Origin of the sequence: Streptomyces sp. ADI95-17 (assembly GCF_003846175.1) — a bacterium.
GTDB lineage: Bacteria > Actinomycetota > Actinomycetes > Streptomycetales > Streptomycetaceae > Streptomyces > Streptomyces sanglieri.
Map to the genome: position 1 here is coordinate 1524535 of NZ_ML123044.1, position 56323 is coordinate 1580857.

The 56323-nt window shown below is 71.2% G+C and carries 53 protein-coding genes (1 of these 53 cut by a window edge); 29 read left to right on the forward strand and 24 right to left on the reverse strand.

The window, feature by feature from the left end:
• A partial coding sequence (locus EES42_RS06885) for an FAD-binding and (Fe-S)-binding domain-containing protein (RefSeq protein ID WP_164495173.1) occupies positions 1 to 2862 on the reverse strand: 2862 nt, incomplete at its 3' end.
• Between the two features lie 293 nt (positions 2863 to 3155).
• Between EES42_RS06885 and EES42_RS06890 the strand changes: the two genes are divergently transcribed.
• The 7 genes from EES42_RS06890 to serC all read left to right on the forward strand — a co-directional run bounded on the left by EES42_RS06890 (position 3156) and on the right by serC (position 9946).
• Entirely contained in the window at positions 3156 to 4790 is a 1635-nt protein-coding gene (locus tag EES42_RS06890) for a sensor histidine kinase (protein ID WP_124717133.1), read from the forward strand.
• Complete coding sequence (locus tag EES42_RS06895) at positions 4787 to 5230, forward strand: roadblock/LC7 domain-containing protein (protein ID WP_124717134.1); 444 nt, start codon at positions 4787 to 4789, stop codon at positions 5228 to 5230. Before EES42_RS06890 ends, EES42_RS06895 begins: the two co-directional genes overlap by 4 nt.
• A complete protein-coding gene (locus EES42_RS06900) occupies positions 5227 to 5592 on the forward strand; it encodes a DUF742 domain-containing protein (RefSeq protein WP_124717135.1) in 366 nt (121 codons plus the stop codon). The genes EES42_RS06895 and EES42_RS06900 overlap by 4 nt, the downstream gene beginning before the upstream one ends.
• Positions 5573 to 6250 (forward strand): GTP-binding protein, encoded by a 678-nt coding sequence (locus EES42_RS06905; protein WP_241196258.1) that lies wholly within the window; start codon positions 5573 to 5575, stop codon positions 6248 to 6250. The genes EES42_RS06900 and EES42_RS06905 overlap by 20 nt, the downstream gene beginning before the upstream one ends.
• On the forward strand, positions 6247 to 7527 hold the full coding sequence (locus EES42_RS06910) for a cytochrome P450 (RefSeq protein ID WP_124717136.1): 1281 nt from the start codon (positions 6247 to 6249) through the stop codon (positions 7525 to 7527). Before EES42_RS06905 ends, EES42_RS06910 begins: the two co-directional genes overlap by 4 nt.
• Positions 7524 to 8732 carry a cytochrome P450 family protein gene (locus EES42_RS06915; RefSeq protein ID WP_124717137.1) on the forward strand — a complete coding sequence of 403 codons (1209 nt, stop codon included), beginning with the start codon at positions 7524 to 7526 and terminating at the stop codon, positions 8730 to 8732. Before EES42_RS06910 ends, EES42_RS06915 begins: the two co-directional genes overlap by 4 nt.
• A 95-nt stretch (positions 8733 to 8827) precedes the next feature.
• On the forward strand, positions 8828 to 9946 hold the full coding sequence (gene serC / locus EES42_RS06920; protein ID WP_124717138.1) for a phosphoserine transaminase: 1119 nt from the start codon (positions 8828 to 8830) through the stop codon (positions 9944 to 9946).
• Between the two features lie 215 nt (positions 9947 to 10161).
• On the opposite strand, the gene EES42_RS06925 is transcribed toward serC, so the two are convergent.
• From EES42_RS06925 to EES42_RS06935, 3 genes are all read right to left on the reverse strand, one after another.
• Positions 10162 to 10569 (reverse strand): DUF4259 domain-containing protein, encoded by a 408-nt coding sequence (locus EES42_RS06925; RefSeq protein WP_124717139.1) that lies wholly within the window; start codon positions 10567 to 10569, stop codon positions 10162 to 10164.
• Positions 10570 to 10635: 66 nt separating this feature from the next.
• Complete coding sequence (locus EES42_RS06930) at positions 10636 to 11172, reverse strand: GNAT family N-acetyltransferase (protein WP_124717140.1); 537 nt, start codon at positions 11170 to 11172, stop codon at positions 10636 to 10638.
• Between the two features lie 4 nt (positions 11173 to 11176).
• Positions 11177 to 12166, reverse strand: a complete 990-nt coding sequence (locus EES42_RS06935) for an SdiA-regulated/phytase-like domain-containing protein (RefSeq protein WP_124717141.1) — start codon at positions 12164 to 12166, stop codon at positions 11177 to 11179.
• Positions 12167 to 12224: 58 nt separating this feature from the next.
• On the opposite strand from EES42_RS06935, the gene EES42_RS06940 reads away from it, so the two are divergent.
• Complete coding sequence (locus tag EES42_RS06940) at positions 12225 to 12911, forward strand: GDSL-type esterase/lipase family protein (protein WP_124717142.1); 687 nt, start codon at positions 12225 to 12227, stop codon at positions 12909 to 12911.
• A gap of 40 nt (positions 12912 to 12951) precedes the next feature.
• On the opposite strand, the gene EES42_RS06945 is transcribed toward EES42_RS06940, so the two are convergent.
• Together EES42_RS06945 and EES42_RS06950 are read right to left on the reverse strand one after the other, a co-directional pair.
• Positions 12952 to 13572: a helix-turn-helix domain-containing protein gene (locus EES42_RS06945; RefSeq protein WP_124717143.1), complete on the reverse strand. Its 621-nt coding sequence runs from the start codon at positions 13570 to 13572 to the stop codon at positions 12952 to 12954.
• Between the two features lie 35 nt (positions 13573 to 13607).
• Positions 13608 to 14198: a TetR/AcrR family transcriptional regulator gene (locus EES42_RS06950; protein ID WP_124717452.1), complete on the reverse strand. Its 591-nt coding sequence runs from the start codon at positions 14196 to 14198 to the stop codon at positions 13608 to 13610.
• 379 nt (positions 14199 to 14577) lie between these two features.
• On the opposite strand from EES42_RS06950, the gene EES42_RS06955 reads away from it, so the two are divergent.
• Positions 14578 to 15327 carry a class I SAM-dependent methyltransferase gene (locus EES42_RS06955; RefSeq protein WP_124717144.1) on the forward strand — a complete coding sequence of 250 codons (750 nt, stop codon included), beginning with the start codon at positions 14578 to 14580 and terminating at the stop codon, positions 15325 to 15327.
• Positions 15328 to 15541: 214 nt separating this feature from the next.
• On the opposite strand, the gene EES42_RS06960 is transcribed toward EES42_RS06955, so the two are convergent.
• The 5 genes from EES42_RS06960 to EES42_RS06980 form a co-directional block, all read right to left on the reverse strand.
• The gene (locus tag EES42_RS06960) at positions 15542 to 16192 is read right to left on the reverse strand and encodes a hypothetical protein (protein ID WP_124717145.1); all 651 of its coding nucleotides are present in this window, start codon (positions 16190 to 16192) and stop codon (positions 15542 to 15544) included.
• A 158-nt stretch (positions 16193 to 16350) separates the two neighbouring features.
• Positions 16351 to 16935, reverse strand: a complete 585-nt coding sequence (locus EES42_RS06965) for an isochorismatase family protein (protein WP_124717146.1) — start codon at positions 16933 to 16935, stop codon at positions 16351 to 16353.
• Positions 16936 to 17022: 87 nt separating this feature from the next.
• Positions 17023 to 17640 (reverse strand): hypothetical protein, encoded by a 618-nt coding sequence (locus tag EES42_RS06970; protein WP_124717147.1) that lies wholly within the window; start codon positions 17638 to 17640, stop codon positions 17023 to 17025.
• Between the two features lie 56 nt (positions 17641 to 17696).
• The gene (locus EES42_RS06975; RefSeq protein WP_241196259.1) at positions 17697 to 19820 is read right to left on the reverse strand and encodes a serine/threonine-protein kinase; all 2124 of its coding nucleotides are present in this window, start codon (positions 19818 to 19820) and stop codon (positions 17697 to 17699) included.
• 144 nt (positions 19821 to 19964) lie between these two features.
• Positions 19965 to 20477 carry a cupin domain-containing protein gene (locus EES42_RS06980; protein WP_124717148.1) on the reverse strand — a complete coding sequence of 171 codons (513 nt, stop codon included), beginning with the start codon at positions 20475 to 20477 and terminating at the stop codon, positions 19965 to 19967.
• Between the two features lie 423 nt (positions 20478 to 20900).
• On the opposite strand from EES42_RS06980, the gene EES42_RS06985 reads away from it, so the two are divergent.
• Positions 20901 to 22973, forward strand: a complete 2073-nt coding sequence (locus EES42_RS06985) for a peptidoglycan recognition protein family protein (RefSeq protein ID WP_241196298.1) — start codon at positions 20901 to 20903, stop codon at positions 22971 to 22973.
• Positions 22974 to 23069: 96 nt separating this feature from the next.
• Positions 23070 to 24065 carry an aldo/keto reductase gene (locus EES42_RS06990; RefSeq protein WP_124717149.1) on the forward strand — a complete coding sequence of 332 codons (996 nt, stop codon included), beginning with the start codon at positions 23070 to 23072 and terminating at the stop codon, positions 24063 to 24065.
• An 84-nt stretch (positions 24066 to 24149) separates the two neighbouring features.
• On the opposite strand, the gene EES42_RS06995 is transcribed toward EES42_RS06990, so the two are convergent.
• Positions 24150 to 24677 (reverse strand): PadR family transcriptional regulator, encoded by a 528-nt coding sequence (locus EES42_RS06995; protein ID WP_124717150.1) that lies wholly within the window; start codon positions 24675 to 24677, stop codon positions 24150 to 24152.
• An 87-nt stretch (positions 24678 to 24764) separates the two neighbouring features.
• Between EES42_RS06995 and EES42_RS07000 the strand changes: the two genes are divergently transcribed.
• Both EES42_RS07000 and EES42_RS07005 read left to right on the forward strand, forming a co-directional pair.
• Entirely contained in the window at positions 24765 to 25547 is a 783-nt protein-coding gene (locus EES42_RS07000; protein ID WP_124717151.1) for an alpha/beta fold hydrolase, read from the forward strand.
• A gap of 26 nt (positions 25548 to 25573) precedes the next feature.
• On the forward strand, positions 25574 to 25912 hold the full coding sequence (locus EES42_RS07005) for a hypothetical protein (protein ID WP_164495174.1): 339 nt from the start codon (positions 25574 to 25576) through the stop codon (positions 25910 to 25912).
• Positions 25913 to 26056: 144 nt separating this feature from the next.
• On the opposite strand, the gene thpR is transcribed toward EES42_RS07005, so the two are convergent.
• The 3 genes from thpR to EES42_RS07020 form a co-directional block, all read right to left on the reverse strand.
• Positions 26057 to 26632, reverse strand: a complete 576-nt coding sequence (thpR, locus tag EES42_RS07010) for an RNA 2',3'-cyclic phosphodiesterase (protein WP_124717152.1) — start codon at positions 26630 to 26632, stop codon at positions 26057 to 26059.
• A gap of 134 nt (positions 26633 to 26766) precedes the next feature.
• Positions 26767 to 28101: an MFS transporter gene (locus tag EES42_RS07015; RefSeq protein ID WP_124717153.1), complete on the reverse strand. Its 1335-nt coding sequence runs from the start codon at positions 28099 to 28101 to the stop codon at positions 26767 to 26769.
• Positions 28102 to 28196: 95 nt separating this feature from the next.
• Positions 28197 to 28637 carry a MarR family winged helix-turn-helix transcriptional regulator gene (locus tag EES42_RS07020; RefSeq protein ID WP_072485764.1) on the reverse strand — a complete coding sequence of 147 codons (441 nt, stop codon included), beginning with the start codon at positions 28635 to 28637 and terminating at the stop codon, positions 28197 to 28199.
• 145 nt (positions 28638 to 28782) lie between these two features.
• On the opposite strand from EES42_RS07020, the gene EES42_RS07025 reads away from it, so the two are divergent.
• Positions 28783 to 28998 carry a ribbon-helix-helix protein, CopG family gene (locus EES42_RS07025; protein ID WP_072485765.1) on the forward strand — a complete coding sequence of 72 codons (216 nt, stop codon included), beginning with the start codon at positions 28783 to 28785 and terminating at the stop codon, positions 28996 to 28998.
• On the opposite strand, the gene EES42_RS07030 is transcribed toward EES42_RS07025, so the two are convergent.
• Entirely contained in the window at positions 28991 to 30445 is a 1455-nt protein-coding gene (locus EES42_RS07030; RefSeq protein WP_124717154.1) for an NCS2 family permease, read from the reverse strand. The genes EES42_RS07025 and EES42_RS07030 overlap by 8 nt on opposite strands.
• 187 nt (positions 30446 to 30632) lie before the next feature.
• Between EES42_RS07030 and EES42_RS07035 the strand changes: the two genes are divergently transcribed.
• Positions 30633 to 30911 (forward strand): DUF2530 domain-containing protein, encoded by a 279-nt coding sequence (locus tag EES42_RS07035; RefSeq protein WP_124717155.1) that lies wholly within the window; start codon positions 30633 to 30635, stop codon positions 30909 to 30911.
• A gap of 110 nt (positions 30912 to 31021) precedes the next feature.
• Complete coding sequence (locus tag EES42_RS07040; RefSeq protein WP_124717156.1) at positions 31022 to 33502, forward strand: HAD-IC family P-type ATPase; 2481 nt, start codon at positions 31022 to 31024, stop codon at positions 33500 to 33502.
• 33 nt (positions 33503 to 33535) lie between these two features.
• Here EES42_RS07040 and EES42_RS07045 read toward each other — a convergent pair whose 3' ends face one another.
• The 4 genes from EES42_RS07045 to EES42_RS07060 form a co-directional block, all read right to left on the reverse strand.
• The gene (locus tag EES42_RS07045; RefSeq protein WP_124717157.1) at positions 33536 to 34264 is read right to left on the reverse strand and encodes a DUF5707 domain-containing protein; all 729 of its coding nucleotides are present in this window, start codon (positions 34262 to 34264) and stop codon (positions 33536 to 33538) included.
• A gap of 135 nt (positions 34265 to 34399) precedes the next feature.
• Positions 34400 to 35287: a calcium-binding protein gene (locus tag EES42_RS07050; RefSeq protein ID WP_124717158.1), complete on the reverse strand. Its 888-nt coding sequence runs from the start codon at positions 35285 to 35287 to the stop codon at positions 34400 to 34402.
• Between the two features lie 284 nt (positions 35288 to 35571).
• Positions 35572 to 38778: a sacsin N-terminal ATP-binding-like domain-containing protein gene (locus tag EES42_RS07055; RefSeq protein ID WP_124717456.1), complete on the reverse strand. Its 3207-nt coding sequence runs from the start codon at positions 38776 to 38778 to the stop codon at positions 35572 to 35574.
• Between the two features lie 728 nt (positions 38779 to 39506).
• Positions 39507 to 40442, reverse strand: a complete 936-nt coding sequence (locus tag EES42_RS07060; RefSeq protein WP_124717159.1) for a DUF3027 domain-containing protein — start codon at positions 40440 to 40442, stop codon at positions 39507 to 39509.
• Between the two features lie 524 nt (positions 40443 to 40966).
• Here EES42_RS07060 and EES42_RS07070 point away from each other — a divergent pair.
• From EES42_RS07070 to EES42_RS07085, 4 genes are read left to right on the forward strand one after another with little or no spacing between them, the layout of a single operon-like run.
• Positions 40967 to 42391, forward strand: coding sequence for an MFS transporter (locus tag EES42_RS07070; protein ID WP_124717160.1), 1425 nt, complete (start codon positions 40967 to 40969; stop codon positions 42389 to 42391).
• Positions 42392 to 42418: 27 nt separating this feature from the next.
• Complete coding sequence (locus EES42_RS07075; RefSeq protein ID WP_124717161.1) at positions 42419 to 42898, forward strand: DUF2771 domain-containing protein; 480 nt, start codon at positions 42419 to 42421, stop codon at positions 42896 to 42898.
• A gap of 35 nt (positions 42899 to 42933) precedes the next feature.
• The gene (locus EES42_RS07080; protein WP_124717162.1) at positions 42934 to 43641 is read left to right on the forward strand and encodes a futalosine hydrolase; all 708 of its coding nucleotides are present in this window, start codon (positions 42934 to 42936) and stop codon (positions 43639 to 43641) included.
• Positions 43622 to 44548, forward strand: a complete 927-nt coding sequence (locus EES42_RS07085; RefSeq protein WP_124717163.1) for a 1,4-dihydroxy-6-naphthoate synthase — start codon at positions 43622 to 43624, stop codon at positions 44546 to 44548. The genes EES42_RS07080 and EES42_RS07085 overlap by 20 nt, the downstream gene beginning before the upstream one ends.
• A 90-nt stretch (positions 44549 to 44638) precedes the next feature.
• On the opposite strand, the gene EES42_RS47245 is transcribed toward EES42_RS07085, so the two are convergent.
• Entirely contained in the window at positions 44639 to 45022 is a 384-nt protein-coding gene (locus tag EES42_RS47245) for a cold-shock protein (RefSeq protein WP_072485776.1), read from the reverse strand.
• A 227-nt stretch (positions 45023 to 45249) separates the two neighbouring features.
• On the opposite strand from EES42_RS47245, the gene EES42_RS07095 reads away from it, so the two are divergent.
• The 5 genes from EES42_RS07095 to EES42_RS07115 all read left to right on the forward strand — a co-directional run bounded on the left by EES42_RS07095 (position 45250) and on the right by EES42_RS07115 (position 50559).
• Positions 45250 to 45474, forward strand: a complete 225-nt coding sequence (locus EES42_RS07095; protein WP_124717164.1) for a hypothetical protein — start codon at positions 45250 to 45252, stop codon at positions 45472 to 45474.
• Between the two features lie 299 nt (positions 45475 to 45773).
• On the forward strand, positions 45774 to 46172 hold the full coding sequence (locus EES42_RS07100) for a DUF6507 family protein (protein ID WP_124717165.1): 399 nt from the start codon (positions 45774 to 45776) through the stop codon (positions 46170 to 46172).
• Between the two features lie 558 nt (positions 46173 to 46730).
• The gene (locus EES42_RS07105; protein ID WP_124717166.1) at positions 46731 to 48221 is read left to right on the forward strand and encodes a hypothetical protein; all 1491 of its coding nucleotides are present in this window, start codon (positions 46731 to 46733) and stop codon (positions 48219 to 48221) included.
• Positions 48218 to 49129, forward strand: coding sequence for a hypothetical protein (locus EES42_RS45570; protein ID WP_206433382.1), 912 nt, complete (start codon positions 48218 to 48220; stop codon positions 49127 to 49129). Before EES42_RS07105 ends, EES42_RS45570 begins: the two co-directional genes overlap by 4 nt.
• A gap of 23 nt (positions 49130 to 49152) precedes the next feature.
• On the forward strand, positions 49153 to 50559 hold the full coding sequence (locus tag EES42_RS07115; RefSeq protein ID WP_206433383.1) for a DUF6177 family protein: 1407 nt from the start codon (positions 49153 to 49155) through the stop codon (positions 50557 to 50559).
• A 122-nt stretch (positions 50560 to 50681) separates the two neighbouring features.
• Here the strand turns inward: EES42_RS07115 and EES42_RS07120 are convergent, their stop codons facing one another.
• Entirely contained in the window at positions 50682 to 50876 is a 195-nt protein-coding gene (locus tag EES42_RS07120; protein ID WP_241196260.1) for a DUF397 domain-containing protein, read from the reverse strand.
• 11 nt (positions 50877 to 50887) lie between these two features.
• The gene (locus EES42_RS07125; RefSeq protein ID WP_124717168.1) at positions 50888 to 51739 is read right to left on the reverse strand and encodes a helix-turn-helix domain-containing protein; all 852 of its coding nucleotides are present in this window, start codon (positions 51737 to 51739) and stop codon (positions 50888 to 50890) included.
• 211 nt (positions 51740 to 51950) lie between these two features.
• Between EES42_RS07125 and EES42_RS07130 the strand changes: the two genes are divergently transcribed.
• Both EES42_RS07130 and EES42_RS07135 read left to right on the forward strand, forming a co-directional pair.
• Positions 51951 to 52385, forward strand: coding sequence for an ATP-binding protein (locus EES42_RS07130; protein WP_124717169.1), 435 nt, complete (start codon positions 51951 to 51953; stop codon positions 52383 to 52385).
• 217 nt (positions 52386 to 52602) lie between these two features.
• Positions 52603 to 53454 (forward strand): serine hydrolase domain-containing protein, encoded by an 852-nt coding sequence (locus EES42_RS07135; protein ID WP_124717170.1) that lies wholly within the window; start codon positions 52603 to 52605, stop codon positions 53452 to 53454.
• 93 nt (positions 53455 to 53547) lie between these two features.
• Here EES42_RS07135 and EES42_RS07140 read toward each other — a convergent pair whose 3' ends face one another.
• Positions 53548 to 54171: an HAD family hydrolase gene (locus EES42_RS07140; protein WP_241196261.1), complete on the reverse strand. Its 624-nt coding sequence runs from the start codon at positions 54169 to 54171 to the stop codon at positions 53548 to 53550.
• A 144-nt stretch (positions 54172 to 54315) separates the two neighbouring features.
• Here EES42_RS07140 and EES42_RS07145 point away from each other — a divergent pair, with 144 nt between their 5' ends.
• Together EES42_RS07145 and EES42_RS07150 are read left to right on the forward strand one after the other, a co-directional pair.
• Positions 54316 to 55326: a FecCD family ABC transporter permease gene (locus EES42_RS07145; protein WP_124717172.1), complete on the forward strand. Its 1011-nt coding sequence runs from the start codon at positions 54316 to 54318 to the stop codon at positions 55324 to 55326.
• Positions 55323 to 56323: the 5' portion of a FecCD family ABC transporter permease gene (locus tag EES42_RS07150; protein WP_124717173.1), read on the forward strand. Its footprint extends 82 nt past the window's final position; only the first 1001 of its 1083 coding nucleotides appear in the window; its start codon is at positions 55323 to 55325; its stop codon lies off the right edge, out of view. Before EES42_RS07145 ends, EES42_RS07150 begins: the two co-directional genes overlap by 4 nt.

The following is a 56323-nucleotide window of genomic DNA, read 5'->3' on the forward strand; positions in this document are numbered from 1 at the left end:
CAGGCCCTCCCCCAGGCCCTCCCCCAGCCCCTCGGCCAGCACCTCCACCAGGTGCCGTGCCCGTACGCCGCCCAGCTGTTCCAGTTGGGTCCGGCAGGAGAAGCCGTCGGCCAGGACGTCGGTGCCCGGCTCGGCCGCCCGTACCGAGGGCAGCAGGCTCTCCTCCGCGCAGGCCACCGACACGTCCCAGTGGCCGCGTTCGAAGCCGAAGTTCCCGGCCAGGCCGCAACAGCCGCCGCTCAACTCGCCCGTCAGTCCCGCTCGTTCGCGCAGTCGGCGTTCTGCCGCGTCGCCCAGGACGGCGTGCTGGTGGCAGTGGGTCTGGCCGGTGACCGGGCGGTCCAGGCGGGGTGGCTGCCAGTCGGGGGCGTACTCCTCCAGGTATTGGGCCAAGGTCCGGACGGACGACGCCAGTTCGGCGGCCCTCGGGTCGTCGGGGAGGAGTTCGGGCAGGTCGGTACGGAGGGTGGCGGCGCAGCTCGGTTCGAGGACGACCAAGGGTGTGCCGAGCGTGCCGCCCAGCCGGTCCAGGGTGCGGCGCATGACCTTGCGGGCCTTGCCGAGCTGGCCCGTCGATACGTAGGTGAGGCCGCAGCACAGCCCGCGCCCGGCGGGGATCGTGTGACGGCCCGCCGATTCCAGGACCCGTACCGCCGCCCGGCCCACCTCGGGCGAGAGGTGTTCGGTGAAGGTGTCGGGCCAGACCATGGCCACCTCGTCGTTCGAGAAGATGAATGTGCCCTTGCCCCAGCGCCGGTTCAGCCACCGGGTGAACGTCTCCCGCGCCAGGACCGGAATCTCGCGCTCCGGTGCGATGCCCGCCAGCCGCTTGGTGAGGGCGGCGAGGAGGCGGACCCTGGCCAGGGCGTTGAGGGCGGGCGCGAAGCGGGACGCCAGGCGCAGCCATGTCGGCAGCCGGCCCATCGTGTAGTGGGAGGCCGGGCGCAGCCGTCGCCGGTAGTGGTGGTGCAGGAACTCCGCCTTGTACGTGGCCATGTCGACGCCCACCGGGCAGTCGGTGCGGCAGCCCTTGCAGGACAGGCAGAGGTCCAGCGCGTCCCGTACCTCCGTCGACCGCCAGCCGCCCGTGATCACCCCAGCCGTGTCGCCCGTGTCGCCCGCATCGCCCGCATCGCCCGCGAGCATCTCGTGCAGCAGCCGGGCGCGGCCCCGGGTGGAGTGGGCCTCCTCGCCGGTCGCCCGGAACGACGGGCACATCACGCCGGTGCCCGCCGGCTCCGCCGTACGGCATTTCGCGACGCCCACGCACCGCCGCACCGCCGCCGAGAAGTCGCCGCCGTCATGCGGGTAGCCGAACTCGACGTCCACCGGGCGCTTCGGCAGCACCTCGAAGCGGAGGTTCTCGTCGAGCCGGGCGGGGCGGGCGAGGATGCCGGGGTTCATGCCGCCGTCCGGGTCCCAGATGTCCTTGAAGCGGGCGAAGAGGGCGAAGAGTTCGTCCCCGTACATGCGCGGGAGCAGTTCGGCGCGGGCCTGGCCGTCGCCGTGTTCGCCGCTCAGTGAGCCGCCGTGCGCGACGACCAGGTCCGCGAGCTCCTCGGAGAAGCGGCGGAAGCGGGCGACGCCCGGCGGGCTCAGTAGGTCGAAGTCGATGCGGACATGGATGCAGCCGTCGCCGAAGTGCCCGTACGGGGTGCCGCGCAGGCCGTGTTCGGCGAGCAGAGCACGGAAGTCGCGGAGGTACGGGCCGAGGCGGCCGGGCGGTACGGCGCAGTCCTCCCAGCCGGGCCAGGCCTCGGTGCCGTCCGGCATCCGGGTCGCGGTGCCCGCGGCGTCCTCGCGGATGCGCCACAGGGCCCGTTGTCCGGCGGGGTCGGTGACGACGGTGTCGTCCAGGGCGTCGGCCGCCCGCAGGATGCGCTCGGCGTGCGCCCGCGCCTCGGCGGGGGTGGCGCCGCCCGTCTCGGCGAAGAGCCAGGCACCGCCGCGCGGCAGCCCGGCCGGTGCCCGTACGAGGTCGGCGGCCATGCCCTCGACGGTGAGCGGGTGGTGCGGCAGCAGGCCGGGGGCCGCTTCGGCGGCGGCGGCCTCGTCGGCGTAGCCGAGTACGGCGAGCGCGCGGGCCGCCGGCGCCTCGACCAGTCGTACGGTCGCCTCCGTCACCACGCCGAGCGTTCCCTCGCTGCCGCAGAAGGCGCGGGCGAGGTCGGTCCCGCGTTCGGGCAGGAGGGCGTCCAGGGCGTAACCGGAGATGCGGCGCGGGAGCTCGGGGAATCCGGTGCGCAGCGGGGCGAGGTGGGTGCGGATGAGTTCGGGGAGGCCGGTCAGTGCCTCGGGGACGGTGCCCCTGGTCAGGCGCAGGGTGTCGCCGCCGTAGCGGGTCACGGTCAGGGCGTGCGTGTTGTCGGCGGTGGTGCCCCAGGCGACCGAGTGCGCGCCGCAGGAGTTGTTGCCGATCATGCCGCCCAGCGTGCAGCGGCTGTGCGTGGACGGGTCGGGGCCGAAGGTGAGGCCGTGCGGGGCGGCGGCGGTGCGCAGCTCGTCCAGGATCACGCCCGGCTGGACGACGGCGGTGCGGGCGACCGGGTCCAGCTCGACGATCTTCCGCAGGTGCCGGGTGAGATCGAGCACGATGCCGGTGCCGGTGGCCTGCCCCGCGATGGAGGTGCCGCCGCCGCGCGGCACCACGGGCACGCCGTGCGCGCGGCAGACCGCGAGCGCGGCGGCCACGTCGTCGGCGTCGCGCGGGGTGACGACGCCGATCGGTACGCGGCGGTAGTTGGAGGCGTCCATCGTCGTCAACGCCCGGGCGGTGGCACCGAGGTCGACCTCGCCACGGACCGCGGTGCGCAGGGCCTGTGCGAGTTCGGCGCGTTCCGTCGGATTCTGGGGTGCGGCCATGCGGCCCAGGATGCCGTTGATCGGGCCAATCGGTCGCTCGGCGCTGCACGTTTCCCCCGAATACGCCAATACGTCGGCATACGTCGGACGCGTAGTCACATACGTAACAGAGAACGCCACAAGGTCTTCCCAAAGGGAGCGTCAATTCTCATATAGTGACCAGGACTTACCTTGGAATTGTCAGCTCCAGTTACCACGCCCCGTCCCACTGTTCCGAACTGTCCCGATCTGAGCGGTTCGGTTCGCCCCGCTTGCCCGATCCGTCCGTACCCGTCCGCTCCCAAGGACTCCCTTTGAGCCCCTCATCTCGGCCGACCGCAGTGGCCCTGCTGATATCGCTGGCCGTCACCGGATCCCTGTGTCTGTGGGCGGTCGCCGCGGCCCCCGACTCGGCACGGCCCGAGCTGGCCTGGGGGGCGGGGGCCGGCGCCGTACTGCTGTCCGCCGCCGTCGCCGTCGCCGTCCGTGCCCGCGCCGAGGCGAACCGTCTGCGCGCCCGGCTCGCCTCGGAGACCCAGCGGTTCACCGGCGAGATCAGCCGCCTCGTCTCCACCTCCGCGGCCGAGGGCCAGCGGTTCACCGCCGAGACCGCCCGGATCAAGTCCGCCGCGGCGACCGAGACGGCACGGCTCAGGGCCGCGGCCGAGGCCGAGACGGCACGGATCACCGCGCAGGCCGCCGCCGAGACCGAACGTCTCACCGCCGACAACAAGCGGCTCACCGCCCGCGCGACCCGCAGCGAGACCGAGCGTTCCGCCGCGGTCGCCGCCTGCGCCAACGCCGCGGGCCGGATGCAGGCCCTGTCCACCAGCATGCTCGCCGACCTGCGCGAGATGGAGCACCGGCACGCCTCCGAGGACGTGCTCGGCGACCTGCTCCACCTCGACCACCGCACCGCCCAGGCGGGCCGGCTCGCCGACTCCATCGCCGTGCTGACCGGTGCCCGCTCCGGGCGGCGCTGGGCGAAGCCGATCGTGATGGAGTCGATCCTGCGCGGCGCGATGGGCCGGATCAGCGGCTACCAGCGGGTGCGGCTCCACTCGACCAGTGATGTCGCGGTCGCCGGGCACGCCGCCGAGGGCGTCATGCACGCGCTCGCCGAACTCCTCGACAACGCCGCCAACTTCTCGCCGCCCACGGCCGAGGTCCATGTGTACGTCGAGGAGGTGCCGGCCGGCATCGTCCTGACCGTCGAGGACAGCGGCCTGGTCATGAGCGACGTGCAGCTGCGCCGCGCCGAGCGCGCCGTATCGGCCGACGTCCAGGACCTGACGGGACTGTCCGGCACCCGGCTCGGCCTCGCCGTCGTCGGCCGGCTGGCCCGCAAGCACGGTCTGACCGTCTCGTTCCGGCCGTCCGCGCGCGGTGGCACGGGCGCCCTGATGATGCTCCCTCAGGAGCTCCTCACCCGGGCCTCCGCACCGGCCCCGGTCCCGGCGTCCCGGCCGGCCCCCGAGCCGGAGCCCGCGCACGGCAACGCGTCGGCGGTCCGGCCGGCCGCCCCGCAGGCGACCGCCACCACGGCCACCGCCACCACCACCACGGCCGCCACGCCGACCGCCACGGCCGACGCACAGCAGCCGCAGCACTCCCAGCAGCCGCAGCACACTCAGCACTCCCCTTACGCCCCGTACGCCACAGAGCCGGCCGACCCCGCCCCGGCGAACCCCTCGGCCACCCCCGCCGAGGACTCCCCCGCCTCCGAGACCACCGGCAACCTGCCCCGGTTCGGCGAGAGCGGGCTGCCCAAGCGCCCCCGCGGCCGTACCCTCGCCGCCGCCGAGGCCCGCGCCGCCGCCCACACCGACAGCGCCGCGGCCCCCCGGCCCCGCACCTCCGATCCCAAGGAACAGGCAGCCCGCTTCAGCAGCTTCCGACAGGCTGTTCGGGCCAATTCCCCGCACCCGGAAGAAGGCAACACCCGATGACCGCGACCACCGACGAGAAGCTCAACTGGCTGCTGGAGGGGCTCCTGGAGCGCACCCCCGGCACTCGTCATGCCCTCGTCCTTTCCAGGGACGGGCTCAAGCTGTGCCGTACCCCCGAGCTCTCCGTCGACCAGGCAGACCAGCTGGCCGCGATCTCGGCCGGCATCCAGAGCCTGTCGCACGGCGCGTCCGTCGAGTTCGGTGACGGCACCGGCGGCGTACGGTCCGCGATGGCCGAGTTCTACGGCGGCGTGCTGTTCATCGTCGAGGCGGGCGCGGGCGCCCATCTCGCCGTCGTCGCCTCCGAGGAATCCGACGTCGGCCTCATCGGCCACAACATGAGCGAGCTCGTCGAGCAGCTCGGCGAGCACCTCAGTGCCCCGCCGCGCTCCCCCTCGGCCTCCGAGGTCACCACTGCCGACGCGAACGCGGCCGTATGACCCGCCCCCGCCGCCCCGGCCGGGACGACGATCCGGACCGGCTGTACACCCTCACCGGAGGGCGCAGCCGGTCCGACTCGGACGCGTTCGACCTGGTGACGCTGGTGGTGTCCGAGTGCGAGCCGACCCCCGGCATGCAGTCGGAGCACGCCACGATCCTGCGGATGTGCCAACTGCCCACCGCGGTCGTGGAGATCTCGGCGGCCCTCGGCCTGCCCGTCAGCATCGTCCGGATCATGCTGTCCGACCTGCTGGACACCGGACGGATCAGCGCCCGTCACCCCCGTACTGCCCGTGTCGCGGACCGGCTCCCCGACCCCGACATCCTGGAACAGGTGCTCGTTGGACTCCGCAACCTCTGACCGTGCCGCCCTGCAGGCGACGGCCGACAACGGACTGAAGATCGTCGTCGTCGGCGGCTTCGGGGTCGGCAAGACCACCATGGTCCGCTCCGTCAGCGAGATCCGTCCGCTGAACACCGAAGAGACCATGACCCGCGCGGGCGAGGCCGTCGACCACCTCGACGGTGTGCAGTCGAAGACGTCCACCACCGTCGCCTTCGACTTCGGCCGGATCTCGCTCGACGAGCGCTCCGTGCTGTACCTCTTCGGCGCCCCCGGCCAGGAGCGCTTCTGGTTCCTGTGGGACCGGCTGTTCTCCGGCACGCTCGGCGCCGTCGTGCTCGTCGACACCCGCCGGCTCGCCGACTCCTGGTACGCGATCGACCGGCTGGAGCACCACGGCACGCCGTTCATCGTGGCGTGCAACGACTTCGGCGGCCCGCTCCACACCGAGCAGCAGATACGCGAGGCGCTCGCCCTCTCGGACGACGTGCCGCTGGTGGAGTGCGACGCCCGGGACCGTTCGTCCAGCAAGTACGTACTGATCACGCTGGTCGAGTACCTCCACGCCCTCTCGCAGCGCGGGGCCGGTGCCCGGTCCGGCGCCCTCGACACCGCCCCGTCCGCCGCCGCCCGTACGGGGCTCGCGCCGGCGAAGACCCCGGAGCCCACCCCGTGACCCAGCCCCCGGCGCCGCCCTCCGGCTGCCCCGTCTCCCAGGGCCGCGTGCCGCTGTCCGGCCCCCGGTTCCAGACCGACCCGACCCGGCTCTACCGGGAGATGCGCCGCGACCACGGGGCCGTGGCCCCGGTCGTCCTCGACGGCGACATCCCCGCCTGGCTCGTGCTCGGCTACCGCGAACTGCACCAGGTCACCGCCGACCCGGTGCTGTTCAGCCGCGACTCGGACCTGTGGAACCAGTGGGACCGGATCCCCGACGACTGGCCGCTGCTCCCGATGATCGGCCGCAAGCAGCCGTCGATCCTGTACACGGTCGGCCCCCGGCACACCGAGCGCGCCGCGATGATCAGCAACGCGCTGGAGGCCGTCGACCCGTTCGCGCTGAAGCGGTACGCGGAGGAGTTCGCCGACGACCTCATCGACCGGTTCTGCGCCACCGGCGGCGCCGAGATCATCGCCGAGTACGCGATGCTGCTGCCCGCCCTCGTCCTGGCGAAGATCTACGGCTTCAGCGACACCATCGGCCATGCGCTCGTCGGCTCGCTCAACGACATGATCGACGGCCGGGAGCGGGCCCTGGCGGGCCAGCAGCACCTGGCCTCGTCCATGTTCCAGCTGCTGGCCGACAAGCACGCCGAGCCCGGCGACGACGTCGCCTCGCGGATGCTCGCCGACCGCGGCGGCTTCACGGACGAGGAGGTGGCCCAGGACCTGATGGTCATGATGGCCGCCGGCCACCAGCCGACGGCCGACTGGATCGGCAACTCGCTGCGGCTGATGCTCACCGACGACCGGTTCGCCGCCTCCCTCTCGGGCGGCCGGCACAGCGTCGCCGAGGCCATGAACGAGGTCCTGTGGGAGGACACCCCGACGCAGAACGTCGCGGGGCGCTGGGCCTCGCGCGACACCCGTCTCGGCGGCCGCCACATCCAGGCGGGCGACCTGCTGCTGCTGGGCATCGCCGCCGCCAACGCCGACCCGCAGGTCCGCACCGACGGCTCCACCCTGACCGGTGGCAACAACGCGTTCCTCTCCTTCGGCCACGGCGAGCACCGCTGCCCGTTCACCGCCCAGGAGACCGCCGAGGTCATCGCCCGTACCGGCATCGAGGTACTGCTCGACCGGCTCCCGGACATCGACCTCGCCGTCCCCGCCGAACAGCTCACCCGGCGCCCGTCCCCGTGGCTGCGGGGGCTGACCGATCTGCCGTTGACCTTCACGCCCACCCTCGCCCTGGGACCCGCCGCGGGAACCGCCACCGGAGGCCAGAGATGACCCGGATCGCCCTCGACCCCTTCGTCGCCGACCTCGACGGCGAGAGCGCCCGGCTGCGGGCCGCGGGCCCGCTCGCAGAGGTGGAACTGCCCGGCGGGGTGCACTGCTACGCGGTCACCCACCACGCCGAGGCGCGGCAGCTGCTCACCGACAGCCGGATCGTGAAGGACATCGACGTCTGGAACGCCTGGCAGCGCGGCGAGATACCGATGGACTGGCCGCTGATCGGGCTCGCCAACCCGGGCCGCTCCATGCTGACGGTCGACGGCGCGGACCACCGCCGGCTGCGCACCCTGGTCGCCCAGGCGCTGACCGTGAAGCGGGTGGAGCGGCTACGGGCCGGCATCGAGGCGCTGACCACGGCGAGCCTGGACCGGCTGGCCGCGCTGCCGAAGGGCGAGCGGGTCGACCTGAAGGCGGAGTTCGCCTACCCGCTGCCGATGAACGTGATCAGCGAGCTGATGGGCGTGGACAGCGCGGACCACCCGCGGCTGAAGGAGCTGTTCGAGAAGTTCTTCTCGACGCAGACCCCGCCGGAAGAGGTCCCGCAGATGATGGCGGACCTCGGCGCGCTCTTCACGAAGATCGTCGACGGCAAGCGGGAGAACCCTGGCGACGACCTCACCAGCGCCCTGATCGCGGCCTCCGAGAACGGTGACCAGCTCACCGACGAGGAGATCGTCAACACCCTCCAGCTGATCATCGCGGCCGGTCACGAGACCACGATCAGTCTGATCGTGAACTCGGTCGTCGCGCTCCAGACCCACCCCGAGCAGCGCAAGCAGGTGCTGAGCGGGGAGGTGCCGTGGGAGAACGTGATCGAGGAGACGCTGCGCTGGAACACCCCCACGTCGCACGTCCTGATCCGGTTCGCCACCGAGGACGTCGAGGTGGGCGACAAGGTCCTGCCGAAGGGCGAGGCGCTGATCGTTTCCTTCGGCGCGCTCGGCCGCGACGAGGCGCAGCACGGTCCGACGGCCGGTGACTTCGACATCGCCCGCTCCCCCAACCGCCACATCGCGTTCGGCCACGGCCCGCACGTCTGTCCGGGTGCGGCGCTCTCCCGGCTGGAGGCGGGTGTGGCACTGCCCGCGCTGTACGAGCGGTTCCCGGAACTGGAGCTCGCGGTACCCGCGTCCGAGCTGCGGAACAAGCCGATCGTCACCCAGAACGACCTGCACGACCTGCCGGTGGAGCTGGGCTGAGCACCACTCCCGTACGCGGTCCACGGACCGGAGCGGGCGTCTCATCCGACGGACACGGTGCTCGGCCGTGTCCGTGAGGTACTACGCTCCGGTTCGTGGCCGATATCCAGATTCCCGCTGACATCAAGCCCGCCGACGGACGCTTCGGCGCCGGTCCTTCCAAGGTGCGGACGGAGGCGCTCGACGCGCTGGCCGCCACCGGCACGTCTCTTCTCGGTACGTCCCACCGCCAGGCCCCGGTCAAGAACCTGGTCGGCGCGGTGCGTCAGGGCGTGCGCGACCTCTTCTCCCTCCCCGAGGGCTACGAGGTGATCCTGGGCAACGGCGGCTCCACCGCCTTCTGGGACATCGCGACGCACGGGCTCATCGAGACGAAGTCCCAGCACCTCAACTTCGGCGAGTTCTCCTCGAAGTTCGCGAAGGCCGCCAAGCTCGCCCCGTGGCTGGCCGACCCGACCGTGATCGCCTCCGACCCGGGCACCCACCCGGACCCGCAGGCCGAGGCGGGCATCGACGTCTACGCCTTCACGCACAACGAGACCTCCACCGGTGTCGCCGCGCCGGTCAAGCGCGTCGCGGGCGCCGACGAGGGCTCCCTGGTCCTGGTGGACGCCACCTCCGGCGCGGGCGGCCTGCCGGTCGACATCGCCGAGACGGACGTCTACTACTTCGCCCCGCAGAAGTCCTTCGCCTCCGACGGCGGCCTGTGGATCGGTGTCTTCTCCCCGGCGGCCCTGGAGCGCGCCGCGCGCGTCCACGCCTCCGGCCGGCACATCCCGGAGTTCTTCTCGCTGCCGACGGCGATCGACAACTCCCTGAAGAACCAGACTTACAACACCCCCGCCCTGGCCACGCTGTTCCTGCTGAACGAGCAGCTGACCTGGATGAACACCCAGGGCGGCCTGGACTTCACCACCGGCCGCACGGCCGCCTCGGCGCAGAACCTGTACGGCTGGGCCGAGGAGTCGAAGTACGCGACCCCGTTCGTCACCGACCCGGCGAAGCGCTCGCAGGTCATCGGCACGATCGACTTCGCGGACGAGATCGACGCCGCCGCCGTCGCCAAGGTGCTGCGCGCCAACGGCATCGTCGACACCGAGCCGTACCGCAAGCTGGGCCGCAACCAGCTGCGTGTGGCGATGTTCCCGGCCATCGACCCGTCGGACGTCCAGGCGCTCACCGCCTGCATCGACTACGTGATCGAGAAGCTGTAACGCGTACTCGTACGAAGAAGGGCTCCGCGCCGGTGCGCGGGGCCCTTCGTCGTTCACTCGGTCGAGTGGCGGAACGGCTTTCGGGCACGGGCGATCGGACCGGCCTACGAGGGTGACCTCGACATCACTCCTTCAGGAGGGCCGCAATGTCCGCAGCAGCAGTCGAGCACCCCTGTGGCGGTGAGCTCGTCCGCGCCGGCCGCCCCCGCACCTGATCACCCGGCCGCTGCCACCAGCACCTCCCGGAGCCGGGCTATGCCCGGGGCCCACTCCTTGTCCCCCGCGTCGTCCCACAGCTCGCGCAGCTCCGAGTCCTCGCCCAGCACCGCGTCGAGGGCCTTCACCGCGAGGGGCCGCAGGTCCGTCGCGAGTACGGGCAGCGGCTTGTCGGGGCCGTACGCGGTGGTCACCGGCTCACCTCCCGGGCACTGGGAGGCGACCAGGGCGGCCGACGCGACGGCGATCACGGCCTCGTCGCTGTCCAGGTAGTCCGTGGGGGCGATCGCTCCTTCCAGCGCCTTGCGAATCACCGCTTCCTTATCGGCCTCCGGTGTGTCGTCGATCCGCCCCGAGAAGTCCGCAGCGGTGTCGTTGTCGAAATGGCCGGTGTCCCAGGTGCCCATGAGGTCCCCTCCGCAAGTGCTGTGCCTACGTACGCCACTCTGGCATCGACCACTGACAACGGCGGGTCAGTCCTCCCCCACGCCCCGCTCCCAGCGCCGTTCGCCGTCGCACCACTCCTCCGTCGGCACCAGTCCCGCCGCCCCGGCCACGGCGGCGGAGGCGTCGTGGTCCGGATGGATGTGGGCGAGGACCGTACGCACCACCCCCGTCCCCGCACCCGTCCCCGCTCCCGCCAGCAGGTGCGTCACCAGCCCCTCCGCGGCCTCCTTCGCGTACCCGCGCCCCTGCCACCGTGTCCCGACCACCCAGGCGATCTCCGCCTCCGCGCCCGGCACGTCCACCGTCGCCTGGACGTATCCGGCCAGGCGGCCCTCGTCGCGTACCCGCAGCACCCAGTTCCACCATCGTGCCCCGGGGTCCGGCGAACCGGCGGTCTGGCGTCCGTAGCGGGCCCTCAGCTCGTCGGCGGTCTCCGGGGCGCCCCCGGTGTACGTGTGCAGGGCCGGGTCGCCGAGCACCGCCGCCATCTCGTCCGCGTACGCGACCCGCAGCGGCAGCGCGTCCAGCCGTGCGGTGGTGAAAGGTTCGGGTTCAATGTTCATTCGCTCAGTTTCCCTTCCGCCGCCGCCCCATGAGCACCAGGAAGCCGATCCCGGCGAGGACGAGCACCCCGGTCAGGGTCGTCCCCTTCACGTCCCCGGTGCCGCCGCTTCCCGCTCCGGCGGAGGAGGCCGACGAGTCGCCGCCCTTCGCCGGCGACTGCCCTCCGCCCCCGCCGCCCTCCACGTCCACCCGCTCCACGTCGCTCTGCTCCCCCTCCGAGCCGAACATCAGCGCCGAGCCGTCCGCCGTGTACGTCACGGACTCCGCCTGCCGCTGGATCGGCGCCCGGACCGCGTGGTCGGCGCCGAGCCTGCCGTTCTCGAAGACGTAGCCGCGGGCGCTGAAGTAGGAGCGCAGTACCAGCTCCTTGCCGTCCGGCGAGAACGCCCCGTCCGTCACCCACGGCACCTCGCCCACCCGCCGGAACACATTGGCACCGCCGGTGGTCAGTTTCGCGGGGCCCTCGTACAGCCCGCCGCCGTCCTCGTTCTTCGAGGCGATGTAGACGCGTCCGGTCTTCGGGTGGACCATCAGCGCCTCGGCGTTGCGCGGGCCGTCCGCGTACTTCACGTCGAACTGGGTGGCCCGGACCGTCGCGTCCTTCAGCTCCTTCGGTTCCGGGAAGCGGTAGATCCAGACGTGGTCCCAGCTGCCGTTCAGGTTGTCCCCGATGTCACCGACGTACAGATCGCCGTCCGGCCCCAGCGAGATGGCCTCCACGTCGCGGGGTTCGCCCACACCCTTCATGGTGATCGTCGCGACGGTCTTCCCGGTCCGGGAGTCGACGGCGTAGACGTACGGCCCGTCGTCGCTGTCGTTGTGCGTCCAGTAGATGCCGGGGTGGGCACGGCTCGCGGCGAGGCCGCTGGACTCGGTGATCCGGGGGTCCTCGATCGTGAAGCTCCGGTCGGCTCCGTCGTCGGCCACGGCCGGAGCCGTCCCGGCGAACAGGAGCAGCGCGGCGGCTCCGGACACAGTCAGGTACGAACGCATGGCACAAGTGTCCATCGTCACGTCGCAGGCGGTGGGAGTGATCCGCGATGATGACGCCATGCGGTTCACGTTTGTCGGCGATTCCATGACCATCGGCTGCGCCGGCGACTTCACCTGGCGCTACCGGATGTGGCAGCACCTCGATGCCACTCTCGGTGCTCCGTTCTCGATCGTCGGACCGCGCAGCGAGCTGTACGACACCGGGGCGGGCGGGCCCGTCTCGTACGAGTACGGCGCGCCGGACTTCCCCGCCGGGGCCCGCACCCATCTGGCCGGCTGGGGCGAGGGCTGGCTGCACATGTCCCCGGTGATCGCCGACGCGGTGGCCGCGCACGGCACGGACGTGCTGCTCGTCTCGCTCGGCCTGATAGACCTCGGGTTCTACACGGACAGCGGCCAGACCGCCCTGAACGCAAGGGCGTTCATCGCGGCGGCGCGCACCGCGAACCCGCACGTGAAGATGGCCCTGATGCCCGTGATACCGAACATCCGGGCCGAGTCGGACGCCCCGTTCGCCGCCGAGTGCGACCGCTTCAACGAGCTCCTGGCGAAGGCCGTCGCCGACCTGGACGACCCGATGTCCCCGGTCCTGCTGGCCTCCCGCCCGCCGGGGTACGACATCCACGAGGACACGTACGACGGCACGCATCCCGGCCCGACCGGCGAGCACGCGCTGGCGGCGGCGTTCGCCGACGCGATGCACCAGGCGTGGGGGCTGGGCGGCCCGTACACGCCCCGGCCGTGAGAAGACCTGGCACGGCCCGGGACGAAGGGCTCCAGGGCCTCTAACGGTCCGAAGAGGGCCGGGCCCGTACGTGCATCCGCTCGCCCTGCTGTCCGAACAGGCTGAGAAATTCGACCGGCTCGGGCCCGGCACTGGCCCACGCGTGCGGTGTACGTGTGTCGAACTCGGCGACCTCACCGGCCGCGAGCACCAGATCGTGCTCGCCCAGCAGCAGCCGCAACCGCCCCGCCAGCACGTACAGCCACTCATAACCCTCGTGCACCCGCTGCTCCAGCGGCCCGGTGGCCCCACGGCCGCCGGGCAGGATCTGCTTGTACGCGTGCAGCCCGCCCAGGTGCCGGGTGAGGGGTACGAACGTCATGCCGTCACGGACGAAGGGGCGGAAGTGGATGCGCGGGTCGCCGGTGGCCGGGGCGCCGACCAGCTCGTCCAGCTGGACCCCGTACGCCTTGGCCAGCGGCAGCAGCAGTTCGAGCGTGGGCTTGCGGCCGCCCGACTCCAGGCGGGAGAGGGTGCTCAGCGAGATCCCGGTCGTCTCGCTGAGCTGGGCCAGGGTCGTGCCGCGCTCCTGGCGCAGGGCCCGCAGGCGCGGGCCCACGCCTGTCAGGACGGTCGTGATCTCGTCGTCCGGTTGTTCCGCGTGCTGTGCGCCGTCGTCCATCCGCCCATTATTTGCCGTCCCGGCAAGCCGACGCGTCAGGACGGCAGGATCATGGCCAGCGAGAGCCGGGTCAGCTCGTCGGTCAGCCACTCGGCGTCGACCTGGCGGGGGCGGCGGCCGTGGTGGGCCATGAGCTCGTCCACCGCGTGGTTCAGCACCGTGACGGTCACCTTGTGGTCGCTCGGCTCCGCCTCGCCCCGGCGCACGGCCCGCTCGGCCTCGGACGTCAGGAACTCGATCCACATCGCCCGCCAGGTCGCGAGGTGGTTGTCCACCTCCCGGCTCACCCCGAGCACCTCGACGAAGGCGACCCGGGCCGCGCACCGGTCCTCGGTGACCGCCTTCACATAGGCGGCGAAGAGCAGCCGGACCCGTTCCGCCGTCGAGCAGTCCTCCATGCCCTCCGCCATCAGGGCGTTCTCGGCCGCGCGCAGCCCGTGGGTCGCCACCTCGTCGTACAGCGCCATCAGCAGCACCTCCCGGGAGAGGAACTCCTGCTGAAAAACGTGGGTGGGCACCTTCGCGCGGGCGCACAACTCCTCGACCCCGGTGTGCGCGTACCCGTACGCGCCGAACAACTCGCGCCCCGCCCTCAGGAGTCGGTCCCGTGCTCCCAGGAGCTCCATGGGCTGCCGCACCGTCTTCTTCCGTCGGCTCGCCACGACACCCGCCATCGGTCCTCCTTCGTCGTCCTTACCGCTGCTGCCACTCTTCCCGCTCCGCCACGTCGGTGGTGGGTCCGCCACGCACTCCGGACTCCATCACTTCCCGCGCTCCCCCGCCTCCGGAACACCCCAAGAAACAACCCTCGGGGGGCGCGAGACCTGCCCCTTCACGCCTCGGCGCAGGCGCCCCCACCCCCGATGCGGGCCGGTGCGACCGGGGTTGTCGACCCCGCCCGTTCCCGCCCGCCAGACTCCCGCCGGAAGGTTTCGCGGGCCTCCGTCCAACTGGGCCCGGAGGCCCTGCGAATCTACGATTCGAACTTGTGGAAAGGGGGTCCACGTGGACCGGAACATATGCACGACGGATGACGTACTGCGGCTCATGGACGGCCTGTTCGCACAGGAAGGCGACCGGTGGACGGCCGAGGCCGGCTCCTGGTGGGACGGCTTCTACGCGGACCGGGAGCGGCCCGTGCCGTTCTTCGTGGCGAAGCCGGACGAGAACCTCGCCTCGTACGCGGACCGTGGTCTGATCGCCCCGGGCCGGGTCCTGGAACTCGGCTGCGGGCCGGGCCGCAACGCCATCCATCTGGCGTCGCTGGGCTTCGAGGTGGACGCGGTGGACCTGTCGCCGTCCGCCCTCGCCTGGGCCGAGGACCGGGCCCGCGAGGCGGGGGCCGACGTCCGGTTCCACCACGGCGACATCTTCGACCTCACGGCGACGGAGCTGACCGGGCCGTACGACCTCGTGTACGACTCCGGCTGCTTCCACCACCTGCCGCCGCACCGCCGCGTCAGCTATCTCGCCCTGCTCGACAGGGTCCTCGCCCCCGGCGGCGGCTTCGCCCTCACCTGCTTCGCGGCCGGCGAGGGCGGCATGGGCTCCGAACTCCCCGACGCGGCCTTCTACGAGAGGGGCGGGCTCCAGGGCGGCCTCGCCTACACGCCGGAGTCGCTGCGCCGGATCTTCTCCGGTCTGACGGAGATCGAACTCCGCCGGATGCACGACGAACCGTCCGACTCCCCGCTCTTCGGCGAACCCTTCCTCTGGACGGCCCTGTTCCGCCGGCCCGCCGAAAGGCCCGCCTGACGAAAGGCCCGCCGGGGCGTCAGACGCAGAGGGCGATCGGATCAACGAGGGCTTCCTGGACGGGAAACGACAGAGTCGGGAACCCGTCCCGCGGACATGCCTCGGCCGGTGGAGCACCCGCTCCACCGGCCGTGGTGTCTGCATCGAGCCTCGTCCGTCAAGCTCTGTCCGTCAGGCCCTGTGCGTCACGCCCTGCGCGTCACGCCACCGCATGTCACGCCTTGCCGGTGCAGATCGCGTCGTAGGGCCGTCCGGGGCTCGGGAACAGCTCCAGGGGCTTGCTCCCGACCGGGCACTCCTTGGCGGTCTTCGTCAGGTCGAGCACCTTGGTCACACCGCTGCCACCACTCCCGCAGGCGACCTCCTTGGCCTGGTCGTCCACGCAGTCGCCCTTCACCAACTGGCCGCCGCCCGCACCGGCGTCACCGGGGTGGTCGCCGCTCAGATTGCGGCCGCAGATGGTCTTGCTGGGGATGCCGGTACTGGCGTCGCCCGAACCGAAGGAGACCTTCACCGAGATGATCGCGTCCGTACCGGCCGGGCACTGGATGGAGTCGGAGAAGATGGCGCCGTCCTTGATCTCCAACGCCTTGAGCGTCGCCTTGGAGTCGTCGCAGTCCAGCGGCTGGTAGGCGTCCTTCTTGCTGCTGTCGGGCCCGGCGCAGTCGCCGACCTTCCAGTCCTTGGCCTCGTGCGAGCCGTCGTCGGACGACTTGCTGCACGCGGTGGCGGCCGCCAGGACGAGTGCGAGGGCCAGCACTGCCTTCGAGCCGTTGAGGAGAGTCGCACGAGAGCCTCGGCGCGGCGAGGAAACGGTGCTTCTTCGGCTGCCGCTGAGGGGGCGCGTGCTGCCGTTAACGCTCATGCTGCTCCTTGGTCCGTGTGTGGGGCACGGCCCGCACGGCACTCGGTGCGGGTCCGCGCTTGGTGGCGCGGGCGTGATGACGACAGGAGCGGGCACCGCGGTTCCCGGACCGCGCCGACCGGTCCGATCCGCCGGTACGCGGCGCGCGCCGACCGGGTTCAGGCCACTCGCGCCGGCGGTGCGGTGAAGGCCACGTCCGCGGCGTGCGCGACGACTTCGAGGTCACTGCCGAGGGCCCACTCGGCGACCCGCGAGACCGCTGCGGCCGGGATCCGGTCGCTGATTCCGGGCGCGGCCGGGATGTCGTGCGTCGCGTGGGCGTCGTGCGGCATGACGACCCGATACCCCAGTTCCAGGGCGGTACGGGCCGTCGCCTGTACGCACATCTCCGACATCACCCCGCAGATGGCGAGCGCCCGCACCCCCGAACCGGTCAGCAGGCCGCCCAGGGGCGTCCCGTGGAACCCGTCGTCCCGGGTCTTGCGGACGACGACCTCCATGGCCGAGGCATCGACGTGATGGTGGAGCTCCCACCCGGCCGTACCCGGCTCGTCCCCCGCGCCGGGCTGCCCGTCGTTCTGTACGTGGACGACGAGCGCCCCGCCGCTGCGCGCCCGCGCGATCAGATCCGCCGTCCGGTCCAGCAGCCGGGCCGCCTCGGGCACCGCCCGGTCCCCCTCGACCGCGTCCGCCTGGACGTCCACAACGAGCAGTGCCTGTACGGGGAGTGCGTGATCGCTCATGCCGTCATCATGTCCGCGGGCACCGGTGCGCCTCCACACGTTTTGAACCGGAGGGCGTCCCCGCAGGCTGCCGGGCGGAACGCGGCCCTACTCGCTCAGTCCCACAACTCCCCAGCCCCGCCCGGCGGCTTCGGTGAGGATGCGCCCCCACTCCTCCAGCAGGAGGGCGAACGCGTCGAAGTCGCCGCCCCGGCCGTCGGGGACGGCGGAGTACACGGTGAAGGTCTCGCGCAATCCGCCGAGCCGCAGCCGTACGCCCTCCCAGGTCGCGGCCAGTTCCCGGACGCTGTCCGGCGACCGGGCGAGCAGCAGGCCGTACGAGACCTCCGGGTCGTCGGAGAAGAATTCCCGGTCCGTCCGTCCCGACTCGCCGTCCATGCCGCCCCAGATCAGCCCGAGCAGCAAGGTGTCCAAATCGGACCGCAACAGCGGATCGGCGTGGTCGCGGACCCGCTCCCAGTAGTGCGTGGCCCAGAAGTGCGGCTTGTACGAACCGAGGGTCTGCAGGAACTCGTAGACGGCGAAGCGGGCCCCGTCCGGCCCCTTTGGCCACTCCCAGTCGCCCTTGACCACCGGGGCGTCGTACTCCCACAGCCCCGTCTCGTCGGCGTACCAGGCATCCCGCAATCGCAACAGCCGGTCACGCTCGGGGCGTTCGCCCAGCCACGACCAGTCGACGATCATCACCGTGATGTCCAGACCCATGGTCCGAGGCTACCGAGCACGGCCGGGCCGCCGTCGTCCGATGCCCTGGCGGAGGGTCAGGACGGGCATTCCGTCAGTTTCGGCTTGTTCGGCGGACTCACCCTGTTCAGCAGCGGAGCGAGGTGGTCGGCGTACAGCTTCTCCCAGACGCCGTCGGTCATGATCTTCCTCAGCGACGAACACACCTCCCCCTTCAGCCCCTTCTCGTCCGGATTCATCGCGACGCCGTAGCCCTCCGCACCCGGACCGCTGTCCAGCCGCTTCAGCTCGGTGGGGTTGTTCTTGACGAATCCGGCGAGGATGACGTCGTCCGTGCTCACCGCGTAGACCGGCGACATCGGGTCCAGCAGGTCGTGTACGCACCGGTCGTAGCCGCTCGGCAGCGACTCCGTCATGTTGTAGCCCGCCTTGGGCAGCCACGCCTCGTACGTCGAACTCCTCGCCGTACACACTTCGAGCTTCTTCTTCTCCAGCACCCTGGTGTCGTCGATCGACACCGCCTTCGCCTTCTTGCGGACCATGAAGCTCCGGCTCGCCACGTAGTACGGACCGGCGAACGCGACGCTGTAGTCGGGGGCCTCGGCGTGCTTGCGCTCCTCCGTGATGCTGTAGGTGGCGATGACCAGATCCACATCGCCCTTCTGCAGTATCGTGCTCCGGTTCTCGCTGCTCACGGGCTCGAAGGTGACCTTGTCGCGGCTGTAGCCCATGTCCTGCGCGATGGCGTAGGCCACGTCGATCTCGTACCCGCGGTACTTCCCGTTCTTGGTCTTCTCGCTCAGTCCGGGCTGGTCGGCCTTGACGCCCACCTTCAGGACCGGGTGCGTCTTGATGTACGGCTCCGACACGGGTCCCTGGCCCGGACGGCCACCCGCACCCGGATCGCCGTCCCCCCGCAGCTGCTCCACGGCGAACCATCCGAGACCGGCCACCAGCGCCGCGCACACCGCGACCGCCAGGAGCTTCTGCCGGCCGGGGACGCGCTTGCGCGATGCCTGCGGCGGGGAGGGGGGCGGCGCCTGCGGCCGTACGGGGGCGGGGACCGGGGCGGGCGCCTCCGCCTCCCCGGCCTCTGCCTCCCCGGCCTCTGACTCTCCGGCCTCCGCCTCCCCGGCCTCCGGCTGCGGCTTCGTCGCCTTCTCCTTCACCGGGGCCGGCGGGCGTACCGGATCCGGTTTCGCGGTGGAGGTGCGGAGGATCTCCTGAAGCATTTCCTCCGCGCGCTCCGCGCCCAGCCGCCGGCCCGGGTCCTTGTGCATCAGCTGCCCCACCACCTCGGCCAGCTCCTCGCCGTGTTCCATCGGGAGCGGGTCGGACTGACAGGCGGCGACCAGGAGTTCGTACTCGTTCGGCCGGTCGAAGGGGTGCCGGCCCTCGACCATCTCGTACAGCGTGACGCCCAGCGACCACAGGTCGGACGCGGGGGTCGCGGCGCTCTCCTGCGACGTCTGGCCGAGCAGTTCGGGCGCCAGGTACTTGAAGGTGCCGATGAGTTCACCGGCCCTGGTGAGCGGGACGGCGCCGTCGAAGGTCGCGATGCCGAAGTCCGCCAGGATCGCGAAGTCGTCCTTGGCGAACAGGATGTTGGCCGGCTTCACGTCACGGTGGACCACCCGCGCCTCGTGGACCGCCCGCAGCCCGCCCAGCACCTGGAGCCCGATCGCGGCCGTCCGCCGCACCGGAAGCCGCCGCTCCTCGCGCATCAGGTCCGCCAGGGAGCGTGCGTTGAGCAGGTCCATCACGATCCAGACCTGGTTGCCGGACTCGACCCTGTCGTGCACCGCCACCACGTTCTGGTGCCTGATCTTGGCGATGGCCGCGGCCTCCCGCCGGGCCCGCTGCATCATCTTCTCCTGCGTGGCCGCCCCTATGGCGTCCCGGCCGAGCAGACCCTTCACCGCGACGTGCCGGTCGAGGCGGGTGTCCAGGGCCTTCCAGACCTCGCCCATGCCACCGCGTCCGAGGCTGTGCAGCAGCTCGTAACGGCCGTCGATCACCTTGTGCGGTGCGGGGGCGGCCGCCTGGCCGGAGGGCTCGGACGGCTCCGGCGTCGGCTGCGTTTCCGGCCACGGCCGGGCGTCTTCGGTGGAGTCGCTCCGGAGGAAGTCACCGGCCCTACGGGGGGAGCCGTCGCCCTGTCCGTGGTCCGAATCGCGACCGGCCGTACCCTCGCTGTGCATGCGACCCCCTGTGGACTACATGGAGGCAACAGACTAGACGCTCGGTCATATTCGGGCCTGCTCACGGCACTTGCGATTCGGTCACTTCCGGCGGGCCGCACCGGTGGTCCGGACCCCGCCGCCTCCCCGCCGCCGCCCCGCCGCTCACCCCTGCGCGAACCGCTCCCCGCACCGGCTGCAGAACTCCGGGTCCCGCGAGAGCCTGCCGCACCCCGGGCAGACCAGGTCCAGCATGCAGGGCGCCTCGCCGCCCTCGTACGACGGAGCGCGCACCGGCGCGGGCACGGCCGGGGCAGAGGCCGGGGGTTTGATGGTGAGGCCGGGGCGGCGGCGGTGGACGGTCAGGTAGGCGAGGCCGTCCGGGCCGGCCGCGAGGGCGCGGCGGGAGGTCCGGGGCAGCCAGGCGACGGTGCCGGGGGTCAGCTCCAGCGATTCGCCCCCCGCCTCGATCCGGCCGTCGCCCGCGACGGCGACCAGGAGCACGTCCAGTACGTCCTCCTGATGCGCACCGACCGCGCCGCCCGGCGGCAGACGTACCAGGTTGGCGTCCAACTCCCGGCCTTGCTCGGCCAGTTGCCACAGCGCACCGCGCCGGTCGGGGGCCGCTTCGCGGAGCAGCTCGTCGAATACGGCAAGAACGCGCGGTACGGAAGTCACGGCAGCCAGGCTACGCCCGGCCGGGGGGCCGTGCCGGGGTGTCGCACAGCCATGGGAAGCTGTGCTTCCGCTGTGTGCGCGCTCCGGTACTCGTACCCCCACCGGTCACCTGTGACCTGTGCCGTCGCCTGCCCCAGCGGTTCATGACCCGAACATCGAAGACGATCCTTGGGGTACGACTTGAGATCGAAGCGCAGAATCACAGACCAGCCCTTTTCGAAGCGAAGAATCTGGATCACGGCCGCGGTGGCGACCTCGGCCGTCGCCGGTGTCCTGGTCTTCGAGGGGGTGACGGGCAACCCCTCGGTGGACACCGACGCCAAGTCCGGCCCGCCGAAGACCGATGTGCGCGCCACCTCGCTGAAGGTCGGCGACGACGGCACGTCCGCCGTCCTGGGCAAGCGGGACACCGCTCCGTTCAGCATGCTGGGCATCACCTGGACCGACCCGGCGGCCAAGGTCACCGGAGCCGTGGAGGTCCGCACCAAGTCCGCGGCCGACGGGAACTGGACGCCCTGGGTGCCGCTCGAAACCGACCTGGACGGGCGCACGGAGACCGGCCGGGCCGGCGTCCGGGGAAGCACCGAGCCCCGTTGGGTGGGGCCCTCCAACGGTGTGGAGGTACGGATCAACGCGGGCGGCAAGGTCTCCGCCAAGCTGCCCGCGGGGCTGCGGCTGGACACCGTGGACCCGGGCCGGGGTGGCTCGACCGCCGCGGAACCGGCCGCCTTCGCGGCCGACCTGCCCGCCGAGGACCCCTCGGCCACGCCCGCCACCGACCCGGTGGAGCCGGTCCCGTCCGACCCGGCCGCGCCGGGCGACGGCACGGAGACGCCCGCCGAACCCACGCCGACCGAACCGAAGTCACCGGCCCCGTCCGAACCGGCCACCGAGGAGCCCACTCCCCCGGCGAGCCCGAGCCCCTCGGCGTCGCCGAGCTCCTCCCCGGCCGAGACCCTGCCGCCCGCGCCGCCGTCGACCGTGCCGAAGCCGCCGATCGTCTCGCGGGCCGGCTGGGGCGCGGACGAGTCGATCAGCCCGGAGGCGCCGGAGTACCTGGACGGTGTCAAGGCCGTGTTCGTCCACCACACCGCGGGGAGCAACACCTACTCCTGCGCCGACTCCGCGGCAGTGGTGCGCAGCCTGTACGCGTACCACGTCCAGAGCGAGAAGTGGAAGGACATCGGCTACAACTTCCTGGTCGACAGGTGCGGGACGGTCTTCGAGGGCCGTAAGGGCGGTGTGGACCGGCCGGTGTTCGGTGCGCACACCTACGGCTTCAACCGGGAGTCGGCCGGCATCGCGGTCATCGGCACGTACACGGACGCGACCGCGCCCGCCGCGGTGACCACGGCGGTGGCCCGGGTCGCCGCGTGGAAGCTCGGCCAGTACAAGGGCGACCCGGCGGGCAGCACCATGCTCACCGCGGGCGCCACCGGCGGCAACTACTTCGGCACGAAGTTCACCGCCGGTACGAAGTACTCCTTCAAGCAGATCTCCGGGCACCGCGACGGCTTCAACACCCAGTGCCCCGGCAACATGCTGTACGGGCAGCTGAAGTCGATCCGCGATCTCGCCGCGGGCCCCGTCACCGGGCTGGCCGTCAAGTCGGTGACCGGCGCCGGGCTCTCGGGCACCACGTACTACACCAGGTCCGCGATCACCGTGGGCTGGTCGGCGAGCACCCCGAGCGCGTTCGTCTCCAAGTACGAGCTGCTGGTCGACGGCAGGTCCGTCGCCACCACCGCGGGCACCACCGCCTCCGCGCCGGCCACCCTCGCCGTCGGCACCCACCAGGTGCAGGTCCGCGCCACCCATCAGTCGGGCAAGGTCACCACGTCGGCGGCGGCCACCGTGGTCGCCGAGCAGACGGCGCCCACGTTCACCACCAAGCCGAACCTGGCACTGCGCACCGGCACGGTGAACACCACGGCCGTCCCGCTCACCCTCAAGTGGAAGGCCACCGACGCCGCTTCGCTCAAGGAGGTCCGGCTCACCGCACCGGTGGCCAAGACCTACGGCCCGACGACCACCAGCGCCTCGCACACCGCCAAGTCCGGCGTGGCGACCACCTGGTCCATGAAGGCGTACGACCGGGCCGGCAACACCGCCACCGCCTCGGTCGCCGGTACGCCGGTCGTCGTGCAGGAGAGCTCGGCGACGAAGTCCGGTACGTGGACGACGCGGTCCTCGTCGAGCTACCTCGGCGGCAAGTCGTACTCCAGCTCGTCGAAGGGTGCCTCGCTGAGCTGGACGTTCACCGGCCGTTCGGTCGCCCTGGTGGCGTCCCGGGCGACCACCTCCGGCCAGGCGTACGTCTATGTGGACGGGGTGAAGGTGTCCACGGTGGATCTGAAGTCCAGCACCACCAAGTACCGCGACGCGCTGTGGACGAAGAGCTGGTCGTCCAGTGCCAAGCACACCGTCAAGATCGTTGTCGTCGCCACCTCGGGCCGGCCGACGATCACCACCGACGGCATCGTGTACCTGAAGTAGCCCGCGCCGTGGGACTGCCCCCGGCCCCTCTGCCGGGGGCGGTCCCGTACGGCCACCCTTGCTTCGAGCGGGCTCGAAGGCGTTGGCTTGATTCCCATGGAGTACACACAGCTCGGACGCACCGGACTCAAGGTCAGCCGCCTCGTCCTCGGCACCATGAACTTCGGCCCGCAGACCAATGAGGTGGACAGCCACGCCATCATGGACGCGGCGCTGGACACGGGGCTGAATTTCTTCGACACCGCGAACGTGTACGGCTGGGGCGAGAACAAGGGCCGCACCGAGGAGATCATCGGCACCTGGTTCGCCAAGGGCGGCGAACGCCGCGACAAGGTGGTCCTGGCCACCAAGATGTACGGGAACATGGGCACGGACGGCGAGCCCTGGCCCAATCACGACAAGCTCTCGGCCGTGAACATCCGGCGTTCCGTCGACGCCTCGCTGAAGCGGCTCCAGACGGACCACATCGACCTCTACCAGTTCCACCACGTCGACCGGAACACCCCCTTCGAGGAGATCTGGCAGGCGATCGACGTCCTGGTCCAGCAGGGCAAGATCCTCTACGCGGGCTCGTCCAACTTCGCCGGTTACAAGATCGCCCAGGCCAATGAACTGGCCGCCCGACGCGGCTCGTTGGGCCTGGTCAGCGAGCAGTGCATCTACAACCTGATCGAGCGCCGCGCCGAGATGGAGGTCATCCCGGCCGCGCAGGACTACGGCCTCGGCGTCATCCCGTGGTCCCCGCTGCACGGCGGGCTGCTGGGCGGTGTGCTCCGGAAGGAGCGCGAGGGCACGGCCGGGCGGTCGGCCTCCGGCCGCAGCGCGGACGCGCTGAAGGACGCGGCGCAGCGCGAGAGGATCCAGGCGTACGAGGACCTGCTCGACGAGCACGCCCTGGAGCCGGGCGAGGTCGGTCTGGCCTGGCTGCTCACCAGGCCGGGGGTGACGGGGCCGATCGTCGGGCCGCGCAACCGGGAGCAGCTGGACTCGGCGCTGCGGGCGCTGGAGCTCGACCTGTCGGCGGAGCTGCTGGCGTCGCTGGACAGGATCTTCCCGGGGCCCGGGCCTTCGCCGGAGGCGTTCGCCTGGTGACGGCCTGCTCGTGAGCGCCGTCCGACGGGCCGCTGTCGCCCTCGCCTCCGGCGGGGCGGCGGCGGCCCTCTCGCGTACGCCGGTTCAGGACGCGTCGAGTTCCTCCAGCGTCGCCGCCAGCCAGTCCAGCTCCGCCTCGCTGGTCGCGCGGGCGATCCTCAGCAGTCCGCGCCGGAACGGGTCGTCGAACGACTCGGCGCCCAGCGGCCGTTCCCCCTCGTAGAAGAAGCTGCTCGGCTCCGCCAGGAACGCGAGCCGGCGCCGCAGTACGTCCGCCTGTTCGGCCGGGGACGAGAGGTGGCGCAGGAAGGCGAGAACGGTGAACCAGCGGTTCTCGTCACTGATGTCCACCTCGTCGGCCTCCCGCAGCCGTCGCCGCAGCTCCTCGCGCCCCGGGCCGGTCAGGGTGAGGGTGTGGCGGGGGGCGGCCCTGCTGCCGGGTTCGGTGCGGCGCTCCAGCCATCCGGCGCGCTCCAGGCGCTTGATCGCCGGGTACAGCGTGCCGTCCGCGATGGGGCGGACGTGCCCGGTGAGGTGGGCGACCCGGCGCTTCAGCTCGTAGCCGTGCAGCGGTTGCTCGTACAGAAATCCAAGGATGGCCAGTTCCAGCATGTGCGTATCCTCTCCGATGCCTCTAGATATACCTCGGCATCGATGTATAGTCTCGCCGATGGTTGAAGAGTGAGCGGAGGAGGAGTCATGCACAACGCCCGGGTGACGGCGGACGGCGCGCGTATCAGGTGGGTGGAGCTTCCCGGCCGGACCGGCGGCGGTGCCCGGACCCGGGTCTATCTGCACGGGCTCGGGGCCTCGTCCGGCCCGTACTTCACCGCGAGCGCCGCCCATCCGCTGCTGGCCGACGGCCGCTCGCTGCTCATGGACATGCTCGGCTTCGGGATCAGCGACCGCCCCACGGAGTTCGGCTACACGCTGGAGGAGCACGCCGATGCGGTGGCGGCGGCGCTGGAGGCGGCCGAGGCGTACGACACCGACGTGATCGCGCACAGCATGGGCGGCGCGGTGGCCATCGTGCTCGCGGCGCGCCATCCGCACCTGGTGGGCCGGCTGGTCCTGGTCGACGCCAATCTGGACCCGGTCGCGCCCGGCCCCGCCCGGCCGGGCAGCAGCGGCATCGCGGCGTACTCGGAGGAGGAGTTCCTGGCGCACGGCCGGTCCGAGGTGCGCGACCGGGTCGGGCCGCACTGGTGGGCGACCATGCGCCTGGCGGGCCACGAGGCGCTGCACCGCAGCGCGGTGCACCTCGCCGCCGGGACGACGCCGACGATGCGTGAGCTGCTGCTCGGCCTGAAGATCCCGCGCACGTTCCTGCGCCCGTCGGCGGACGGCCCGCTGCCCGGCGAGGAGGCGCTCGTCGAGCACGGGGTACGCGTCGTGGCGGTCCCGGACTGCGGGCACAACATCATGCTGGACAACCCGGAGGCGTTCGCCCGGGAGACGGCGTCGGCGCTCACTGTCCGATGAGCGCGGAGAGGTCATAGGCTCGTCGCATGGACGAAGTCGTGCCGCTCCTGGTCATGGTCGCGGCCCTGGCCGTGGTCATGGGCTTCTTCACCTGGCTCGCGGTCGTCGCCCGCCGGCACGGGGTCGCGGGCTCGGCCCTGAGCGCCGCCCTGGCCTCGTACAACGAGGCGTACCAGGGCACCGCCCATCAGGCGTACCACGAGGTCCGGGCCCAGGCGGAGCGCCAGGTGCCGGTCCTCTCGCCGGACGGCGGATGGCGGCCGCTGCCGCCGGGCGCGGAGGGCGTACGCCGTGGGCGGCCGCCGACACGCAGGCCGCTGCGGGGGCTGCGGCGCCGGTTCGGCCGGCTGCGCCGCGGCCGCTGAGCCCCGTCCGGTCAGGTCAGGTCACCCGCCGGTCACGCCCCGACGGCGGCCGCCACGGCGACGACGACGAACATCAGCACGAGCACGGCCGCCATGATGCGGTTTCTGGTCTTCGGGTCCACCCTTTGAGCGTAACCGCCGCCCTCAGTGCCCCAGCGACCAGGATGCGACCACCTCGTACCTGGGCAGCTCGCCCGGCACCCCGCTGTCCGGCAGATCGCTCCGTACGAGGGCCGTCTCGCCGACCTCCCACCCGGTGCCCTCGAAGCCTCCGAGCGCCTCGACGCAGGGGCGCAGGTCGATCTCGGCGCGGCGGCTGCGGGCGAGGGTGAGGTGCGGGTGGTAGCGGCGGTGCTCGTCCATCGGGATGCCGGTGCGGCGGGCGGCGGCGTCGGCGCGCTCGGCGAGCAGCCGCAACGTGTCCAGCGCCCCCGCGGCCCCCGCCCACAGCGCCCGCCCGCCGAACCGGCCGGCCCCGTGGATGCGCAGCGGGAAGGGCTCGGTGCGCCGGGCGGCCCGAGCGAGGCGCTCCTCCAGCTCGGGCAGCAGCTCCTCGTCCACGGACCCGAGGAACGCCAGCGTGAAGTGCCAGCCGGGCACCCCGGTCCAGCGCAGCCCCTCGGCCTCGGGGAGCGCGTGCAGCGGGGCGACGGCACGGCGCAGTTCCTCGACGGCGGGGGCGGGCGGCAGCACGGCGACGAAGAGTCTGGGACGGCTCATGCGCCGAGTTTCGCACCGTCCCGGGACAGCTCCGCACCGTCGCGAGACAGCTCCGCACTCTCCTCGGCACATGGCACGGCCCCGGCCGTCACCCACCCGGTCGGGGCCGTGTCCCGTTCTTCACGGGGTGGCGCTCACGCCGCCGTGGCCAGCTCCTCGCGCGGGACGAAGCGGAGGTGCGGGCGGCCCGGGCGGAGGTCGACGCGCAGCCGCAGGCCGCCGACTCGGGCCAGCATCAGGCCGACACCGAGTGCGGCCACCAGCGAGAACGCGCCGCCGACGGCCATGCCGGTACGGACCCCGTAGGCGTCGCTGATCCAGCCGACGATCGGGGCGCCCACCGGCGTACCACCGGCGAAGACCATCATGTACAGGCTCATGACCCGGCCGCGCATGGCCGGGTCGGCGGCCATCTGGACGCTGGTGTTCGCGCTGATGTTGGTCGTCAGGCCGATCATGCCGATCGGGACCAGCAGGATCGAGAAGAGCCAGACGGACGGGGACAGCGACGCGATGATCTCCAGCACGCCGAACGCCGTGCCCGCGGCCACCAGCATCCGCAGCCGGGAGGAGCGGCGGCGGGCGGCGAGCAGGGCACCGGCCAGGGAGCCGGCCGCCATCAGGATGTTGAAGAAGGAGTACATCCCGGCGCCGCCGTGGAAGATCTCGTCCGCGAAGGCGGTCAGCCAGATCGGGAAGTTGAACCCGAACGTGCCGACGAAGCCGACCAGGACGATCGGCCAGATCAGCTCGGGGCGGCCGGAGACGTAACGCAGGCCCTCCCGCAGCTGTCCCTTGGCGCGCGGTACGACGGTGGCCTTGTGCAGTTCGCTCGTGCGCATCAGCATCAGGCCGATGAGCGGGGCGGCGAACGACAGGCCGTTGAACATGAAGGCCCAGCCGCTGCCGACCGTGGTGATCAGGACACCGGCGACGGCCGGGCCGATGAGCCGGGCGGACTGGAAGTTCGCCGAGTTGAGGCTGACCGCGTTGCGCAGCTGGGCGGGGCCGACCATCTCGGACACGAACGACTGGCGGGCGGGGTTGTCGACCACCGTCACCATGCCGAGCAGGAACGCGATGAGGTAGACGTGCCACACCTGGACGACACCGGAGAGCGTGAGCACCGCGAGGGCGATCCCGCAGAGGCCGAGCGCCGCCTGGCTGAAGAGAAGCAGCTTCCGCTTCGGGAGGCGGTCCGCGATGACACCGCCGTAGAGGCCGAACAGAAGCATCGGAAGGAACTGGAGTGCCGTGGTGATGCCGACGGCGGCGGCGGACCCGGTGAGGCTCAGGACGAGCCAGTCCTGCGTGATGCGGGACATCCAGGTACCGGTGTTGGAGATCACGGCGCCCGTGGCGAACAGGCGGTAGTTACGGATCTTCAGCGACGAGAAGGTCCCGCCGGGCTTGCTCTCGTGGGTGGAAGTCGGTGCGGGGGCGGAGTCTGCTCCGGATCCCGTACTCAAAAGGGTTCGCCTCCTCGGGCGTATACGTTTCGCTGACTGACGGGGTGCGGCGGGGCGGGCGGTGCGCCGGACACGGTCCGGCGCGGCCCGTACCGCTACAGGTGGGCGAGCTTCTCCAGCACGGGCGCCGCCTTGCGCAGCGTCTCCCACTCGTCCTCGTCCAGGCCCTCGGCGAGGGCGGTCAGCCAGGCGTTCCGCTTGGAGCGGCTCTCTTCGAGCATGGCTTCGGCCTGCTCGGTCTGGCTGACCACCTTCTGGCGACGGTCATCGGGGTGCGGTTCCAGTCTGACCAGCCCCTTCGCTTCCAGCAGCGCGACGATGCGGGTCATCGACGGAGGCTGCACATGCTCCTTGCGGGCCAGCTCGCCCGGCGTGGCCGAGCCGCACCTGGCGAGCGTGCCGAGCACCGACATCTCGGTGGGGCTCAGCGACTCGTCGACGCGCTGGTGCTTGAGGCGCCGGCTGAGCAGCATCACGGCGGAGCGAAGGGAGCTCACGGCGGCCGCACTGTCGCCGTCGTGGATCAGGTCAGGCATGTTTATTAGCGTAACTCATTAGTCGCCCTAAAGACCATTCGTGTTACACGCGCGAGAGGCACTTCACCCAATCGATCACCCGAACGAGTGAGTCGGATCCGTAAAGTGACGCGAAACGGGCCGCTGGACCGTAACCCTGCTTGCCATGGGATCGACTGTGCTCAGCCTGCGGATAGACGGTGAGCTGCTCGACCGGCTCCGGCAGCATGCCGCCAAACGCGGAATGAGCGTCCAGGACTATGTGGTCCGGACGCTCATTCGCGATGATTTCGACGAGCGCTTCAAGGCGGCCGTCGACGAGACGGAGAGGTTCTACGGCCCGGAGGGGACCGCGGGGATCAGGGCCGAAGAGGTCACGTGAGGCCGAGGGCCGGCATCGCGTAGTAGAAGACGAAGACCGCGGAGACCACGTACATGGGCACCGGCACCTCGCGCCAGCGCCCGGCCACCACGCGGAGCACGGAGAAGGCGATGAAGCCGATGCCGATGCCGTTGGTGATCGAGTACGTGAGCGGCATCATCAGCATGGCGAGGAAGGCCGGGATGGCGAGCGTGTAGTCGCTCCAGTCGATGTCCCGCACCGAGCCCGAGATGATCAGGAAGCCCACCGCCAGCAGCGCGGGGGTGGCCGCCTGCGACGGGACCATGGTCGCCAGCGGGGTCAGGAACAGCGCCACCGTGAACAGCAGACCCGTCACGATGCTCGCGAAGCCGGTGCGGGCGCCCTCACCGACACCCGCCGTGGACTCCACGAAGCAGGTGCCCGCGGAGGCGGAGGTCCCGCCGCCCGCGGCGACCGCGATGCCGTCCACGAACAGCACCCTGTTGATGCCGGGGAAGTTGCCGTTCTCGTCCGTCAGCTTCGCCTCGTCGCCGACCCCGAGGATGGTGCCCATCGCGTCGAAGAAGCAGGACAGCAGCACGGTGAAGACGAACAGGATGCCGGTGAGCACGCCGACCTTGCTGAAGCCGCCGAACAGACTGGCCTGACCGAACAGCCCGAAGTCCGGGGTGGCGACCGGATTGCCCGGCCACTGCGGGACGGTCAGGCCCCACGCCCCGGCCGGCAGATCGGCGATCGCGTCGATGATCATCGCGACGACCGTCATCGCGACGATGGAGATCAGGATCGCGCCCGGCACCTTGCGGACGATCAGCGCGAGGGTGAGCAGCGCGCCGATGATGAAGACCAGGACCGGCCAGCCGTTGAGGTGGCCGTCGCTGCCGAGCTGGAGCGGCACGGTGGTGTGCGCGGCGTCCGGGACGCGGGAGACGAAGCCCGAGTCGACCAGGCCGATGAGCAGGATGAAGAGGCCGATGCCGATCGCGATGCCCTTGCGGAGCGACGTCGGCACGGCGTGCATCACGCGTTCCCGCAGCCCGGTCGCGACCAGCAGCATCACCACGATGCCCGCGAGGACGACCATGCCCATGGCGTCCGGCCAGCTCATCCGGGGGGCGAGCTGGAGGGCGACGACGGTGTTGACGCCGAGGCCGGCCGCCAGCGCGATCGGCACATTGCCGATGACGCCCATCAGGAGCGTGGAGAACGCGGCGGTCAGCACGGTGGCGGTGACCAGCTGGCCACCGTCGAGCTGATGCCCGTACATGTCCTTGGCGCTGCCGAGAATGATCGGGTTCAGCACGATGATGTACGCCATCGCGAAGAACGTGGCGAATCCGCCACGGATCTCGCGGGCGACCGACGACCCCCGCTCGGAGATCCTGAAGAAACGATCCACGCCGCCGCGCGGCTGGGGGGCCGCAGGCTGCTGGGCATCGACCGGAGCGGTGGCCGAGGGGGACATGTATGACCTCAGTCGTACGTAGAGGGGGAAGAAAGTGGTCAGCTTTGGACTTTCACACGAATAATTCGAGTCAGTCTTAAGCAGATTCAGTATGAATACATAAGGCGAAGATCGCTATCTCCGCGCGTAGACCCATGGGCCACCTGGGCCGAGCGGGCTTCGTACAGGGGCCCCATACACTGAGCCCATGGCGAAGTGGACACCGAAACACGAGGCACCCGAGCCCCTGGAGGGGCCCGTCGTCGCCACCATCACCGGCGGCACGATCCTCTGGTTCGTCCTCTTCCTGGTCCAGCTCCCCTTCTACGGCTGGTTCGACGACCACGGTCACCTGTGGTGGGTGTGGACCTGTCTGGCCGGTGCGGGGCTCGGTCTGATCGGCATCTGGTACGTGCGGGGGCGCGACGCGGCGATCAAGCGGGCGGCGGCCGAGGCCGAAGCCGAGGCGTCGCCCGAAAGGCCCTAGGGGTCCGGCACCGGTCCCGTACCCCCACGGGACCATTGCCCTCCTCCCCCGGTCTGATCTTCGGACCGCCCAGTGGGTGAATCGGACCATCCACCCGTACCGTCGGAACCATGACGCAGCGGGCATCCCATCCCTTCGGCGAGCAGACCCCCGAAGCAAGCGGCTCCACCGGCCATCCGGGTCCGGCCATGATCGACGCCGGGGCCGAGCTCGATCCGGTCCACCCGGTCAAGCTGCCCGCCCCGGCCGTGGACCCACGCGGGCTGACCGCCGCCGAGGTCGCCGAGCGGATCGCCCGCGGCGAGGTCAACGACGTACCCGTCCGCTCGTCCCGCTCCGTGCGCGAGATCGTCCGCGCCAACGTCTTCACCCGGTTCAACCTGATCATCGGCGTGCTCTGGCTGATCATGCTGTTCGTCGCGCCGATCCAGGACAGCCTCTTCGGCTTCGTGATCATCGCCAACACCGGCATCGGCATCGTCCAGGAGTGGCGGGCCAAGAAGACCCTGGACAGCCTCGCGGTCATCGGCGAGGCGAAACCCACGGTGCGCCGCGACGGGGTCGCGGCCGAGATCTCCACCTCCGAGATCGTCCTCGGCGACCTCGTCGAGCTGGGCCCCGGCGACAAGGCCGTCGTGGACGGCACGGTCGCCGAGGCCGACAGCCTGGAGATCGACGAGTCGCTGCTCACCGGCGAGGCCGATCCGGTACTGAAGCGGCCCGGCGACCCCGTGATGTCCGGCAGCTTCGTGGTCGCCGGCGGCGGCGCCTTCACCGCCACCAAGGTCGGCCGCGAGGCCTACGCCGCCCAGCTCGCCGAGGAGGCGTCCCGCTTCACCCTCGTCCAGTCCGAGCTGCGCACCGGCATCTCCACCATCCTCAAGTACGTCACCTGGATGATGGTGCCGACCGCGATCGGCCTGGTCATCAGCCAGCTCGTCGTCAACGACAACAACCTCAAGGGATCGATCGCCCGGACCGTCGGCGGCATCGTCCCGATGATCCCCGAGGGCCTGGTGCTGCTCACCTCGGTCGCGTTCGCGATCGGCGTCGTACGGCTCGGCCGCAAGCAGTGCCTGGTGCAGGAGCTCCCCGCCATCGAGGGGCTGGCCCGCGTCGACGTCGTCTGCCTGGACAAGACCGGCACCCTCACCGAGGGCGGCATGGACGTCACCGAGGTCCGGACGCTGGGCGGGGCGGACGACGCGTACATCGGGGACGTGCTGGGCGCCCTCGGCTCGTCCGACCCCCGCCCCAACGCCAGCCTCCAGGCCATCGTGGACGCCTACCCGGACGGCGAGAAGTGGCTGTGCACCCAGACGCTGCCGTTCTCCTCGGCCCGTAAGTACAGCGGCGCCGCGTTCGACGAGGGCGGCGGCCGGGAGTCGTCCTGGCTCCTCGGCGCCCCCGATGTGCTGCTGCCCGAGCAGGACCCGGCGCTCACCGAGATCGAGCAGCTCAACGAGCAGGGCCTGCGGGTGCTGCTGCTGGCCCGCGCGCAGGGGGCGCTCGACGGGCCGGACATCGCGGCCGGGGCGGTGCCGAGCGCGCTGGTCGTCCTGGAGCAGCGGCTGCGGCCCGACGCCGCGGCGACCCTGGCCTACTTCGACGACCAGCGGGTCGCCACGAAGGTCATCTCCGGCGACAACGCGGTCTCGGTCGGCGCGGTCGCCGGAAAGCTGGGCCTGCCGGGCGCCGAGCACACCCTGGACGCCCGCCGGCTGCCCACCGACCCGGACGAGATGGCCACGGCCATGGAGGAGAACGCGGTCTTCGGCCGGGTCACCCCGCAGCAGAAGCGGGACATGGTCGCCGCCCTCCAGTCCCGCGGCCACACCGTCGCCATGACCGGCGACGGGGTCAACGACGTACTCGCGCTGAAGGACGCCGACATCGGCGTCTCCATGGGATCGGGTTCCGAGGCGACCCGGGCCGTCGCCCAGATCGTGCTGCTGAACAACAGCTTCGCGACGCTGCCGTCCGTGGTCGCCGAGGGCCGCCGGGTGATCGGCAACATCACCCGGGTCGCCACCCTGTTCCTGACCAAGACCGTCTACTCGGTGCTGCTGGCGGTCCTGGTGGTCTGCACGCAGGTCGACTACCCGTTCCTGCCCCGCCATCTGACCCTGCTGTCGACGCTGACCATCGGTATCCCGGCGTTCTTCCTGGCCCTGGCCCCCAACAAGGAGCGCGCCCATCCGCACTTCGTGCGCCGGGTCATGCGGTACGCGATCCCGTCGGGCGTCATCGCCGCCGTCGCCACCTTCGCGACGTATCTGATCGCCCGGAACCACTACTCCGGTCCGGGCGCCCTCGACGCCGAGACCAGCGCGGCCACGCTCACGCTGTTCCTGGTCTCGATGTGGGTGCTGGCGATCATCGCCCGCCCGTACACCTGGTGGCGGATCGCGCTGGTGGCGGCGATGGGGCTGGCGTTCCTGATCGTGCTGGTGGTGCCGTGGCTCCAGGACTTCTTCGCGCTGAAGCTGGTCGGGACGACGATGCCGTGGGCGGCGGTGGGCATCGCGGTGGTGGCGTCGGCCGGCCTGGAGTACGCCTGGCGGCTGGTCGGCCGACGCTTCCCGGTGTAGCTGCGCGGACCCGCGCCCCGTTGCCTCGCGCCGTTACCTCACGTCGACGAAGTCGCCGGCGGTGGTGACGGTCGGGGTGGTGGACGTACCCGCGAAGCTGTAGCGCCAGTAACCGTCGACCGAGGCCTTGACCGTGGAGTACGTGGAGCTGGTCTTCTTGCGGAACTGGAGCTTCACGGACTGCGTCGCGTAACCGTGGTACGCGTGGTCCTCCCAGTTCGCCCGCGACAGCTTCCCCGTGACCGTGATGGTCTTGCCCTTCTTCACCGGCTCCGGCGAGGCGTTGACCGTCAGCTTCGACAGCCGCTGGATCTTCGCCGTGGCGGCGTAGTCCGAGTAGTAGCTGGAGCCGTCCTTGGCCTCCGCGCCCGCGAGCACGTGCCAGGAGCCGGCCAGCGCGTTCTTGTCCAGGTCGACCCTGGGGTCGATGGTGATGGTGAGGGAGCAGGTGCTGGTGGTCGCGCTCGCGGCCTTGCAGGTCGCGTCGTCCTCGTTGGGCAGCAGCGCGCCGTCCATGCCCTCGTCCTGGTCCTTGCCGTGCCACAGGATCAGCCAGCCGGTCTCGATGCCGGAGGCGTGCGAGGCGGTCACCGAGACGGTGATGGTCTTCTTGGCGGTGGTGCCCAGGACCACGTCCTTGCCGCCGTTGACGGTGATCTTGGAGATGACGGGATCGGCCGATGCCGCGTGCGCCGCCGGTACGGCGAGGGCGGACAGGACCAGGGCGCCGGAGGCTGCGGCGACGGTGGCGCGAAAGCGCATGGTTTTCTCCGTGGAGAAAGGCCTTGGGGGCCGGACGGGACTGCACGGGACGGATGCGTGAACAGCGGGACCCCTCGCGGAGGGATCCCGCTGTTCACGGGTGGCCACGGATGGCCGTGACGGTGCCGGGTGGAACTACTTCACGTCGACGAAGTCGCCGGCGGTGGTGACGGCCGGGGTGGTGGACGTACCCGCGAAGCTGTAGCGCCAGTAGCCGTCGACCGAGGCCTTGACCGTGGTCTTCAGGTTCCCGGTGCTGTTCGTCTTGATCGTCTTGACCGTGGAGTACGTGGAGCTGGTCTTCTTGCGGAACTGGAGCTTCACGGACTGCGTCGCGTAACCGTGGTACGCGTGGTCCTCCCAGTTCGCCCGCGACAGCTTCCCGGTGACCGTGATGGTCCCGCCCTTCTTGACCGGCTCCGGGGCGGCGTTGACCGTCAGCTTCGACAGCCGCTGCACCCGGGCGGTGCTGTAGAAGTCGGTGTAGGCGATGTCGGTCTGGTTACCGGCGAGCGCGCCCGCGGAGACGTGCCAGGTTCCGGCCAGCGCGTTCTTGTACAGGTCGTAGCGCGGGTCGATCGTGAACGTCAGCTTGCAGGTCGAGGTCGTCGCGTTGACCTTGGTGCACGTCGACACGTCCTCGTTCGGCAGGATCGCGCCGTCGATGGTGTCCGGCGAGTCCGGGTTGGTGCCGTGCCACAGGTCGGCGTAGGCGTCGACGACACCGGACGCGTGCGACGCGGTGACCGAGATGGAGATCGTCTTCTTGGCGGTGGTGCCCAGGACGACGTCCTTGCCACCGTTGACGACGACCTTGGAGATGACGGGTTCCGACGCGTCGGCGGCGGTGGCCGCGGCGGCCTTCGAGGCGCCCCGGGCGGCGGCGGTGCCGAAGACCTCGGCACCCGACGTCGGCTTGTTCAGGTTCGGAACGGAGTGGTCGCCCGCGTGGGCGGCCGGAACAGCCAGAGCAGACAGGGCCAGGGCGCCGGAAACGGCAGCAACAGTGGCACGAATACGCATGTGTTTCCCCAGTGGAGAAAGAGCCCCGCGGGCACATGACGTGCCGCGCGCGGAGCTGGTTCGGACTGTGAGTCTGCTGACTCGACAGACCAGACCCGCAACGCATGTGAAGGGTTGTACACGAAGTTGAACTTCTCGCGAAGATCCTTCGGACGGGGCAGTCCGGTGGGCCCCGGACCACGCCGGCCGACGTCCGTGACCGTCTGCAAGTCGAACCAGCGGTCACCGACGTCCGTGACCGTCTGCAAGTCGAACCAGCGGTCACCGACGTCCGTGACCGTCTGTCAGTCGAACCAGCGGTCCCGGGCCAGCTCCTGGGTCCGGGACGGGTCCTCCAGCAGCGCCGCGACCTCGAAGCGGCGCGGCCACTGGCCCGCCGCCCAGGCCAGGCCCGCCGCGACGCCCTCCAGCGTGGCGGCGTGGACCGTGCCGTCGGGGGTGCGGCGCCAGTCCAGTTCGACGCCGCCCGCGCGCAGTTCGCCGTGCTCGACGTACGCGTCCGGCGTCCCGGCGCCGAGCAGCACCCGCACCGCGTCCGGCACCCGGTGCTCCTCGCCCTCCGTCGACACCTCCGCCTCGACGCTCTCGCCGAGCCGGCGCACCTGGAACAGCTCGGCCAGCTCCGCCGCACGCGTCGGGGCGACCGGGAGCAGCGGGAGCCCGTCGGTGAGCGGCAGCAGATCGGGGGCGTCCGCGATCACGGCGTCCGCCGCGTCGACGACCCGTACCTCGCCGTCGACCACGGCCCGCAGCTCGTCCGGCAGCGTGACCTGCTCCGGGTCGAGCTCGGCCAGCGCCGTGTACAGGGAGTGCAGTTGTACGGGGCCGACCGGGCGCTCGTCGTCCGCGAGCCGGCCGAGGAGTTCGGCGGCGCCGCCCGGCTCGTCGAGCAGGGCCGCCACGGAGGTCCGTACGCCGAGGGCGCGCAGCACCTGGGCGTCGTCGAAGCCGGTGGCGTCGGCGGAGTCGTACAGCCCGGCCAGCCGGGGGTCGCCGCCCGCGGCGCGCAGCCCGGCGGGGCGGCGGCCGTCGAGCACCGGGTGGTCGCGCAGCCACCAGGCCGTGTACGGGCGCACCGACCGGGTGGTGCCGTCCGGCAGCAGCACCCGCACCGGCTGGGTCAGCGCGTCACGCAGCGGCGGCCGGGCGAGCATGGCGAGCGCCTGCGGCCAGGCGTCGTCGTCGACCAGGTCCAGATCGCGGACCGCGACGATCTCGGTGGCGACCGGCGGCACGGGGGTGTCGGGAAGCTGGTCGAGGATGTCCTCGCACCACACGTCCACGGCGTCCAGCAGCCCGGCGTCGTCGGGCTCGGCGAAGTCGCCCTCGCGCGGTTCCAGTTCGTCCGGGTCCAGCACCACGTCGGTGGTCCGTACGAGGGCGAAGGTGGCGAGCACACCGCAGGCGGTGAGCGGCTGCTCGCCCCAGCGGTCGGCCAGCTCCTGGTCGCAGAGCGCCAGTTCGCCCTCGCGCATGATGGCGGCGAACGGGCTCGCGGGCAGCACCAGTTCGCCCGCGGGGGCCGGTTCGCCGTCCTCGTCGGGGAGGGCGAGGGCGCCGAGCCAGGGCTCGTCGCCGGGTGCCAGATCGGCGTCCCGTACGAGGGTGAGCACGGTCTCGGCGAGCTCGTCGCCGTCCAGCGCGTCCTCGTCCCAGATCTCACCCGCGTCCAGCGACCCGGCGACGGCGGCCCGCACCTGCGGGGTCGTCAGCACGGCGCGCGGGGTGGCGGGCAGGGCGCCCAGCTTCTCCAGCAGCGGATGGGCGGCGTCCGGGTGGGCGACCTTCAGCCCGAGCCGGGCGAGGCGTTCCAGCACCGGTCCGCCGGCCGCGTCGGGCAGCGGCAACAGCACCTGGCGGGGCCCGATGGTGGTGCGGGGCACGGCCGGGGCGCCGGAGTCCGCGTCCTGTGCCGTTCCGGCCAGCGGTACGGGCAGGCCGGAGAGGCGGTCCGGGTCGATGCCGGAGAGGCTGTCGTACAGCCGCCGCCACCAGCCGGGGTCGCGCTCCAGACCGGCGAGGCGGTCGATCGCCTCGGTCAGCGGGACCCGGGCGACCTGGAGCGTACGCAGCTCGCTGCGGCGTTCCAGTCCGGCGGGCAGCAGACACGGCAGGACCTCGGCGAGCACCCGTACGGTCTCGGCGCCGACCCCTTCCAGCACCTCGGCCTCGACGGGCCGCAGCGCGGTGGTGGCCGGGGCGGGAAGGCCGTCCGGCTGCGCGTCCCAGGTGTCCCAGCGGTCCGCCTCGGCGGTGGTGTCGCGCGGGGCGGCGGGGGCCAGGAACGCGACGCGCGGCAGCCGCTCCAGGATCGCGCCGCGCAGCGCACCGTCCAGTTCGCCCTTGCCGAGCGGTCCCGGTACGAGGTCGATGGTGTCGACGGACACCGGCTGCCAGCCGGCGAGCAGCTCGGCGTACGCGTCGGCGGCGCGCTGCACCAGGAATTCGGTGAGCGGTCCCGGCGCGAAGTGGCGGCGGGCGGTGTCGAGCGGCAGCGAGGCGATGAGCAGGGCGGGGATGCCGAGCGGTTCGTCGGTGGGGGTGGGCGCGTGGACGACGGGGAGGGTACGGGGGCGTACCGGGGCGCCCTCCGCGTCCACCGGGACCGCCCAGGTGACCGACCAGTGCGGTCGCAGCCGCTCCTCGCGGGGGCGGTCGGCGAGCAGCGCGGGCTCGACGGGGCCGTGGTGGGCGACCGTGCGCCAGCGGTTCGTACCGTGCGCGGAGTCCTCGACGTGGGTGTACGGGCCGTGCTGCGAGCGGCGCAGCGTCCGTACGGTGTCCGGGGTCTCGATCACGATCTCTTCGAGGCCGCGCAGGGTGAGCAGCAGGGCGTCGTCGACCGCGTCGAGCAGCCGGGCCACGAGGTCCTCGGCGCCGCCGTCGCGCAGCGGGAGGACGACGACGGTGTCGTACCCGTCGGGTGCGGTGCCCTCGGCGGGCAGCGGGAGCCGGAGCAGCGGTACGTGACCGTCGCGGCGGCGCAGTTCGTCGCCGAGGCCGGGGCTGGCGACGGCCGCCCGGGCGGCGAGGTCGCGGGCCTCGGCGAGCGACCAGCGGACGCCGCCGTGCCGGCCGACGACGGCGGGCTCGTCACTCACCGCGAGCACGGCGGCGAACCCGACGCCGAACCTGCCGACGGCTCCTTCGTGGCCCTCGCGCTTGGCGGAGGCGCGCAGGGTGGACAGGGACTCCACGCCGGTGGCGTCGAGGGGTGCGCCGGTGTTGGCGGCGGCGAGGACGGCGGGGTTGTCCGGGGTCGCCGGGTGCAGGGTGAGCCGGAGCCGGCCGGGGACCTGTGCGCGGGCGGCGGCGTCGGCGGCGTTCTGGGCCAGCTCGACGACGAGGCGGTCGCGGTAGCCGCCGAGCGCGAGGTCCTCCTCGGCGTTGGCGTCCTCGCGGAACCTGGCGGGACCGGCGCCCCAGGCGTCGAGCACACCGCGCCGCAGCCGTGCGGTCCCGAACGGATCGGCCCCCTCGGTCGCATTCATGCTCACGCTCTGACTCCGCTCTTTCCGATAGCGCACTGCCCGTGCCGCCAAGTGTGCGCCCGAAGGTACCGGGTCCTCGCACCGGACGGGGCCCGCCGAACAGCGCTTCGGCCGGTTCGGGCCCTTGGGCTCCGCGTTTGGCTCCCGCGAGGGCTTCCGCGTTGGCCGGAGGTTGCCGCACCGCCCTCCACGGCAAGGGTTCCGTCCTCAATCGCCGGACGGGCTGGGTTTGCCGGGCTGGAGCAGATCGTCCGGTCCGGGTTTGCCGGGCCGGCGCGGATCATCCGGCCCCGGTTTGGTGAGCCGGCACGGGTCGCCCGGCCCGGGTTTGCCAGGCCGACGCGGATTGCCTGAACGGACGGAAGGTCCCCGGACGGAAGATCCTCGGACGTACGGAAGATCCCCGGGCCGACCTAAAGCCCCTCGGCCGGCGGAAGACCCTCAAACCGCCGGAGGATCCCCGAACCGACGTAAGCCCCTCGGCCGGCGGAAGACCCCCGGACGTCGAAATCCCAGCCCTCGGCGAATCTCCGGACGGACGGCAGAACCCTGGGCCCGCAGAAAGCCCGGTCCCCGGACGAGCGACAAGATCAAGCCCGTCCGGCGATTGAGGACAAAGCGGTGCGCCGGGGGCACCCGGCATCCCGCTCAAGCCTGTCCGGCGATTGAGGACGGAACCGGCCCGCCGGAGCAACCCGCACCCCCACGCACCCCGCCCCGGCCCCCGCCTACGAGTGGCCGAGGTCCTCCGTCGGCGCGTCCGCCTCCGCCGGGACGGAGCCGGAGTCCCGGGCCGGCCGCAACGGGTACTCGTCCACCTGCATCGTGTCCAGCGCATGCGGCGCCGGCTTCGGCGGCTTCGGCATCACCGCCGCCTCCGAGTGCCCACCGCACCCGTACGACAGCGACACGACCCGCCCGTCCGCCGGACCGAACTCGTTCGCGCACACCCCGAACGCCTGCCGCAGCGAGCCCGCCAACGGCACCAGGAACGCGCAGGTCACACACGAGGCCGGGGCCGCCTGGGCCATCGGCGTCTTCGCGCCGAACGCCTCGTCCCACCGGTCGGCCGCCGCATGCAGCCCGTACCGGGACAGCACCCGCGCCCGCCGCATGCCGAGCTCGTCCGCGACGGCCGCGATCGAGCCCCGGCTCGTCGTCGCGGGGCGGGTCGTCAGCTCCGCGTCCTCCGCGTCGACGAGGTCGGCCATCTCCTGCGAGACCTCGGAGACCGCGGAGTTCGGCGGCGGCTCGTCCTCACCGGTGTAGCCGGGCTCCAGGCGGATGTCGTCCGCCTCGGTGGGCAGCAGATCGCCCGGTCCCATGTCGCCCGGGCGCAGCCGCTCGCTCCACGGCACCCACTCCGGGGCGAGGATCGCGTCACTGCCGGGCAGCAGCACCGTTTCGTCGAGGGTGACGTTCTTCGCGCGGGAGGCCCGGGCGACCGTCACCGCCCAGCGCCAGCCCCGGTAGCCGGGCTTCTTGCACTCGAAGAAGTGCGTGACGACCCGGTCCCCCTCGGAGACCACGGCCACATGCTCACCGACGACCCCCGGCGCGGCTGCCTCCTCGGCCGCCGCGCGGGCCAGGTCTACCGCCTCGGCGCACAGACGGTCGGGAACAGGGGTACGGGCCGTACGGCTTCGCGTCGTCGCAGCACTCACAGGTCTCGCTTCTCTCCTACGCCAGTCTCACGAGCGCGCCAGCACATCCATCGATTTCGGCCATGACGGGTGGGGGCGGAGCGGACCTGGGGGCCGCGTCGACGTCCACACCCGTTACTGCCTGCCTCGGGCACACCTTCTGCAACCCATTCTGCGGGATCGCCGAGAGGCGCGCGGCCGAGAACAACCGCCGGTGGCGCGCTACGCACGCTACCCTCTCCGCCGCCCCCCGCCCACCTGCCCGTCCCAAACAACGCCGGATCCCGTGCCGAACAACGCCGGATCCGGTGGCGAACAACCCGTGTCCGATGCCGCGTCGCCCACGCAGAACGCCCGCCGGAGCCCACCCAGAATGCCTGCCGGAGAACACGCGGAACGCCTGCTGGAGCCCACGTCCGGCCGCCGCCCCGGGCCCGCCCCGGCCCCGTCAGGCAGGGGCGGATCACTGACCCGACAGGGCCAAGTGTGCCGCGCCCCGTGCCGATGCCGGTTCGGCACCACCACGGCTGGGGCACTATGACGAAGTGACTTCCGCCAGGTCGCACGAAGAATCCGGCCCGCTCCGCAGGACGGGCCGGGCGGTCGGTCATGCCCTCCACAAGCCGTTCACCGGCACCGCGAAGGGCATCCGGAAAGCAACGCACGCGCACGGCGCCGGTGAGTCCGGGCTCGGCAAACTGATCGAACTGCACGCCGTGAACGGCGCGGGCGACGTGATGATCACGGTCGCGCTCGCCTCGACGGTCTTCTTCTCCGTACCGACGGACGAGGCCCGCGGCCGGGTCGCCCTCTACCTCGCCGTCACCATGGCCCCCTTCACGCTCCTGGCCCCCGTGATCGGCCCGCTCCTGGACCGGCTGCCGCACGGCCGCCGCGCCGCGATGGCCGGGTCGATGCTGGCCCGTGCGGTGCTGGCGCTCACCATGTCGGGCGCGGTCGCCACCGGCGGCCTGGAGCTGTATCCGGCCGCGCTGGGCGTCCTGGTCTGCTCCAAGGCGTACGGGGTGGTGCGCAGCGCCGTCGTGCCGCGTCTGCTGCCGCCGCGTTTCTCCCTGGTGAAGGCGAATTCCCGGGTCACCCTGGCCGGGCTCCTGGCGACCGGGATCGCGGCACCGATCGGGGCGGGGCTCCAGACCGTCGGGCCCGGCTGGCCGCTGTACGGCGCGTGCGTGATCTTCCTCGGCGGGACCGTGCTCGCCTTCACGCTGCCGCACAAGGTCGACTCCGCGAAGGGCGAGCGGAAGGCCCAGCTGGTGGAGCCGCACGGCGTGGCGGTCTCCCTGAGCGAGCCGGGGGGCGCCGGCAGGCGGCCGGGCCGGGCGCGGCGCCGGGAGCGGAACGGCGAGAAGCGGCCCGGTCTGCGGTCCGTGGGCCCGTCCGTACTGAACGGGCTCCAGGCCAACTCCGCGCACCGCGCGCTCTCCGGCTTCCTGATCTTCTTCCTGGCGTTCCTGCTGCGCGAGCACCCGCTCGCCGGGCAGAGCGCCGCCGTCTCACTCGGCATCGCCGGCGTCGCGGCCGGCGTGGGCAACGCGTCCGGCACGGCCGTCGGCTCCTGGCTGCGGGCCCGCGGCCCCGAGATGATCGTCGTCTCCGTGCTGGCCCTGGCCCTGCTCGTCGCGGTGCTCGCCGCGCTCTTCTTCAGCACGGTCATGGTCGCCGCGCTCAGCGCCACCGCGGGTTTCACGCTGGCCCTGTCGAAACTCTCGCTGGACGCGATGATCCAGCGCGACGTACCCGAAGAGGTACGCAGCTCAGCGTTCGCCCGGTCCGAGACCGTGCTCCAGATGGCCTGGGTGGTCGGCGGCGGCATCGGCATCGCCCTCCCCCTCAACGGCGTACTGGGCATGTCGGTCGCCGCGGGCATCCTCGCCCTCGGCGCCGCAACGTCCGTACGGGGTCTGCTGAGCGCGGCGCGCCGCGGCTCGCCGCACCCCCGCGTGGCGTGAACCGGAGCGACCGATAGCCTTCGGCCCATGACCGTTGCGTTCTTCTCCGGTAAGGGCCGCCGAATCGGCGTCGCTCTTGGTGCCGTGTCCGCGGGACTCCTTGTCCTCTCCGCCTGCGACAAGCCGACGCCGCTCGCGACCGTAACGGTCGGCGGCAACTCGGTGAGCGCCGAGGCGTCCTGCTACAACGACGGCAAGGCCCTCGACAAGTCCGAGTACCAGAGCTGCCTCAACAAGAAGGCGGAGAAGTCCGTCGAGGTCGCGATGGACGACAAGGTCCGCTTCGGCGTCGACCCCGAGGTCGCGGACAACGGCTGGACCCTGTTCATCAACGGTCAGCAGGCCGAGCAGGAGCCGTACAAGAAGACCTACCGGTCCATCCCGGGCAGCGCCTTCTTCTCCAGCCAGACCGGCGAGACCACGAACAAGACGCAGATCAGCATCGTGGAGACCAAGGGCAAGGAGCTCGTCGGCATCTGGCACTTCGAGCTGAAGAAGACCTCCTGATCCCCTCCCCCTCCTGACCTCGGAGGATTCGCCCCGTGCGTGTGCTCGTCGTGACCGCTGTCCCCGCAGAACGGGACGCGGTCACGCGTGCGTTCGGGGCCGTTCCCGAGGCGCGGGTGCACCATGTCCTCGGCGCCGAACTCCACCGCGCGGGCCCCTTCGACGTCCTCGCGGGCGGCGCCGGACCGGCGGCCTCGGCGGCCTCGGCGGCCTTCGCTCTGGCCTCGGACAGGGGCTACGGCCTGGTGATCTCGGCCGGTATCGGCGGCGGGTTCGCCGGTGTCGCACCGGTCGGCTCCCTCGTGGTGGCCGCCCGCATCGGCGCGGCGGACCTGGGCGCCGAGACCGCGACGGGTTTCGTGCCGGTCACCGAGCTGGGCTTCGGCCGCACCTGGCATCTCCCGCCCCGATCGCTGGTACGGGAGGTGGCCGCCGCCACCGGCGCGCTCACCGGTGACATCCTCACCGTCTCCACCGTGACCGGCTCCGCCGACCGCGCCGCTGCCCTGCTCGCCGCGCACCCGGCGGCCGCCGCCGAGGCGATGGAGGGCTTCGGGGTCGCCGAGGCCGCCGACCGTATCGGCGTGCCCGCCCTGGAGATCAGGGCCGTCTCGAACGCCGTCGGCCCGCGTGACCGGGACGCCTGGCGCATCGGCGACGCGCTGGCCGCGCTCACCGAGGCGTTCGGGAAGCTCGTACCCGTACTGGAAGGTTGGACCCACCATGACCGACACGACTCCTGACCCGTCGAACGATCTGCCGAACAGCCTGTCGGGCGCCCAGTCCGGCACCCCGTCCGACGCCTCGTCGGCCCCGCTGCGGATCGCCTTCTCGCCCTGCCCGAACGACACCTTCGTCTTCGACGCCTGGGCGCACGGAAGGGTCCCCGGCGCGCCCGCCCTCGATGTCACCTTCGCGGACATCGACATCACCAACGGCATGGCCGAGCGCGGCGAGCTCGATGTCCTCAAGGTCTCGTACGCGGTGCTGCCGTGGGTGCTCGACGAGTACGCGCTGCTGCCGTGCGGCGGGGCGCTGGGCCGGGGCTGCGGTCCGCTGGTCCTCACCAAGGAGGCGGGCACGGACCTGACGGGGAAGACCGTCGCCGTACCGAGCGAGCGCTCCACCGCCTATCTGCTGTTCCGCCTCTGGGCGGCCGAGGTGGTGCCGGGCGGGGTCGGCGAGATCGTCGTGATGCCGTTCGACGAGATCATGCCCGCCGTGCGCGACGGGAAGGTGGACGCCGGTCTCGTCATCCACGAGGCCCGGTTCACGTACCAGAACTACGGGCTGCACAACCTCGCGGACATGGGCCGGCACTGGGAGGAGACGACCGGGCTGCCGATCCCGCTCGGCGCGATCATCGCCAAGCGCTCGCTGGGCGAGGGCACGCTGAAGCTGCTCGCCGACTCGGTGCGGACCTCGGTGCGGATGGCCTGGGACGACCCGGAGACGTCCCGGCCCTATGTGCTGGCGCACGCCCAGGAGATGGATCCGGCCGTGGCGGACCAGCACATCGGGCTGTACGTCAACGAGTTCACCGCCGACCTGGGCGAGGACGGCTACGCGGCGATCCGCGGACTGCTGACCCGCGCCGCGGCCGAGGGACTGGTACCGCCCCTCGGCCCCGACGCGCTGTCGTTCGTCTGAGCTGCGCCTTTTTGTTGGTTCTCAGACGTCGAGTTTGTTGGTTCTCAGACGTCGAGTTTGTTGGTTCTCAGACGTCGAGTTTGTTGGTTCTCAGACGTCGAGCTGGTCGGCGACCGCGCGCAGCAGGCCGCCGATCTTCTTGCCGGCCGCCTTGTCAGGGTAGCGGCCGCGCTCCAGCATCGGCGTGATGTTCTCCAGCAGGGTGGTCAGGTCCTGCACGATGGACGCCAGCTCGTCCGGCTTGCGGCGCTGCGCGGCCGCGACGGACGGGGTCGGGTCCAGGATCGCCACCGAGAGAGCCTGGTCACCTCGCTGACCTGCGACGACCCCGAATTCCACGCGTTGGCCGGGCTTGAGGGCGTCGACGCCGTCGGGGAGCACGGAGGAGTGCACGAAGACGTCGCCGCCGTCGTCGCGGGAGAGGAAGCCGAAGCCCTTCTCGCTGTTGAACCACTTGACCTTGCCAGTCGGCAAAGCACGCACCCCATCTCAACCCGTATGCAACCTGTATGCCGGAACCCGGAACAAAGCCTCAGCAGGTCAGGCTATCCAGTGGTGGTGCTCCCCTGCTGGCAGCAGCCTCCCCAGGGGGAGTACCCCTCGTCAAGCCTGGTCATCCGGACTCTGTCCGGAAACGGCGCTTGCTTTCCGCGCCGGTGGCCGGGGGGCGGTTCGCCGCCGCCGAGAACTACCCTGGCCGGGTGAGTACTACACCTTCTGGCGCAGGTGACCGGCTGGTCCGGATCGGCGCGATCGTCTTCTTCCTCGGCGCACTGTCCACCCTGGTCACGATGGCGCCCCTCTTCCTCGGCACCCACCCGCTGCCGTCCATCGCCTGGTCACTGTGCATGCTGATGGGCGTCGGCTTCCTGATCGCCGCGGCAGGCGTGATCCGGTCGGTGCGCGCGGGGGCGGCGAAGCAGTAAGGCTCACCCCTTCCCTGCCGCAAACATCACCGGCCGTTCCATTCAGCCATCCGGCCGCAACCTCGCAGGGGCGGCGGCCGGAGTCGGCGAAGGCGCTTTGGGCTGCTCACGAGGTAATGCCGCCCGATCGCCACAACGCCCCGACACCACGCCCCGTGTTCAATCCAATACGTGTTTGGCCTGAAGTGCGTTGCCACTGCTACGGGCCCCTTGATACAGATGAAGATCCTGTCGTCGGCTGCGCGCATATCGCCGGACGCAGTTGACGCAACGTATGGGCCGGGGGATGCGGGGGACGCATGACGGGGTGGGACATCAGGCCGAGCGGGGTGGAGTCCGTTCTGTCGTTGGTGGGTCTGGCCGCCGAGGACCTGAGCAAGGGCGTCAGGGGCTACGGCGAGAACGTGGAGGACGCCGCGCTGCACGCGGGGACGATCAGCGGGCCGTACTGCGGCGAAGCACCGGCGGGACCGGTCGGCGCCGCGGTCGCGAACTTCATCTCGGACACTCAGCAGCAGATCAGGTTCATGGCCGCCCGCACGAAGAAGTCAATGGACGGAACGGTCAAGGCCACCACCGAGTACATCGAGGGTGATCTGGCCATGGCCGCCCGCGCCCAGCGCGAGGCGTCGAAGGCCCCGACCCCCGCCGAGATCAGGGCGGTCGGCCAGAAGCCCGGCCACCGGGGCGGGGAGTAGCCGACGTGATCGAACCGGGCGGGATACCCCAGTACACCGGTGACTTCGGCCAGCTGGAGAAGGCCGCGTCCGGCCTGCGTACGCAGGCCACGGGCATCCGGAACGGCGGGAAGGACGTCCACTCCCGCTTCCAGGCGACGGCCGCGTACTACAAGGCGCCCGAGGCCGAAAAGCTGTTCTCCTCCACCCAGCCCGTCATGGACACGGCCGACGAATTCGCGGGGAGCATCGAGTCGCTCGCCGACGCCCTGGACACGTTCGTCTTCGAGGCCAAACCCCACGCCGACCGGCTCAAGCAGCTGAGGCTGGACGCGATCGCCTTCGTCGACAGCGTCCGGGGCCATGACGACTGGACCCAGGACAAGAACAAGACCGACAAGCACCAGGCACTGATGGACGGCGTGGCCGCGGCGCGCGACGGCTTCCAGGAAGCCGAACGCAGCGCGGCCAACAAGATCAACGCACTCAGTCCGGGAGCCTGCCGCCCCGCTTGGATCGTGGACGACGGCACCCATGGACTCGGCATGTACGGCCAGAACGCCGACACGCTCAAAGGGCATGAAGGACCTGCCGTGGGGCAGTCCGGAGGGACGCACCTACGAGCGGTGGAGCCTGGAGTGGTGGGGGCACGGGGCCAAGAGCTGGGCGTGGGACGGCATAGCCAAGGACAGCATCTGGGGCGGCATCGACGGCCTGGGCACCCTGATCGGCTTCCACGGCGGCGAGGCGCGCGACCAGGCATGGGACGGTCTGCGACGGACGGCCGTCGGTGGTTACGCCTACGGCATGGACCTGTTCGGCCAGGACGAGCACCTCTCCGGCTGGCAGCGCGAGAGCAAGGCGTACGCGAAGGAGTTCGGCAAGCAGTTCATCGCGTACGACATGGCGGAGGAGGACCCCGCCCGCGCCCACGCCGTGCTCTCCTTCAACATCCTCACCCTCGCCACCGGCCCCTTCGCCGCCGCCGCGAAGCTGGGCAAGGGCGGCACGATCGCGAAGGCCGCCGGCACCATGGCGAAGATCGGCGACGCCCTCGACCCACTCTCCGGCACGTTCAAGGCCGCCAAGGCGCTTTCGGGTCTGCCCAAGGTCTCCCAGGTCCTGGCCAACGTCAGCGACCACCTCCAGCTACCGAAGACCAGGTTCCCCGACGGCGCCCTCGACCTGAGCGACCGTTTCCGGGTCGACAAGGACGGCAACTTCATCCCGCTCGGCCGGGACGGCACTCCCGACCTGGCCCCGGCCAGACACGAACCCTCTGCCGCCGAACGGGGCGCCGGCCAACCGCACGGCGATCGCGAACCGGTCGGCGTCGGAGGCCGCGCGCCCGCAGCGACCGCCCACGCGGGCGACGGCCTGCCGCCGCGCGGCGGTCTTGAAGCAGACGGTGGCGCGGTTCACGGAAGCGGCGGCCACGCAAGCGCTGATCACGGTACACACGGTGGCTCAGGAAGTGACGAACCCACTCCCGGCAGGAGTGGTGCCCATCCGGAGCACATTCCGGGCCCCGGCGAGCACGCCCATGACCACGGCATGAACGACACCCCTCCCGCGTCAGGCGGTGCCGACGGCCGAGGAAGCACCTGGGACTCTTCAGCACACAAAAAGGGCGTGTGGCCCGCCAGGAGTGACATCCCTGGACCGGCTGCCGGAGAAGAACTGAAGCCCCCCAACGCCAGACACACGATCAGTGGATCCGCCGGGAGGGAAATCAAGGAGAAAAACAGCATCATCTTGCGTGGATACTCCCGCGAGATCGGAAAAGACATCGCCGGTATCGCGGAGGGGCGAGCAAAACTCACCGCGGACGGGAACCGCTATAAAATTAATGGCCGTACCTACGGAGTGGAGCCGGGCGGCCGCGTCTACCCTGAATCAGGGCCGGGTATCGTCAATCTTGACAGGAACGAATACGCCGCATTGCAGCAGGTAGTGAAGGCCAAGGGTGACATTGATGCCGCGCCCCAGTTGACGCGGAACCCTCGGTTCGTCAACAACCCGCAAGCCGTCCAAAAGGCGCTGGACCTCTACAACGGGACCTACCGATGACATACAACCTCTTCACCACCGATCGCCTGCAACCGCCCCGAGTCTCCGATGCCCTGGCTTCATGCCTGTGCGTTGAGCCGAACTCCGTCGATGTCGCCGACGTCGACGCCGATCAGGACATCCGCAACTGGGATGCTCTTGCCCTGTGCGACTACTCGGATGTCCTTGGCGATGTGTCACTGACTCTGGACATCTTCGTCCAGGATGCCGTCTCCCAGCAGCCGCCCGAGTCGGAATTCGCTTCGCGTTTCGCTGTTGCGGCGCAGACCGTGGTCCTGTATCCCGCAGAAGAGCACCTCCCCAGCGCATATTGGCTGGTGACTCCAACCGGTTTGGTGACCCGCGCACGCCTCTTGGCGTCGGACGACGAGCGACCCGAGTACTCCATCGATGCTGTTGAGGCTGCCGTCCCTCAGCTTCCCGGAATTCGTGTCATGCAGCTTCCGGAGATCGTCCGGGAACAACATGTCCCCACGCCGACCACCTCGGAATTCGTTCACGCCACGGAGCTCCTCAGAAAAGCGCAGGAAATCCCCGCAAACCCTGCACTCGCTGATGAATCAGAATCTCATCTGTACCATTCTCGGGCTTATCTTGCAGAATGGGAGAGAATGGTGCGGCGTATGGAATCAGGCTGGCATCCCACCGGTAAATACCCGGTCGAGTTGTACTGCGAAGCTCTACTGGCACGAGACCGGATCGAGCAGCTGCCGGAGGAACTCTCCAGGCCGGTGGCCGATCTCCTGCGCCAGTCCGTCGGGCAACTCGACGAGGCGTTCAAGAAGTGCACCGCGCCGGACGACACCTGGGCGGCTGAGGCAGAAGTCCCCGGATCTCCCGCTGATCTCGGCGGACGTGGTTGGTGGTGGCACCGCAAGCCTCTCACCTTGCCGTGGGACAAGAACTGATTCCGAAGTAAGCGAGGCAGCACATGACCCAGGACGTCATAGCCCTCACCCCGCAGATGCCGGACACCAGGACGCTGCTGGCCGGGCTCCTCGCCGGCGGTCCCGATCTGCTCGTGAACCGGGCGGGCGACGGCTCCGTCGCTCAGCTGTGCACGGCCGCCGGGCAGGCGCTGGTGTCGCTCGAAGCGCCCCGGTACGTCCAAGTGCCGGGCGAGGTCGCCCGGTTGCTCGGGCCGGCCACGCAGGCCGAGTCGCCCGTGTGGTGGACCGAAGCGCGGGCGACCAGTTCCGTGGAGGGGGCCGCGGAGCTGGCCGGGTCCGTCGCCGGGCGGCTGGTCGCCGTGCACGGGGGTGACGTCTGGCCACGCGAGGCCGGTCATACCGATGTCGTGGCCGATCTCGCCGACGCCGCCGCGGACACCGTCCCCCTGGGCGTCGACCTGCTCACCGAGAAGGCCGCCGTCGTCATCCAGGGCCGCCCCGTGATCGCTGCCACGACTTGGCTGACCGACGTGGTGCGCAACGCGGCCCGCACCGAACGCGAACTGCAGATCGTCACCCCGCCCGGCACCCGGCTCACGTTCCCCGCCCGCACACTGCTGGACGGGCTGCCCTCCCGCTGGGTCGTGAGCGACCCCGGGTGCGGTTACTACGACGGCCTCTCCGGAGCCGTACTGCACTGGCACGAGGGGCGATTCACCCACGCAACCGGCGACAAGCCCCAGACAGCGGATGCTTTCCGGCCCCGACCCGGCACCGGAGGCGAACGGCAACTGCTGCTCTCCATCCGTACGGTCCACCCCGCCGACGAGCATCTCGTCCTGGGCGGCGCCCTGGAACAGGCATGGCGCACGCTCACCGGAGCCCCGCCCGCCGGATGGGCAACCTCCGAGCCCATCAGCGCCCCTTGGTCACCAAGGCAGTTGACCGACCTGTCCCGCACCCGCGCCCAGCAATCCCTGCCCACCTGGGCCGTCGCGATCGGAACCCCCGACCGCCCGGCGATCGCCGCCATGCGCACCACCCGCACCCACCTCGGCGTCGAAGAGCACATCACGCTGGCCATCGGCTACCGCGCCGATCAGCACACTCCGGTGGACGCCATGCCCGAGCTGGCCGAATCCCTGGTCGCCAGGCACAACCTCGCCACGATGATCGGCCAACTGCGCACCGCACGCGCGGATCTGACCACCCCCGCCCACCACGAGCGACCCCCGGTGCCGCTCTCCTTCACCCTCGGCCCCGACGCCGTGGCCGACCTCGGCCTCGACCACGTCCGCCGGGCCCTCGCCGGCACCGCTCCCACCCGCCTCGGCCCGGCCGCCCGGCCCGCCCTGCACCACACGCTCGGCGACGGCACCGACCTCGCCGCCTGGCAGCGCCTGCGGCAGATCAACGACCACTTGGCAGCCAGCAGCAGTGGAGCCTGATCCCCCGGCCGGAGCGTGCGGACCCCAAGCGTTCATCTCATCGAACGAGCAGGAACGGACTGTCTCCTGACGCCGACTCGGCATGGTGCCCGCGCCAGGGGGAAGCGGGTGGGATGCGGGAGTCAGTCCTTGCGGTGGCCCGGCTTGAGGGTGCGTACAAGGGCGGCCCAGGCAGCGGGTGTGGTGCGGAGTATCGCCCCGGTAGGGTCGCTGCTCTCGGTGAGCTTGACGCCGCCGCCGACATCCGTGGCGACATGTACGCACGAGTCGCCCTGGGCGCAGTAGGACGACTTCTGCCAATGGTCGTGTGCGGGCATCGGCATTCCTCTCATAGCTGCTGACTGATGTGGTGGATCAGATCCCTGGTGTCCTGGGGCGACAGTGCGGCACCCTCAATCCTGCTGAACAGGGTCCGGTAGTTCCGCAGTTGGGTCTCTGCGTCGAGGAACGCGAGGCCGTGGGACTGATCGAGGTGGACGGTGTCCAGTTCGGGGACCGGGCCGTACGCGTAGTAGATGGACTGGCCGGAGCCAGGGACCGCGCCTGCCTTGAACGGGATGACCTGGATGGTGACATGGTCCTGCTCGCTCATGTCGAGGAGGTGCCACAGCTGCGCCCGCGCCGTCTCGGGACCGCCGACCTCGGTGCGGAGCGCGGCCTCGTGGATGAGTGCTTGGTACGAGGCCGGCCCGGCCCCGCACAGCACGGCCTGGCGCTTCATCCGGAAGGAGACGCGGTGCTCGATGTCCGACGGCGGGAGCTCCGGGACGTGCTGTCGGAAGATTTCCCGCGCGTGGTCGGCACTCTGGAGCAGCCCGGGAATGTGCGCAGTAATGGCGCCGCGTAGTCGTTCTGCATGGTGTTCCAGCTCTGCAAGGTCCAGGAGAGAGGTCGGCAGGAGTTCCTGGTAATCGGACCACCAGCCGCGCTTCCGGTCATTGACCATGTCGACCAGAGCTTCGATGAAGGCACGGTCGGAGCACTCGTAGTTCTGCGCCATGGTGCGCAGCCGCTCGCCGCTCACCCCGAACCTGGCCGTCTCGATGTTGCTCAGCTGGCCCTGGCCTATGCCGTGCACGCGGGCCGCCTCGGTGGCGGTGAGACCGGCGCGCTCGCGCAATTTGCGCAGCTCGGTGGCGATCCGGATGCGCCGACCAGTGGGGGCAGACCTGCCAGCCATGTAACTCCTCCTTGGCGGAGTCGAGTTCGACTCATCACTCACGCGAGGGAATCTGCATGCCATTTCACGCATGCGCTGCAAATAGAACTTGCGGAGACCCTATTCTCAGTCCCAGGCCACCCGCCCGGAAGTACCCCGCTCGACGGAGCGGCCTCGTCACCGGGCAGCAGGAAATCCGCGATCCAACTTCCTCCCGTGAACGGAGACTTCCATGGTCGCTTCCACGGTATCCCCGCCCTGGACATACACCCTCCAACTCCCGCAGGATCCCCGCGCACCGGGCGTCGCCCGCGCCACCCTCCGCAACGTCCTGCGCGTGCACGGCATGCATGAACTCACCGAGGTCGCCGAGCTGTTGGCGAGCGAACTGGTCACCAACGCGTATCTGTACTCCTCGGGCCCGTACTCCCTCCGCCTGCGCGATGCCGGGCGCGGCCGGGTCCGGCTGAGCGTGTGGGACACCGATCCGCGCATCCCCGCCCCGTTCCGGTGGGGCATGCCTCCGCCGGAGGAACTGGCCGAGCGGGGGCGGGGGTTGTACCTCGTCACTCTGTACGCGGAGTGCTGGGGCGCGTACCCCATGCGGGGCGGGTTGCCGGGGCAGGGCGGGAAGCTGCTCTGGGTGGAGTGTGCGGCGAAGGTGTAGAGGATCCGCCGACACGCCAACCGCGTCCCGGGCCTCATGGGCAGTACGCCAGGCACCACAGTCGCAGTTCGTTGTTGCCGCTTGTCGTCCCGCGCCTGGTGCGTGGCTCGAACTGGGCAGCATGGTTCAAGAGCCCAACTACGTTCGGGAGCTCCGGAATCGGCCACCGCCCGGGACCTGCCAGGCACAAGGAGCCGGAACAAAGGAGTACTTGGACATGCGTCCCGTCCCCACCTGCATCCTCGGCAACAGCGAAGCCCCTCAGGTCCTGCATGGGCATGCCCTCGACGCGTACGTCCAGATCGGGTCTCTGAGCAAGGTGCTCACCGGAACCGCGCTGGCCCGGCTGGCCGCCGCGGGGGTGCTGCGGCCGGATGACCCGGTGGAGCGGTTCCTGCCCGTTCCGCGGGGCACCGGCATCACCTTGGAGCACCTCGCCCGGCACACCTCGGGGCTGCCGCGACTCCCGCCGCGCGTGAGACGGCGCGACCCGTACGCCGCCTTCGACGATGCCGCCCTGCACGCCGTGCTCCAGGGGCTGGACACCCTCGCCACCGCTGCCCCGGGCGATACGGAGGAGTACTCCAACCTCGGGTACGCCGTCCTCGGAGCCGCGCTGGTTTCCGCCGCGGGTATGCCCTACCAGGAGCTTATGGACCACTACGTCCTTGCCCCTCTGGGCATCACCGAGGTGACGAGCGCTCCGCCGCCGGACAGACGCCTGTGCAGCCGCGGGCTGTTCGGCCGCCCGCGCCGGCCCTGGACCATGAGCGGCGCCGTCCTCCCCGCCGGCGGGCTCTGGGCCACCCCGCGGGCCACCGCCGATCTGGTGACCGCGCTCCTCATCGACCGGAAACTGGGGGAGCCCGCCCTGTCCTGGCAGCGGGCCGGCACCCTGCTCTGGCACAACGGCGCCACCGGCGACGCCTCCGTTTTCGCCGGGGCCGTGCCGGACGGCAGATGGGTGCTGGTCCACCGCCTCACCGGTCAGGCCGACCGCACCGACGAACTGGGCATCGAACTCCTGCGCCGGGCCACGTCCGGCGACCCCGCCGACAGCAGGACCTGATCCGCCCCGGCCGAACAGCGATGAGCCGCAGCCGCCAGCCGCAGCCGCCACCGGAAGCGGCAGCGACCCCGCCCCTGATCCGCCGGAGAGGCGCTACCCCCTGTACTCCTCGTACTCCTCCAGCCAAGCCGGGAACTCCGTCAGAGACGACAGGACGACGTCCGCGCCCGCCGCCCGGAGTTCCGCCGCGTCGCACGGGCCCGTGGTGACCGTCACCGACAGGGCGCCGGCCGTGCGGGCGCCGCGTACGTCGCCGGTGTGGTCGCCGACGTAGATGTGGGCGCCGTGCTCGCGCAGGGCGTGGCCCTTCGCCTCGGCCCACAGGCCGCCGATGACCGCGTCGGGGTCGATGCCGAGGTGGGTCAGGTGGAGTTCCGCGTTGGGGTGGTGCTTCGCGGTGACGACTATGGCGCGGCCGCCGCGCTTCCGGATCGCCGCCATCGACTCCCGCGCGCCCGGCAGCGCCGGGCTCGGGGTGATGGCGTGTGTGGGATAGATCTCCCGGTAGCGGTCGGCGGTGGCCGCCACCGCGTCGGCCGGGAACCAGTTCCGCAGCTCGTCCTCGACCGGCGGGCCGAGCCTGCTCACCACCAGGTCGGCATCGATCGGCGTCCCGGTTTCGGCGGAGAGCGCCAGGTAGGCGGCCTTGATTCCGGGGCGGGAGTCGATGAGCGTCATGTCGAGGTCGAAGCCGACCGTCAGGGGGTGTGAGGGCATGACGTCCATTGTCGCGGGAGCGGGCGCCGGGTCCGTCCCCCGGTGCGGCCTTCGGGCCCGAAACGACGGTGCTTAGACTTAGCCAAGCCTTACCTTCGCATTGTTATTCGCCATTTGATGTTCTTCGCCATCTGATTGGGTCCGATGTCAGCCGCCGCACCACGCCGCTCCAGACGCGCACTCGCGACGGCGGCGGCCGTCGTGGCGCTGCTCGTGGCGGTACTCCTCAGCCTGGCCGTGGGGGCCCGTTCCATACCCCCGTCCGAAGTGTTCGACGTGCTGCTGCACGGCGGGCATTCCGACAACGCCGAAGTCATCCGGAACATGCGCGTGCCGCGCACCCTGATCGGGCTGATGGTCGGCGCCGCGCTGGCCATCGCGGGCACGGTTCTCCAGGGCATCACCCGTAACCCCATCGCCGACCCCGGCATCCTCGGCATCAGCCAGGGCGCCTCGGTGGGTGTGGTGCTGGCCATCGCGTTCGCCGGGGTGCACAGCCTGACGGGGTACGTGTGGTTCGGCTTCGCGGGGGCGGCGATCGCCTCCGTCGCCGTGTACGCGATCGCGTCGAGCGGGCGCGGCGGCGCCACCCCGGTGAAGCTCGCGCTGGGCGGTGCCGCCATCAACGCGCTGCTGGTCTCGGTGGTCTCGGCGGTGCTGACGACCAAGGCGTCCGCGCTGGACGAGTTCCGGTTCTGGCAGGTCGGATCGATCGCCGGGCGCGAGGCCGATGTGGCCCAGCAGATCTGGCCGTTCCTGCTGGTGGGGGTCGTGCTGGTGCTGTCCGTGGCCCGCGGGCTCGACGCGCTGGCGCTCGGCGAGGACGTCGCGAAGGGGCTCGGGCAGAACGTCGCGATGGTACGGGTGGTCGGCGGTGTCGGTGCCACGGTGCTGACCGGTGTCGGTGTCGCGGCGGCCGGGCCGATCGCGTTCATCGGGCTCGCCGTCCCGCACATCGCCCGCGCGGTCGTCGGCTCCGACCACCGCTGGGTGCTGCCGATGGCGGCGCTGATCGGGCCCGTGATGCTGCTGGTGTCGGATGTGATCGGCCGGATCGTGTTCCCGCCGAGCGAGGTCCCGGCGGGTGTGATGACAGCGCTGATCGGGGTGCCGTTCCTGGTCGCCCTCGTACGCCGAAAGGCGGTGCCCGCATGAGCGCCGGTACGAAGGTCCGGGTGCGGCCCGCCGGGTATCAGGTCGTACGGATCGGGACGCGGGGGAGGTTCCTGCTGCACCGGCGGGCGGCCCTGGTCGCCGCCGCCCTCGTCGTGCTGCTGGCCGCCGTCTGTGTCGCGTACCTCTGCGTCGGCGAGAGCTTCGTCGCGCCCGGCGAGGTCGTGAAGGTGGTGCTGGGGCAGCCGTCCCCGGACGAACTGGTCGTGGGCACGCTGCGGCTGCCGCGGATGACGGTGGGGCTGCTGGTCGGCGCCGCCTTCGGGATCGCCGGTGCGCTGATCCAGACCGTCGCCCGCAACCCGCTCGCCAGCCCCGACATCATCGGCATCAGCCAGGGCGCGAGCGCGCTCACGGTCGGCGCGATGACCTTCGGCATCACCTCGTACACCGTGCTGCCCTACCTCTCCGTGATCGGCGGGGTGGCCGCTGCGGCGCTCGTGTACGTCTTCGCCTGGCGGGGCGGGCTGCACGCCACCCGCTTCGTCCTCATCGGCATCGGCTTCGCCATCGCGCTGCGCTCGGTCACCACACTGTTCCTGACGAAGGGCGACTACCTGGTCGCCCAGCAGGCACACATCTGGATGACCGGCTCGCTCAACGGCCGCGGCTGGTCCGAGGCCGCGCCGATCGGCTGGACGCTGCTGATCCTGCTGCCCGCCGTGCTGTGGGCGGCCCGCGCCCAGCGCACCGTATCGATGGACGACGACACCGCGACCGCGCTCGGGGTACGGCTGGGGCGGGTACGGCTGGGTCTGGTCGCGCTCGGCGTGGTCCTGGCGTCCGTGGCCACCGGGACGGCCGGGCCGGTCGACTTCGTGGCGCTCCTCGCCCCGCAGATCGCCCGCCGGATGACCCGGACCGCGCAGATCCCGCTGCTCTCCTCGGCACTGCTCGGCGCGGTGATCGTGGTGTTCGCGGATCTGCTGGCGCGCAGGCTCTTCTCCCCCACCGAACTGCCGGTGGGCGTACTGACGGC

Excerpts from the sequence above, each read along its gene's own strand:
- EES42_RS06895 (WP_124717134.1), top strand. The coding sequence starts at position 4,787 with ATGACCGCGACCACCGACGAGAAGCTCAACTGGCTGCTGGAGGGGCTC.
- EES42_RS06900 (WP_124717135.1), top strand. The coding sequence starts at position 5,227 with ATGACCCGCCCCCGCCGCCCCGGCCGGGACGACGATCCGGACCGGCTG.
- EES42_RS06915 (WP_124717137.1), top strand. The coding sequence starts at position 7,524 with ATGACCCGGATCGCCCTCGACCCCTTCGTCGCCGACCTCGACGGCGAG.
- EES42_RS06925 (WP_124717139.1), bottom strand. The coding sequence starts at position 10,569 with ATGGGCACCTGGGACACCGGCCATTTCGACAACGACACCGCTGCGGAC.
- EES42_RS06930 (WP_124717140.1), bottom strand. The coding sequence starts at position 11,172 with ATGAACATTGAACCCGAACCTTTCACCACCGCACGGCTGGACGCGCTG.
- EES42_RS06935 (WP_124717141.1), bottom strand. The coding sequence starts at position 12,166 with ATGCGTTCGTACCTGACTGTGTCCGGAGCCGCCGCGCTGCTCCTGTTC.
- EES42_RS06940 (WP_124717142.1), top strand. The coding sequence starts at position 12,225 with ATGCGGTTCACGTTTGTCGGCGATTCCATGACCATCGGCTGCGCCGGC.
- EES42_RS06945 (WP_124717143.1), bottom strand. The coding sequence starts at position 13,572 with ATGGACGACGGCGCACAGCACGCGGAACAACCGGACGACGAGATCACG.
- EES42_RS06950 (WP_124717452.1), bottom strand. The coding sequence starts at position 14,198 with ATGGAGCTCCTGGGAGCACGGGACCGACTCCTGAGGGCGGGGCGCGAG.
- EES42_RS06960 (WP_124717145.1), bottom strand. The coding sequence starts at position 16,192 with ATGAGCGTTAACGGCAGCACGCGCCCCCTCAGCGGCAGCCGAAGAAGC.
- EES42_RS06965 (WP_124717146.1), bottom strand. The coding sequence starts at position 16,935 with ATGAGCGATCACGCACTCCCCGTACAGGCACTGCTCGTTGTGGACGTC.
- EES42_RS06970 (WP_124717147.1), bottom strand. The coding sequence starts at position 17,640 with ATGGGTCTGGACATCACGGTGATGATCGTCGACTGGTCGTGGCTGGGC.
- EES42_RS06975 (WP_241196259.1), bottom strand. The coding sequence starts at position 19,820 with ATGCACAGCGAGGGTACGGCCGGTCGCGATTCGGACCACGGACAGGGC.
- EES42_RS06985 (WP_241196298.1), top strand. The coding sequence starts at position 20,901 with ATGCTGGGCATCACCTGGACCGACCCGGCGGCCAAGGTCACCGGAGCC.
- EES42_RS06990 (WP_124717149.1), top strand. The coding sequence starts at position 23,070 with ATGGAGTACACACAGCTCGGACGCACCGGACTCAAGGTCAGCCGCCTC.
- EES42_RS06995 (WP_124717150.1), bottom strand. The coding sequence starts at position 24,677 with ATGCTGGAACTGGCCATCCTTGGATTTCTGTACGAGCAACCGCTGCAC.
- EES42_RS07000 (WP_124717151.1), top strand. The coding sequence starts at position 24,765 with ATGCACAACGCCCGGGTGACGGCGGACGGCGCGCGTATCAGGTGGGTG.
- EES42_RS07005 (WP_164495174.1), top strand. The coding sequence starts at position 25,574 with ATGGACGAAGTCGTGCCGCTCCTGGTCATGGTCGCGGCCCTGGCCGTG.
- thpR (WP_124717152.1), bottom strand. The coding sequence starts at position 26,632 with ATGAGCCGTCCCAGACTCTTCGTCGCCGTGCTGCCGCCCGCCCCCGCC.
- EES42_RS07020 (WP_072485764.1), bottom strand. The coding sequence starts at position 28,637 with ATGCCTGACCTGATCCACGACGGCGACAGTGCGGCCGCCGTGAGCTCC.
- EES42_RS07025 (WP_072485765.1), top strand. The coding sequence starts at position 28,783 with ATGGGATCGACTGTGCTCAGCCTGCGGATAGACGGTGAGCTGCTCGAC.
- EES42_RS07030 (WP_124717154.1), bottom strand. The coding sequence starts at position 30,445 with ATGTCCCCCTCGGCCACCGCTCCGGTCGATGCCCAGCAGCCTGCGGCC.
- EES42_RS07035 (WP_124717155.1), top strand. The coding sequence starts at position 30,633 with ATGGCGAAGTGGACACCGAAACACGAGGCACCCGAGCCCCTGGAGGGG.
- EES42_RS07040 (WP_124717156.1), top strand. The coding sequence starts at position 31,022 with ATGACGCAGCGGGCATCCCATCCCTTCGGCGAGCAGACCCCCGAAGCA.
- EES42_RS07045 (WP_124717157.1), bottom strand. The coding sequence starts at position 34,264 with ATGCGCTTTCGCGCCACCGTCGCCGCAGCCTCCGGCGCCCTGGTCCTG.
- EES42_RS07050 (WP_124717158.1), bottom strand. The coding sequence starts at position 35,287 with ATGCGTATTCGTGCCACTGTTGCTGCCGTTTCCGGCGCCCTGGCCCTG.
- EES42_RS07055 (WP_124717456.1), bottom strand. The coding sequence starts at position 38,778 with ATGAATGCGACCGAGGGGGCCGATCCGTTCGGGACCGCACGGCTGCGG.
- EES42_RS07075 (WP_124717161.1), top strand. The coding sequence starts at position 42,419 with ATGACCGTTGCGTTCTTCTCCGGTAAGGGCCGCCGAATCGGCGTCGCT.
- EES42_RS07085 (WP_124717163.1), top strand. The coding sequence starts at position 43,622 with ATGACCGACACGACTCCTGACCCGTCGAACGATCTGCCGAACAGCCTG.
- EES42_RS07100 (WP_124717165.1), top strand. The coding sequence starts at position 45,774 with ATGACGGGGTGGGACATCAGGCCGAGCGGGGTGGAGTCCGTTCTGTCG.
- EES42_RS07105 (WP_124717166.1), top strand. The coding sequence starts at position 46,731 with ATGAAGGACCTGCCGTGGGGCAGTCCGGAGGGACGCACCTACGAGCGG.
- EES42_RS45570 (WP_206433382.1), top strand. The coding sequence starts at position 48,218 with ATGACATACAACCTCTTCACCACCGATCGCCTGCAACCGCCCCGAGTC.
- EES42_RS07115 (WP_206433383.1), top strand. The coding sequence starts at position 49,153 with ATGACCCAGGACGTCATAGCCCTCACCCCGCAGATGCCGGACACCAGG.
- EES42_RS07120 (WP_241196260.1), bottom strand. The coding sequence starts at position 50,876 with ATGCCCGCACACGACCATTGGCAGAAGTCGTCCTACTGCGCCCAGGGC.
- EES42_RS07125 (WP_124717168.1), bottom strand. The coding sequence starts at position 51,739 with ATGGCTGGCAGGTCTGCCCCCACTGGTCGGCGCATCCGGATCGCCACC.
- EES42_RS07130 (WP_124717169.1), top strand. The coding sequence starts at position 51,951 with ATGGTCGCTTCCACGGTATCCCCGCCCTGGACATACACCCTCCAACTC.
- EES42_RS07135 (WP_124717170.1), top strand. The coding sequence starts at position 52,603 with ATGCGTCCCGTCCCCACCTGCATCCTCGGCAACAGCGAAGCCCCTCAG.
- EES42_RS07140 (WP_241196261.1), bottom strand. The coding sequence starts at position 54,171 with ATGCCCTCACACCCCCTGACGGTCGGCTTCGACCTCGACATGACGCTC.
- EES42_RS07145 (WP_124717172.1), top strand. The coding sequence starts at position 54,316 with ATGTCAGCCGCCGCACCACGCCGCTCCAGACGCGCACTCGCGACGGCG.